The sequence below is a fragment of the Pseudidiomarina atlantica genome, from assembly GCF_000753735.1.
Taxonomy (GTDB): domain Bacteria; phylum Pseudomonadota; class Gammaproteobacteria; order Enterobacterales; family Alteromonadaceae; genus Pseudidiomarina; species Pseudidiomarina atlantica.
Window position 1 is genome coordinate 1 of sequence record NZ_JPIN01000002.1, and the last position, 56573, is coordinate 56573.

A 56573-nucleotide genomic window follows, 5' to 3' on the forward strand; every position below is an offset into this window, starting at 1 on the left:
TTGATAGACACAAAGTTCGAATGACTTTACCAAATGGTGCGTGTAACGACACGTAGCCCGTACTTCTAGTACGGGGAAACAAGCAGAGTGGCACTAAAGCTCTTCTTACAATCAGCCTTCATATTGTACAAGTTTACGCCTGGCGGCCATAGCGAAGTGGAACCACCTGATCCATTCCGAACTCAGTAGTGAAACGCTTCAGCGCCGATGGTAGTGTGGGGTTTCCCCATGCGAGAGTAGGTCACTGCCAGGCACCTAATTAGATGAGACCCCGAGCTTCACCGCTCGGGGTTTTTTCGTTTTAAGAGCCGTTACTCGTTAATCGTTAATCGTTAATCGTTAGGGTGAGGTCGTGGCGCTTCTCTCTAACGAATAACGATTAACGAATCACGGCTCTTCAGCTCTTTAGCTCTTCACGCTGCCGGAGCCGCTTTCGATAATCGTGAGCTTCCCTACTTCGCGCACCTCTATATCACCCGAACCATCGTCGATCGTCACTTCACCGCGCACGTTTTCAACCAACATACTGCCAGAACCATCGTCGATCACCACATCACCATTTGAGCCGTTGACCGTGATATTGCCTGAGCCATCATCTACCTTTAACAGCAAGTCTTGTGGCATTCGTACAGTGACGTCCATGTATGGATTGTTCGATCCATAGCTGGAGTTATCAAAGGTTGCTACCAAAAAAGCAGTGTCGCCTTGTGCTTCAAGTGAGAAGCGGATATCCCCGGTGTCGTGATGATAGACTTCTGCGGTAACTTCGATGGCATCGATAGTGCTATCGCCTTCAATCACCAAGCTACCCGCACCAGCGAGTACATCTAAGGCCTCTAAATCTGCTACGGCAAGGCTCAATTGCCGAGTGTCATGGATCAGATCACGGTCGCCCCAGTCAATGTTGCCACTCTTGCCATCAACATAGATAACGCAGCCACTGAGTAAAAATGCAGCCGAAGCTGCGAGTAAAGTAAGTTTCATTTGTTTGTCCTATAAGTCCCCACATTCCGTACTTATACTAGATGAAAAGAACGTTATTCGTTAATGGTTATTGGTTAGGAGAAGGTTCAAATAAGCACCCCCTAACGAATAACGAGTAACGGATCACCCTTTAATTCTAATAAATCGAATGAACGATGCGAAATATAGCGCTTTTTATTTCATTTGCTTCAACTAAAATGACCATCAACAAGCGTAAGGAAACATTATGTTGCGAAATAACACAACCAGTTACGGTTGGGCTGCCATCGTCATCCATTGGCTGTCAGCGGTTACCGTCATCGGCTTATTTGCCCTCGGTTATTGGATGCTGACGTTGAGTTACTACGACCCGTGGTATCGCGAAGGACCTTGGTGGCATAAGTCGTTTGGCATCTGCTTACTCGCGCTGACGTTGCTGAGAGTGCTGTGGCGTTGGTTCAATCCTAAGCCCAAGGCACAGGGAGCAAAGTTTGAGCAAGTGGCAGCAGGTATTGGCCATGGACTGCTCTACACCCTGCTCTTAGTGACCATGATCAGTGGCTATTTGATCTCAACAGCCGATGGTCGCGGTATTGAAGTATTCGGTTGGTTCGAAGTGCCGGCGTTCATCACCAGCATTCCGAATCAAGAAGACATTGCCGGCGACGTGCATTGGTACGCCGCTTTAAGTTTAGTGATTTTGGCAGGTGGGCACGCGCTTGCTGCGTTAAAACATCACTTTTGGGACAAGCATGACACTCTTAAACGCATGCTTAAACCACAACGATAGGAGCTAGTATATGAAAAAGTTAATCTTAGCTGCAGCACTTGGTGCTGTAATGAGTTCAGCGGTAAGTACCGCACAAGCCGAAGACTATGTGATTGATATCGAAGGCCAACATGCTTTTGTTCAATTCAAAATTAGCCATTTAGGCTACAGCTATTTGCTTGGTGAATTCACCGACTTCGATGGCACCTTTAGCTATGACGAAGCGAATCCAAGCGCTGCTAAAGTAGACGTCACCATCGACACGACCAGCCTTGACAGTAATCATGCCGAGCGCGATAAGCACTTGCGCAGCGATGACTTCTTAGCGGTCGATGATTACCCAGAAGCACGCTTCGTTTCAACCAGCTATGCGCCTAATGGTGATGGCACGGGTACCTTGAGCGGTGACCTGACCTTACGTGGCGTTACCAAGCCGATTGAAATTGCAGTAAGCGAAGTGGGTGCAGGTCCAGATCCATGGGGTGGCTTCCGTCGCGGCTTTGAAGGTTCAGTGACCTTGACCTTGGCAGACTTTGGTATTGATTACGACTTAGGTCCGGCGTCAAAAACTGTCGACATGTACCTATCGATCGAAGGTATTCGCCAGTAAGCCGGCGGCTTTAACGACGAAAGAAGAGAGCGCTGCGTTTAATGACGCAGCGCTTTTTCGTAGGCGCTCAACGCTGCAGCCGAATTACCTTGGGCAGCGTAAACTTGGGCAAGATCTAACCAAAGACGCTGCGACGGCACAAGTTCAGCCGCACGTCGCAACGCACGCTCGGCTAATGACCATTCCTTGGTTCGCATCGCCAGTTGTCCCATCGCTTGCAGCAATAAGCCGTCTTCCGGCGTTTTCTTTAATTGTTGCTGTAAGTAGTCACGTAACTCCGGACCGGCTACCAATAATTGTTGCTGTAACAACTCAGCAAGCTGTAAATCACCGCGTTTTAAACCACGCGCTGCGACTTTGTCAGCGGCTTCCTCTTGTTGTAATTGCACCAAGGCTTGCAAATAAGCACGCCGGATCGCTGCATTACGGCGTGCATCGCGCGACAGTTCACGCCAGCCAGCTTGCAATGCACTATTACCATTGCGGCCCAGCGCGAGAAAGTGTTCGCGGTAGGCACGTTCGGTTAACGCGGTATGCTCGGTCGCAGAAAAGACCTGTAAGCGCTCGGCATCGGCCAGGCTGTCGATAATATCTTGCCAGCGGTGTAAGCTTTCATACGCGCGCAAGGCCAGCCTTAACAGTTGTGGGTGTTGCGGGTATTGCTTACGCAAGCGTTGGATTTCGACCTCATGCTGAGCAGCCAGTTTTGGATTTTCCCGCATGCTAAACAAAGTTTCCGCTAACACTATGTGGTCAGGCGTCGGTGCATGCTGTAGCCAATCACGCGCTTGTTCGAAGTCTTCGAGCTGCGCTGCAGAGTAACTGGCAAGCAACGCGACCGTACCGTCGTGGCGTAACTGCCAACTACGGTTAAATGCTGCCGAGGCGGCGCGATAATCACCGTTGACTAAAGCTGCGGCTGCTTGCTCAGCGGCAGCCTGGGCTTTACTGTCGCGGCGCCGACCGAACCATTTGATACCCCATGAAGTGCCGCGCACCAGGCGCATGATGGAGTGCCAAAGAAAACGCACAAGAATGAAAGCCACAGCCAACAATATCACCGAAGCGACTAAGCTGGTCTCAATCGTATAGTTGCCCACCGCAATGAGCACGTAGCCGGTATTACCGTCCCACAATGGACCGATAAATAAGCCCGCGATCAGCAGTAAGACAATGATCCATGCATATTTCATTGCGCTGCTCCTGCGCTCAGGTTCGCTGCTATGCGGTTAAGTACAGTTGGACTACGTAACTGGGTCGGCAACTCCAGCACTAACTGCTGTTGGGCTAATTTGCCAAGCGCATTCTGTAACGATTGTACCGGCAGTTCGCTATCGCTGGCGAGTTGCGCCAATAAGTCTTGCGCCTCCTGCAAACTCGTCTGATAGAGCTCGGCTGATTGGCTCAGTGCGGCTTGTTGCGCCAATTGTAATTGCAACAGTACACGCTGTTTTGCCAAAGCGACAAAAGCCGCAGACAGTTGCGGTTGAATCGGCTGTTCACGATGCTCGATGCGCACTAACTGGTTGAACAAGGTTTGTGCATTATCTTGCAGATGGGTGTACCAAGGTGCGTCGGCAGGTGTGGTTTCGCTGGTCACCGAAAAGCTTGGTGCGCGCAGCTGCCAATCTTGTTGTTGCAGCTGTTGTCGCAAACTGCTGAGCTGCATCGCAACTTGCAAGTGCGCGTCGGTGGTTAAGCCTTGCAGCGCGACTTTATCGTCATTAATGGCTTGGCGCGCGGTTTGAAAAGCCGGGTTATTTAATGCTGCTAGATGGCTGTCTGCAAGTTCCAACAGCTGCATAGCGGCCGTTGGCTGCTGGTCAATATAAAGCTTGTTGTTGGCGCGCTCAGCTAGATGCCGCGCTTCGATAATACGCCATTCCGTCGCTTGCGAAACGTCAAGGCTGGCAAACTCTGCTTGCACGCCCTGCACCGCCCGTTTTAAGTCCGACAATTCTTGTGCTTGTGCCGCTAATTGGCGTTGGCGCTCCCGCGTGGCATCGGCAAGCTGCTCACGCACGTCGTTGGGTAAGCGCTTTTGTTGCTGTGCAAGGTTTGCCAGTTCGCGCTCCAAGTCGCTTAACTGCTGCTGTTGTTGCTCACTTGTCGTCTGTAACTGGGCATTGGTGGCGAGTAAGTCTTGATAGACATAGCGGTAACCTAACCAACCACTTACGGCGAGCACTGCTAACAACACCACTATCACTAACCAAGGCAGGAGACTGGCTTTGCGGCGTTGCGGAGCCGCTGCTGTTGATGCGGTCGTATCGTCAGTAGCGTCAACCGTCGGTTCGGTAGTTTCCGCGAGTTGGCTGTCTTGTGCCATAAGTTATGCTTCCTTCATTGATTGCAAAGCCCGTTGCCATGCTTCTACCATAGCAAAACTGGCGGCGCTGTCAGCTACTACGACGTGTTTCGTAATAGCGGCAGGTAATAATTGTTGTAAGCGACTGCTGGCCACCACCCAAGTACACTGTGCCAGCCAGTCGAGTGCCGGGCGTGGAACCGCTGCCAAGAATGCACCAAGTTGTTCGGCACTACTCACCATAATAGTATCGACACTTTGCTGCCAAGCTTGAATCTGCGCAGCGCTCGGCGCGGTTGGCACACGCTCGTATACTTCCAAGTGTGTCACTTTGGCACCACGCGCGCGCAAAGTCTCGGCAAAGAGCTCGCGACCACCACGACCACGGATGACCAGCCAATTTTGCTCCGCCACGTTTTGTAACTCGGGCAAGGCAAGCAAGGTATCGCTGTTGTGTTGTCGCCATGGACAACTGACCGGTCGTTTTACCACCCGTGCAATCGCGCGCGCCGAAGTAGGGCCAACGGCATACCAGCGGCAACGCGGCATGGCTTGGTCTGGAGCCCAAGCGTGTGCTTGCTCAGCGAAATACTGCGCCGCGTTAACGCTGACCATCATGGCGCCATCCCATGGGCTTGCTAATACTTGCGTGAGGCTATGATTAGGGTCGTCATAACCGCGGATTTGCAACATGCTCGCAGGTTCGCATTGCAACCGCAGATTATGCTGTGTCGCACGTTGCTGGAGCAGTTGTTGCAGTTCCTCGGCCTGGGCCGCTGGACGCAGAATTAGCACATGGCTCATGAGTGTAGGTCGTTCTCCGCGTAGACGTCTGCTAAGATTTTACCGGCGCCACGGGTCAGTAGGTATTCTGCTAACTCAGTACCTAAAGCTTCGGCATGATCGCGGTGACCTTTGATATCGCCTTCGATAATCTCGCTACCGTCCGGTCGCCCCACCAAACCGCGTAAATGCAGCTGGTCGTCGTGCAATTCTGCGTAAGCACCAATCGGCACCTGGCAACCGCCTTGTAAACGGCGGTTCATGGCGCGTTCAGCCAGCACACAACTGGTGGTATCGGCGCAGCTCAACGGTGCCAGTAAAGCTTTAGTCGCAGCATCATCGCTACGGCATTCGATACCTAGCACGCCCTGTCCGTTGGCAGGCAAGCAGATTTCTACCGGAATGCGTTGGCGAATGCGTTCGCCCAAGTTCAGTCGAATCAGGCCTGAGGCAGCCAAAATGATCGCGTCGAACTGGCCGTCGTCGAGTTTGCCGAGCCGCGTTTGCACGTTACCGCGCAAATCCTTTACGACCAAATGCGGAAACTGCGCCAACACCTGACACTTGCGCCGCAGGCTGCAGGTACCGACCACCGCACCTTCCGGCAGCTCATCAAGACTGTTGTAGTGATTCGACACGAAGGCATCACGCGGATCTTCACGTTCACAAATTCCAAACAGCTCGAGTCCCTCTGGAAACTCGACCGGCAGATCTTTCATCGAATGTACGGCTAAATCAGCACGACCGTCGAGCATGGCGACTTCAAGCTCCTTAACAAACAGGCCCTTGCCGCCTATTTTTGCCAAAGGCGTATCCAAAATAATATCGCCCTTGGTGCTCATCGGTAGTAATTCGACGGTTAAACCCTCGTGCAACGCCTCAAGCCGTGCTTGAATATGCTCGGCCTGCCACATCGCCAATAAGCTTTTGCGGGTAGCTATGCGTAATGTTTGACTCATCCGATGCTCCGCCTTAACTCTGCGCGTCTAAGGTTAAATCTTGCTCGGCTTGCTTGCTACCTGATTCGGTGAGCAGTTGCCACAGCTCGGCACCGGTGCGATTATCGATCCATTGGCCATCACGGTACTCAAAGTGATGCCCGTTAAATTTGGTCGCTACCCAGATTTGTTGCAACGGTGGTTGCTTGTTAATGACCATTACCGTGCGGTTCGGAAAGGTGATCTCTAACATATCGCCATCGCACTCACTGTCGATGTCGATGCCGGTGTTTTCGAAAGCTGCTTCTATCGCCCAAATGGTCGCTTCGGCGATCTCATGATATTCATGGTCTTGCATGTCCACTCCTAGTAATGACATTTGTGCGCTGCAATGCGATGATAAGCACACGTTTCAATCGCGAATCACAAGGGTACAGTTTACCGATGTTTAAGCTGAAAGTAATGCGTCCGATCATTGTAGCAGCTAGCTTGTGCTTGGTCGCCTGTGGACAAAAGGGTCCACTGGAAATGCCAGCACCTGCTGAGAAGAATCAGCCATCGGCATCTGTAACCGTGACGCACGTACAGGATAGCAACGTAAAATCATGAGTTTTCAATATAAAGAGACCGAAATGTTCGCAGAAGACTGCGCGGTGACGGACCTTGCTAAAAAGCACGGGACGCCGCTGTTCATCTATTCTAAAGCTGCGATCACAGCAAACTGGGAGCAGTTTGCCAAACATTGGCCCGCACCGAACAAACTTTGTTATGCGGTCAAAGCCAATTCTAACTTAGCTGTATTGAACCTGTTAGCCCGTTTAGGTGCCGGTTTTGATATCGTTTCTGGGGGCGAGCTCGCACGCGTATTGGCTGCTGGCGGTAAAGCGGCAGACGTAGTGTTTTCGGGCGTGGGAAAAAGCCACGACGAGATCGCTTATGCGTTAGACCAAGGCATCGGCTGCTTTAATGTGGAGTCTGCGGCCGAACTTGAACGGATCCAAGAAATTGCGGCTAGCAAGGGCGTTACCGCGCCAGTTTCACTGCGCGTGAATCCAGATGTCGACGCACAAACCCATCCGTATATCGCAACCGGGTTGAAGGCGAACAAGTTTGGCATCGCCATGAGTGAGGCGCGCGACGTATTTCGTCGCGCAGCGCAACTGCCGAATCTCAACGTCTGCGGCGCCGATTGCCACATTGGTTCACAAATTCTGACGCCGCAACCGTTCTTAGATGCTGCTGAGCGCATGTTCACATTGGTCAGCGATTTACGCCAAGAAGGTATTCAGATCACCCACCTCGATATGGGCGGTGGTTTTGGTATTCCTTATCAGCACGAAGATAAGCTCGAAGTGGGTAACTACTTACAAACGCTGCAGCAAAAAGCAGCCGAGCTTGGTAATCTTAAGCTCATGCTCGAACCTGGACGTTCGATTGTGGGTAACGCGGGCATCATGGTCACTAAAGTTGAATACTACAAACCTGGTAGCGAGAAAAACTTCTTGTTAGTCGATGCGGGTATGAACGACCTCTTACGTCCTGCGCTTTACAACGCCTATCATGCGATTCAGCCGGTGGTGCGTCATGATGGCGTCGATGAGCAACTTGTCGATGTGGTCGGTCCGGTCTGCGAAACCGGTGACTTCTTCGGTCATGCTCGGCATTTAGCCGCGCAGGAAGGTGATCTGTTAGCAGTGATGAATGCCGGTGCTTACGGCTTTACCATGGCCTCGAATTACAACACGCGACCGCGCGCTGCCGAAGTTATGGTGCATGGCGATAGTGCAACCTTGATTCGTGAGCGCGAGCCCTTAGAAAGCTTGTGGCAGGGTGAACATATACTCGGAGAGAGCGTTTGAACTTTAGTAAAATGCACGGCTTAGGAAATGACTTTATGGTCATTGATAACGTCACGCAAAACATTTACGTGAATCCTGAGCAAATCCGGCAATGGGCCGATCGTCATCGCGGCATCGGCTTTGATCAGCTATTGTTAGTTGAGCCACCGTATGATCCCGACTTGGATTTTCATTATCGGATTTTCAATTCGGACGGCAGTGAAGTTGCCCAGTGCGGCAATGGCGCCCGCTGCTTTGCTTTGTTTGTACGGCACAAAGGGCTCAGCAATAAGCAGCACTTACGGGTCAGCACCAAAGCCGGTAACTTGGTCTTGCATCACGAACGTGACGGGCGTATTACCGTAGAAATGGGTGAGCCTAAGTTTGTACCAGCAGCAGTGCCGTTTAAAGCGCAAAAAGAAGAACTGACCTATGTTTTACGCGTGCAAGAGCAAACAGTGTTATGTGGCGTCATGGGACTTGGCAACCCGCATTGTGTGATTGAAGTTGAAGATATTCATCACGCGCCGGTCGCGACTTTAGGTAAGCAATTGGCTGCGCATGATCGCTTTCCTGAAGGCGTAAATGTCGGTTTTATGCAGTTGGTCGACCGCAACAACATTAAATTGCGAGTGTACGAGCGCGGCGCGGGCGAAACCCAGGCCTGTGGAAGTGGTGCGTGTGCTGCTGCGGTCATTGGCATGCGCCAAGGTAAACTCGATGAGCAGGTCACGGTTGAATTGCCCGGTGGTCCTTTGACCATTCGTTGGCAGCCGGGGCAACAAGTACGGATGACCGGGCCAGCCGCCCATGTATATGACGGACATATGAAATTATGAGCAACGAAGCAAAACAACAACAAGCTCAACAACTGATTGTCGATGACACGCTGATTGCTGCGTATTTAGAAGAAAATCCTGACTTCTTTGAACGCCATCCGGCGTTGTTGCAGCAATTGAGTTTGCGCCACCCAAGCAAGGGGGCAGTGTCGTTGGTGGAGCGCCAACAAACAGTCTTGCGTCAGCGCGTGCAGCAGTTGGAAGAAGAGATTACCGATTTAATGGTGACTGCACGGCGTAACGAAGAGCTGTTCCGCTATTTTAGTGAGCTCTACGTCAAGTTGTTACAGAGTCGCAGTCTTGAAGAAGTCATGGACTCACTGCAAGAGACCTTTTCGACGCAGCTGCAAATGCCAGCGCTCACATTGAAGTTTTTTGATAGTCCGTTGGAACTAGAAGCGCAATTTACGTTTGCGGCCGATACCCACAAACAATTGCTGAGTAAGCGTTTTCGCGAAGACAGTATTTATCTTGGGCGACTCACTAACGACGAGCTGAAATTGCTGTTCCCGGATGAAACCATCGCTTCGGTGGTCCTACTGCTGCTCGGCGAACAAGGTGAACTGGGTATGCTTGCGATTGGCAATCATGACGCCAGTCACTTCGAACCAGCTATGGACACACTACTGGTGAAGCAGTTGCAAGTGCTGCTCAGTCAAATCTTGCCGCCGCTGCTTAAACATCATGAAGCTGTTTGATGCACGGCAACGCTTTCTCAATCATTTAGCTGGCGAGCGAGGGCTCGCCGAGCACACGCTGGCGAACTACGGTCGTGTCCTCAAGCATGACGTTACTTTTCTTGCCGAACAAGGCTGTGACTCGATCGCGGCGCTCACTTTGCCATTGTTCGAGCGGGTCTTTATTAACTGGCGCCGGAAAAACTTAGGTGATGCTTCACTCGCTTTACGCTTGGCAGCTTGGCGCACGTTTTTTGATTATGCCATTCGTGAGGGCTGGCGCCATGACAATCCAGCGCGCCAAACTAAAGCACCAAAAGCCGCCAAGCGGTTACCGAAAAACCTCGATGTCGATAGCATCAGCCAACTGCTACAACTCCCTGAAGATGACGAACTTGCGTTACGCGATGCCGCTATGATGGAGCTGTTGTATGGCAGTGGTTTGCGGCTGGCGGAGTTAGTAGCCTTGGATATCGATGCTATCAATCCGCGGCACCAAGAACTGCGTGTGCTCGGTAAAGGCAATAAAACCCGCATCGTGCCCTACGGCCGCTGTGCCGCACAGGCGCTGCAGCAGTGGCTGCCAGTGCGCACCCGTTGGCTGCACGGGAACTTGACCGAGGTCGCACTCTTTATCAGTCAACGCCAACAACGGATTAGCCCGCGCACGGTGCAACAGCGCCTACAATATTGGGGCGAGCAACAAGGTCTCAAAGGTGGGCTGCATCCTCATAAACTGCGCCACTCGTTTGCCTCGCATATGTTAGAATCGAGCGGTGATTTACGTGCGGTACAAGAGTTGCTCGGGCACGCCAACTTGAGCACCACGCAAGTCTATACCCACTTGGACTTTCAACATCTGGCCAAGGTCTACGACGCCGCACACCCAAGAGCCCGTAAGAAATAGTTAACAGCAGGTTTTTTAACATGCAATTTTATCGCCGTCTGCAGCCAATCCGTGCGATTAGCTTTGATTTAGACGACACCTTGTACGACAACGTACCCGTCATGCGCGCAGCCGAAGCCGCGAACTATGCCAAACTCTGTGAACTGTTTCCGGTAGCTGCCACCTGGAGCCAGGCTGAGTGGGCCCAGCGGCGCTGGCAGTTAATGCAAACCGACGCTGATCTCGCCAGTGACATGACGCTATTGCGCTTGGCAACTATTCGCTTAGGCCTCCTGCAGCTTGGCATCGATAGCAAGCAAGCAGAAGCTGGAGCAGAGCAAGTGCTCGCAGCGTTTTTGGCGCGTCGGAATCAGGTCGATGTGCCGGCACAGTCGCATCAACTGTTAAGCGAACTCGGGCAACATTACCCGCTGATCGCCATCAGCAATGGCAATGTCGATACCACCAAGATTGGCCTACGTGATTATTTTAGCCATGTCATTCAACCCGGTGGCGGCCGTCGTGGTAAGCCTTACCCAGATATGTTCAAAGTGGCGCAGCAAGCCTATCCGCACTTGCATCCTGCACAATGGCTGCATGTTGGCGATAGTCCGGTCGCCGATGTACTCGGTGCGCAACGCATGGGCTGGCAAACGGCATGGTTCAAAAGCGGCTTGTATGATGCCAGTTCACTGATCGTGCTGCCGCACGTCGCCTACCACGACAACCGCCAGTTGGGGCACTTGCTACTAGAGCGGCAGCGCTAATTAACTGGTTGCATATACAGTAGTCGCGTTTTACACTGGCAGCGTTTGCAAGCAATGGATGATTCAATGACTCAGCACCCTCTCCTCGATCAACTCAATGATAAGCAACGCGCCGCAGTGAGTGCGCCAGAGCGGCACATGCTGGTGCTTGCTGGCGCCGGAAGTGGGAAAACGCGGGTGTTAGTGCATCGTATTGCGTGGTTGCTGCAAGAGTATCATTTGTCACCCTACAGCATTATGGCGGTAACCTTTACCAACAAAGCTGCGGCGGAAATGCGCGGCCGCGTTGAGGCGCTCGTTGGCAGTTCGACCCGCGCTATGTGGATTGGTACCTTCCATGGACTCGCGCACCGTTTGCTCCGTGCGCACTACATGGATGTCGGCTTGCCGCAGAACTTTCAAATCCTTGATAGCGACGATCAACAACGCATGCTCAAACGCATCATGCGCAGTCTCAACTTAGACGAAAAACGTTGGTCACCGAAACAAGCGCAATGGTTTATCAATGCCAAAAAAGATGAGGGCTTGCGCGCTGAGCACCTCGATGGTCTTGATTACAATGAACAGACCTACAAAGAAATCTACGCAACTTACCAAGCCGCCTGCGACCGTGCCGGGTTAGTCGATTTTGCCGAGCTATTGCTACGCGCACATGAATTGTTACGTGATAACGCTATTGTTCGTGAGCATTATCAGCGGCGTTTTCGGCATATCTTGGTTGACGAGTTCCAAGATACCAACGCGATTCAGTATGCCTGGGTGAAAATGTTGTCGGGCGGTGGGCGTGGCGAAAACGAAAACTTCGTCACCATTGTTGGCGACGATGATCAATCCATTTATGGTTGGCGCGGCGCAAAAATTGAGAATATTCACCAATTTAATCGTGACTACCCAAACGTTGAAACGATTCGTTTGGAGCAAAACTATCGCTCTACTAACACCATTCTGACTGCTGCCAATAGCGTTATTGCCAACAATACCGACCGTTTGGGCAAAGAGCTCTGGACCGAGGGCGGCACCGGCGAGCCGATTGATTTGTACGCTGCCATCAATGAGATGGACGAGGCGCGCTATATCGCCAGTCGTATCGAGGCCTGGCATGAGCAAGGCAATGCCCTGCAAGATGTCGCATTACTGTATCGTAGCAACGCGCAGTCTCGGGTCTTGGAAGAAGCTTTACTGCACGCGCGCATCCCCTATCGCATTTATGGTGGGCTACGCTTTTTTGATCGCCAAGAGGTTAAAGACGCATTGGCTTACCTGCGCTTGCTTGCCAATCGTGATGACGACGCTGCCTTAGAGCGAGTGATCAACACGCCGACGCGTGGCATTGGTGCACGGACACTCGATATCGTCCGTGATGGTGCACGACAACGTCAGTTATCTCTTTGGCAAGCGGCAAAACAGTTAGTGCAAGAAAAGGTGCTCACCGGTCGCGCGGCAAATGCGGTCAATACCTTTATCGAGCTCATCGACCAGCTCGAAGATGAAACCAGCGATGATTTGCTGGGTAAGCAGGTGGATCGGGTGATTAAAGCCAGTGGTTTGATGGCCATGTACGAAGCCGAAAAAGGCGAGAAAGCTGAAACCCGCGTCGAAAACTTAAAAGAATTGGTCAACGCCTGCGAAAACTTCGACCAGCTCGATGCCAATATGGAAGAAGACCTGACGCCGCTGAACGCCTTCTTGGCGCATGCGGCCTTGGAATCAGGTGAAGAACAAGCCGATGAGTATCAAGACGCAGTGCAGTTAATGACGCTGCATAGTGCCAAGGGCTTGGAGTTTCCGCTGGTATTTATGTGTGGCGTCGAAGAGGGCATGTTCCCCTCGCAGCAATCGTTTGAGGAAGCCGGACGGTTGGCGGAAGAACGGCGACTTTGTTACGTTGGTATGACCCGTGCGATGCAAAAGCTGGTCATTAGCTATGCCGAGCAACGACGCATTTATGGCCAAGAAAAATTCCACACGCAAAGTCGTTTTATTGGCGAAATTCCGGCGGAAAACTTGCATCACATTCGTATGCAAAGTGCTTCACCTTCATTTGGCAGACAACCGAATTATGGTCGCTTCCGCACCAGTGCCAGCCATGAAGCTTTTACCGAAACTGGGTTTCAATTAGGGCAGCGGGTACGGCATGCAAAATTCGGCGAGGGCACCGTACTCAACTACGAGGGTAGCGGCCCACAGAGCCGCATCCAAGTGAACTTCGATGATGTCGGTGCGAAATGGTTGGTCGTCGCTTACGCGCGCCTTGACCGTTGTTGATGCAGTAAGGTATCGATACTGTAGAGTGCGAGCGCCGTCCAAATAATCGCAAAGGTTACCAACTTGTCAGCGGCAAGGGGCTCACCGTAAACCCACACGGCGAGAATAAACATCAAGCTTGGGCCAATGTATTGAAAGAAGCCGAGTGTGGCGTAACGAATACGTTGGGCGGCGGCGGTAAAGCATAGCAACGGCGCGGTGGTGACAATACCCGCGGCCATCAGCATTAAGTTCAGTTGCCAGGTGTTGGCGGTCATATCGCTGGCCGCAGAGTCGGCAAAAAACAACAAGTAAACCAACATGATAGGCAATAAAATAGTGGTCTCCAACCACAACCCTGTCATTGAATCCACCGGTAGACGCTTACGAATCGCGCCATAAATCGCAAAGCTAAACGCCAGCGTCAGTGCTATCCAAGGTACTGAACCGAAAGAAATCACCTGAATCAATACGCCCGTCACGGCCAGCGCAATAGCCACCAGTTGGAAGCGCCGCATGCGCTCGGCAAAGAACAACATGCCAATTGCGACGTTCAAAAGGGGATTGATGTAGTAGCCCAAACTGGCATCCAACAACCGATTGTTGTTGATGGCCCATATAAACAAAAACCAGTTTCCACCTAACAAAAACGTAGCTAGGGTGAGGCGCAGCATTTGCGCGCGATTTTTCAGCACTGGACGAATGCGGTGCAAACGGCGCAAACCCACCATTAACAGTAAGACTAAAACGAACGACCAGATAATCCGATGGCTCAAGATTTCTAATGCTGGAACTTGCTGCAGCCACTTGAAATAAATTGGGGCGACGCCCCACATGGTGTAAGCGGCAATAGCATAAAATACACCGTGGCGACTGCGCGTAGCATCATCGGTCATGGGGCGAACTTCCTATCATGTGAAGAGTTGTGCGAAAACTGAGCAACCACCGCGCAGTTATCTCGGAAATGCCATCAGGTAGGTGGTACTGACTGCGCGTGACGCATACAATAGTGCTTATTCGTATCGAGCGCAATCGGAGCAGTCGTGAGCCAAGCCGCCAATCTGTCAAAAGTCCTTGCCGATGTTTTCGGCTATGCCAAGTTCCGGCAGGGGCAAGAGCAGGTGATCGAGGCGGTGCAAAGCGGTCGCGATGCCTTGGTGTTAATGCCTACAGGCGGCGGCAAATCGCTGTGCTATCAATTGCCGGCCATAGCTGGCAGCGGCGTCAGTATTGTCATTTCGCCGCTGATTTCACTGATGCAGGACCAAGTTGAGAGTCTGCAGACCATGGGCGTTGCTGCCGCAGCGCTGCATAATGGCTTAACTGCGGAAGCGCAACAAAGTGTGACGCAAGACGCCGCTAGCGGCGCTCTTCGCTTGTTGTATGTAAGCCCAGAGCGGGCGATGCAGCCTTATTTTGTAAGGCTCTTGCAACAATGGCAGGTAAACCTAGTTGCGATCGACGAGGCACACTGTATTTCGCAGTGGGGTCATGATTTTCGCCCCGAGTATGGACAACTAGGACAGCTGCGCGAAGCACTACCGCAAGTTCCCTTTATGGCACTGACCGCGACCGCCGATGCGGCCACCGAAGCCGATATCATTCAGCGTCTGCATTTGCATGACCCATGCGTCTATAAAAGCTCATTTGATCGCTCCAATATTCGCTACATTGTCGAAGACAAATTTAAGCCGCAGAAACAGTTGCGTGATTACATTGCCAAGCAAAAAGGTGCCTCAGGTATCGTTTACTGCGGCAGCCGCAAACGCGTCGATGAACTTGCCGAGCGCTTGCGCAGCGACGGTATTCGCGCCGCTGGCTATCATGCGGGTATGGAACACGAGGAACGCGAGTACGTGTTAAGAGGCTTTGTGCGTGACGACATTGACGTTGTCGTCGCAACCGTGGCCTTTGGCATGGGCATAAACAAGCCCAACGTGCGTTTTGTCGTGCATTTTGATGTGCCACGTAGCATCGAGGCCTACTATCAAGAAACCGGCCGCGCTGGCCGTGACGGCTTACCGGCAGAAGCACTCTTGCTGTATGACCCCAGCGATGCCAATTGGATCCGCAGCATTATTAACGACATTCCTGATGAGCAGCGCCGCCAAGTTGAGCAACATAAGTTCGGCGCCATGCAAGCGCTTGGCGAAGCGCAAACCTGTCGGCGACTGGTGCTGCTGAATTACTTCAATGAATTTCGTGATGAGCCCTGTGGTAACTGTGATATCTGCCTCGACCCGCCTCGGCAATACGATGGCACTGTTGATGCGCAGAAAGTGCTCAGTTGTATTTATCGGGTCGGTCAGCGCTTTGGTGCCATGCATATTATCGACGTCTTACGCGGCAGCCAATCGCAGCGCCTGACGTCCTTGGGGCATGATCAACTCTCTACCTTTGGCATCGGGGCTGAGCAAAGCCAAGCGTACTGGTTAGGCATCATTCGTCAGCTCATTCATCGTGGGCTCGTGCTACAGAACATTCAGCATTACGGCACGTTGCAACTCACCGCAGCCGCACGGCCGATTTTGCGTGGCGAAGTGGCTCTACAGTTAGCGGAGCCGCGGCTCAACTTGGCGGTCAGCAAGCCGAAGGTGACGGATCGTGCCGACTACGACAAAGTGTTGTTCCGGCGTTTGCGCGCGTTGCGCAAGAAAATTGCCGATGCCGAAGAAAAGCCACCTTTTGTGGTATTCAACGACGCCACACTGGTTGAAATGGCGGTTCACTACCCGACTAATGAAGACGCCCTGTTGAATATCAGTGGGGTTGGGCATAGCAAGTTAGAACGCTATGGCAGCCATTTCATCGCTGCCATCACAGCGTATTTAGATGCCGAAGACGAGCCGCTATTGCAGCTTTAAGCGGCTCGAGCGAAGTAGAATTGCCACAACTCTTGCAGCACTGGAATAATCGACGCGACCAGAATCAAGCCCATGGTGATATTGAAAATGCGTTGGAATAGCGCATTCGAGAGCACTTTACGCAACAGCGAACCGAACAGCAGCCAAATCCCCACGCACGGAAAAGCCATCAAAAAAAACGCCAGCGTAATTGCCAGTACTTCAGTGACTGGATTGCCGGTAACCGTGGTGTAAGCGGCGACTGCGCCCGATGCCATCATCCACGCCTTGGCATTGACCCATTGAAATAATGCCGCCTGCCAGAAGGTAAAGGGCTTACGCGTACCTTTTTCAATGGCTTTGGGTTCGGCGGTGGCAATGTGCCAAGCCAGCCAGAGCAAATAAGCAACGCCAGCGACTTTAATGAGTTGGTGTAAATTCGGGAATTTCTCGAACACTACGCCAAAACCAAACCCCACCAACAGCACCATTACTGGGAAGCCTAAACAGATGCCCAAAAAATGCGGCATGCTCGCACGAATACCATAGTTGACCCCCGATGACATGATCATAACGTTATTCGGACCCGGGGTGATGGTGGTCGAAAAAGCAAAGAACAATACGGCGATGAAAATTTCCATAAGCATCCATTTTGGTTCAAGGTCTGTATACTGCTAACAACTAGTGTGCCTTGAGAATCCATAAAAAGACAAGGAGAGCTTATGAAATATCTGCTGATACTGGTCGTAGCTTTAGCATGTTCGGCCTTACCCGCGAGCTATGCTCAGGTGGGCGCAGAGGTCGAACCTGAAACGCTAAAGGTGGCGGTCAGAGTAAGCCCACCCTTTGTGCTGAAAGATGCCGATGGTAGTTACAGCGGGCTCACCATTGAGTTGTGGGAGCATATCGCGGCACAACAAAATTACCAGTTTAGCTATGTTGAAGCTGGCTTAGAGTCACTCATTGATGGTGTTGCAGCGGGGGAATTTGACGTTGGGCTCGGTGCGATTTCCGTTACTGCTGAACGCGAGCGCCGCATCGACTTTTCGTTACCCTTTTACAATGCCGGTCTTAGCATAGCTGTCCCAGCCCAAGCTGAGCCAGGCTGGTGGACCGTCACCAAAGGCTTTTTCAGTCTGCAGTTTCTCACAGTGCTGTTGTTCTTGGCTGGTATTTTGTTAGCGGCGGGTTGGCTGCTCTGGCTCGCAGAGCGCCGTCATAATCGTGATGAGTTCAGCAGTGAAACCCTACCCGGCGTGGGCGCAGGTTTTTGGTGGGCCGCCGTAACCATGACCACTGTGGGTTATGGCGATAAGTCACCGCGCAGTCCGTTGGGGCGTGTGGTGGCACTGATTTGGATGTTCACCAGCGTCATTATCATTTCAAGTTTCACCGCGTCCATTACTTCAGCGTTGACCATCAATCAATTATCGAGTCGCGTGCAAGGTAAAGACGACTTGGTGAAGGTTCGCGTGGCTAGTGTGCCGGCGTCTTACAGCGCTTATTGGTTAGAACGTGAGAATATCGGTTATCAGCAAACCACTGATCTCCCCAGCGCATTGCGTGATTTAGCCGCAGGAAAAGCCGACGCAGTGGTCTATGACGCACCCTTATTGAAATATCAATTACGCAAAGAGTTCTCTGGACTCACCGTGTTAAATGACTATTTTGCGCCGCAGGATTACGCGCTGGTATTGCCGCCACAATCAAGCAAGCGCGAGGAGATCAACCTTATCTTGCTGCGCTATGTGCGTAGCGCTGAATGGCGGTCGGCGGTGAACCGCTATCTTGGTGATGAACTATAATCGGATATTGAGGCTTTAAAGGAGGCATTATGTTTGGTTTAACTTTCGCGTTCATGTTGAGTGGCATACAGGCGGCTGACGTTGCGCCGGCAACCGTGACCATCGAAGAGTGGCAGGTGCAGTATGCGGAATCACGACCGCGCGACCCTTATGTGCAAAGTACCGATAAGGTTTGGTTTGTCGGGCAGCAAGCTGATTATGCGGCGATTCTGAACCCACAAACCGGTGAGTTTGAGCGTATTGACCTGCCAGAAGGCGCGGGTCCTCACAATATCATCGTGGATGAGCGTGGCGCTTGGTATGCTGGTAACAAGGCTGCGCACATAGGTCATATCGACCACGACACTAAGGAAATCACTCAGTACCCATTACCAGGTGATGGACGTCGCGATGTCCACACCATGATGTTCACCAGTAATGGCGATCTGTGGTTTACCGCGCAAGGGGCAAATCAAGTTGGCTATTTCGATGTCGAAGCTGAACAAATGCAGCTGTGGGATGTGCCGACTAAGCGGGCACGTCCTTATGGCTTGATTGTGGTCAATGACCAGCCATGGCTGACGCTTTTTGGTAGCAACAAATTAGCGACTGTGGTCGACGGTGAACTGCAAGAAATTGAGCTGCCACGAGCAAATGCAAATCGTCCTCGTCGCATTGCCTATGGCACTGACGGCAACATTTGGTACGTCGATTATGCTGGCGGCTATTTGGGGCGTTATAACCCTGAAACTGAGCAGATCAGCGAGTGGGTCATGCCAGCAGGTGTGCAGTCGATGCCCTATGCCATGGCGGCCGACAATAACGGCTACATTTGGTTTGCCGAAACGGGCGTGCAGCCGAATCGCATTGTCGGTTTTCACATCGACAGCGAAACCTTTACTGCTCCTGTCGCGGTGCCAAGTGGTGGCGGCACCGTGCGTCACATGATGTTTGATGAAGCCAGCCAAAGCTTGTGGTTTGGTGCTGATACCAACACCGTAGGTCAGGCAACCATTCGCTACGGTGAATAAGCCTTGTTAGACAAACCAAGCGCTGATGCGCGGCCACAGAATCACTACCCAAGTGATACCGATCATCAGTAGCGAGAACATGACAGCGGCCGAGGCCATATCTTTGGCACGGCCGCTGAGCTCATGTAAGTCCGGGCTGATGCGGTCAACTGTCGCTTCGATAGCGGAATTAAGCAGTTCCACAATCAGCAACACCAGTACCGGCAGAATCAACACCACTTTTTCCACCATGGTCGCACCCAACCATAACGCTAGTGGCACCAATATCAATGCGAGCACGGTGTCTTGGCGGACCGCCGCTTCAAACTTTAACGCCATGCGATAACCGCGTAAGGAGTTGCCGGTGGCGCGAACGATGCGCATCAGACCTTTTTGTGGTGGTTTCATCGATTTACTTTTCGTTTCAGCTAGATGGTGTACAGTGTAATACATGAACAGACTTAAGGATTGCTTAACTTTATGGCGAAAGGCAACCATTGGCAACTGATCCCCCTCGACACTTTTGAGCGACCGACCGCACCGGCGAGCACCTTGTTGCAAAAAGCCTGGCTGCGGGCACAAAATCTCATCGGTATCAAAGATGATGAGGATACCACCCCCGATGAACAAGATTTCCCGCATTACCGTGAGTTCGATCTTGAGCCTGCGGTCGCGGCGGTTGAACAAGCGTGGGAAGCTGCTGAATCAGAACCTTGTGTACGTTTTGTCATTAGCCCGCCATTTAGTGGCAGCGGTGCGATTTTGCGGGCTTGGGCCGACAAGCACGGCTACCAACAATTAAAACCACCACGAAAAGACCAACTCGAGAGTGCCGATACAGCAAGCTGGTGGCAGGCACAGCAGTGCGACAATTGGTTGCTCGATGAGTTTTCGTCATTCTGGTTACGCACGACGTCGCACATGCAATTTATGCGTGCCTTGCTGCCACGTTTATTGCGCGGCGAATTAGGTGCAGGCGTAGTGGTGGTCGATAGTTGGACCTTTGCCTTTTTGCAGCGCGCTTGGCCACTGAGTTTACCGCACTGTTATTGTTTTGCGGCCGCAACTCCTGAACTACTTCAGCAAGTGGGCATCGAGACGACGGATAAAGCGTTGCGTAAGCTGAATGCCAAAGCGCGTGGCAATGTGGGTGTTGCTTTAGCGCTGTGGGCGCTGGCGCAAAATAGTGAACGCCAAACGCCGCGCATTCCGAGTGAAGCCGATGACGCAACCGCATTTATTCTGTGTGCACTCTTGCTCCATCACGGCCTCGCCGGCGAGTATTTACAGCTGGTATTGCCGATGCTGGCACCCGATCAGCTCGATGTACAGTTACTGCGCCTGCAGCAAAATGGTGTGATTGAGTTGGATGATGAAAAAGTCTGGCGAGTGACTGTTTATGCCTATGTCGATGTGCGTGATTTCCTTGCCAGTCGTGGTTACTGGCTCGATAGTTTTTAATGGGAGTGCGGCATGAACACTGAGCAATTTCTCGAAATATTTAAAGAAATTAATAGCGCGGTGCTGATTGAAATCGGCGTGGTAATCGCGCTAGCGATGGCCATTATTTGGTGCAGTCAAAAATTACTACCACTGCTCGCCGAGCACTTACATGGCAAACAACGTCTCTTTGTACTGGCGCTGATTCCAACGGTACGGGTGTTGGTGTTTGTCTTTGCCATTATCTGGATAGTGCCACTGATAATTGAGCCGACCGCGCGCAACATGGTAGCAATTCTCGGTGCCGCAGGCCTCGCCATAGGTTTTGCCTTGAAGGATTATGTCAGTAGCATCATTGCTGGGGTGGTTGCGGTCTATGAAGTGCCTTATCGCCCCGGTGACTGGATTTCAGTCGATGGTACCTATGGTGAAGTGAAGCATATCGGTATGCGCGCCGTCGAAATTGTCACGCCGGACGATACCGTGGTATTTATTCCGCATTTAAAGCTATGGTCGAATCTCATTCATAACGCCAATAATGGCGGTCCTAGCCTCATGTGCGTGGTAGATTTTTACTTGCACCCAGAGCACGATGCGAATCAGGTCAAACATCTACTGGAAGACGTGGCGCTGACCAGCCCTTATGTGCAACTCGCCAAACCCATCGTAGTAGTTGCAAACGAAGAGCCGTGGGGCACGCGTTATCGGCTGAAAGCCTATCCGATCGACCCACGGCAACAATTTCAATTTATGACGGATTTGACCGCGCGCGGCAAAACTTGTTTGCGGGCGTTACCCGTCAACTTTGCGCAGTTGTCACCAGAGCACGCTGTTCAGCCAGCCCCATACTGAGTACGTAAGGGACTTCGGCAGCTTGGCGCTTGCTAAACTCGGCTTTGCTGTCGAGGTCTTGCCAGTTCATGGCTATCAACGCCTGCGCTACCGCGCCACCTAAACCGCTGCCCGGACCTAGCAAAATGATGCGATCCGGAGCGAATTCTTTCACACCGACTTGAATTGCTTTGCTGAAGTCGTAGGTTTCAGTCACTTGGTGGCCGAGGGTGTATTGGTGCAGAGCGCGCATGTCTACCGTCGGAGTTAGCCATTGGTGACCGCGACCGTCGATGAGCGGTGTTTGTGGCTCACGGAAGACCGCCGTGGGCCAAGTTTCCTGCGCCTTGGTTGCTGCCTCGCCCATTAGATGGGTGTGAAATGCTGCGTGCCCAGGCAACAACATCGGGAAGCGTTCGTCGGCGAGCGGCAGCGCTTTCATGGCAGCCGAACAAGCAGCTTCAGTGCCAGCGAGTACCGCATAACCACCGTAATTGATCGAACGGAACAGCTCGCCTTGGTGCGCTTGCAATTGCGCGTTGACCTGCGCTTCCCGCGCTGGGTCAGGACGCCATTCGCTATCGACAATCGGATAGATAAATTGCGCACCAGCCCCACCAGCGGTCAGTTGGGCCATGCTGGTGACCAACCGTGCAGTGGTCGGCACCGACCAAGCTTCCGCACAGGCCATTGCCGTATACCAACCCATTGAGTTGCCGGTAATTGCCACCACGTCATACTGCTCGCGGTCGATACTTAAAAAATCCAGATAGCCTGCGGCATAAATCAGCGCTGCCGCGTGCTCAGCTTTTTGGTGCAGCGAGGTTTTGAACAGCTTTGCCTGATCGAGTTCAGTAACCGTCGCGAGACCGAGTGCGGCCCGCTCAGCATCGATTTGATCAAGAACCTGCTGCAAATATTCGCGTATTTTCGGAGAAGATGCAGCTATATTCGCGGAGATCGAACCAAGTTCGGGTTTGTTGTAGGTGCCACGCCCAGGACAAACAACTAGTGCGGTTTTCTTCATGCCTGAGCTCCTTGTTTGCGTTTTGCGAGCATCTCGCTGGCCACCTCAACAATGCCAGCGGTAGATGGCAACACTGTGTAGGCCGCTTTACCGAGCGGAATGAAGCTATCCTCGGCAGTAATTCGACGCACTTTAAAGCGCTCTGGATAATCTTCGTATAAACAGGTCATTAGCTCTTCACTCAATGAGCCGCGGCGGCGGCATTCATCGACAATCAGTACTTGTTTACAGTCGCCTAGGGATTGCACGATGGCATCCACATGCAGTGGCACTAAGCAGCGAATATCGACAACCCGCACTTTGTGGCCTGCGGCGCGTAATTTCGCTTCTGCTTGGCGACTTAAGTAATAGCCGTTGCCATAGCTGACAATAGCGAGCTCGTCGCCGTCACCATACACCGCTGGCTCGCCGAGCGCTGGTACGGGCACGTCAGGCGTTGGATAGTCGCACAACCAGCCGCCATCACCTTCTTCATGGAGATCACGCGCCATGTAGAGCGCAATCGGCTCGAGCATGATCACCACACGTTGTTCAACTGCGGCCAAACGCACCGCTTGGCGCATTAACAACGCACCGTCGTAGCCATTCGATGGGCACAACACAATCACCCCAGGAATATCACGGAACACGGCAAACGAATTATCGTTATGAAAGTGGCCACCAAAGCCTTTTTGGTAGGCAAGACCGGCGATACGAATCACCATCGGATTGGTGTACTGACCGTCGGAGAAAAACGATAAGGTGGCAGCTTCGCCACGAATCTGATCTTCGGCGTTGTGTACGTAAGCAAGGAATTGGATTTCAGGCATGGCAATCATGCCTTGCTGCGCCATACCAATAGCCAGACCCAGAATACTTTGCTCGTCCAACACCGTGTTCAATACTCGGTTCGGTCCAAACGCTTCCATTAAGTGTTGCGTCACGTGATAGACGCCGCCTTTTTTGGCAATGTCTTCACCACACATGACGATATTGTCGTACTGCGCCATCAAATCGTGTAGCGACCAGTTCAGTAATTTCGCCAAATGCTGGCGCTTGCCGACGTTATGCTTGTCGAATCTAAACAGCTGTTCGCGTTGGTTCTCAGTTAACGCTGGCGGCACCACGCTCTCATCGCGTGCGGGTGGCACAATTGACTGCATTACTTGCGTGGCTGCAGTTAATTTTGGACGCTGCTGCGCTTGTCCGGCTAAACGCGCGATCCGCTGCGCTTGCTTGCGAATATGTTCAGCGAGTTGCTCGTAACTAAACAAATCACGTTGAATCAGCGCGGCGCAGGTGAACAGCAGCACATCGCGTTCAGCATCACGGGCAATTTCTTGTTTGGTGCGATACGCGACTTCGGCGTCTGCTCCGGCATGACCAAACAGGCGAATGGTGCGTAAATGTAGAATCGCCGGCTTACGCTTCTGGCGCACATAATCGGCGGCCTGTTGCGCGACCAAATAGGTCTCGGCAACGTTGCTACCGTCGGCGAAAAAATACTTCACCGCTGGGCGTTGACTGAGTTGCTGCTGGATCCAACCTTGTGGCGTGTGGGTCGAAATACCTAAACCATTGTCTTCACAGACCAATAGCAGCGGCATCGGAATTTGTTGATAAGCCGCCCAACTGGCCGAATTGATCGCGCCGAGAGCCGTTGAGTGGTTGGCTGAAGCATCGCCAAAGCTGCATACGGCAATCGCATCATGTGGCCAAGTGCCTTGCTGCTGCAGGCGCTTTGACAAGCCGATGGCAAAGGCTGTACCCATAGCTTTCGGCACGTGCGAAGCAATGGTGCTGGTTTGCGGAGGTACGTGCAAATCGAGGCTACCAAAGACTTTGTGACGACCACCAGAAATAGGGTCCTCACTCGATGCGGCAAAGCTGAGCAGCATGTCATACAGCGGTGTACTGCCGGGCTTTTGCTTGGCGCGTTGCAGGAAAAAGGCGCCGCTCCGGTAGTGCAAAAATGCTGGGTCAGTCACGCGCAAGGCTTTGGCAACCGCCGCGTTGGCTTCATGACCCGAGCTGCCAATGGTGTAAAAACTCTGTCCAGCAGCCTGCATCAGGCGAGACTGCAGGTCGAGCAAGCGACTGGCGAGTTGGGAGTCGAATAATTCGACCAGTTCGGCATCGCTAAGGATGCCACCTGCCGCGTGTGCACGCGGCAGGTCTTCACGTTCAATGCGCTGGATAAATTCAACCAGCCATGGATGCATAGCTGCAGCCATATACGCCTCCTTTTACAAGGTAGTGACGGGTGCTAGATGAATTAGCTGAATGCCTGAAGGCCGGTCTGCGCGCGACCCAGAATTAGGGCATGCACATCGTGGGTACCTTCGTAGGTATTCACCGCTTCTAAGTTCATGACGTGACGGATCACGTGGTACTCGTCGGCAATACCGTTACCACCGTGCATATCGCGAGCAATGCGGGCAATGTCGAGCGCCTTGCCACAGGAGTTACGCTTAATCAGTGAAATGGTTTCTGGTGGTAACTGCCCTGCGTCCATCAAACGCCCTGCTTGTAAACAGCTTAACAGGCCAATGCTGATTTCAGTTTGCATATCAGCTAGCTTCTTCTGAATTAGCTGAGTTGCCGCCAACGGACGATTAAATTGGTGTCTATCTAAGGTGTACTGGCGCGCTGCATGCCAGCAGAATTCCGCCGCACCTAATGAGCCCCAAGCGATACCGTAACGTGCTTTATTCAAGCAGCCAAACGGACCTTTAAGACCAGTGACGTTCGGTAGCAATGCTGATTCAGGAACTTCGACGTTGTCCATTACGATTTCACCGGTAATAGAGGCACGCAATGAAAACTTGCCATCAATTTTCGGTGCCGACAGGCCTTTCATGCCTTTTTCCAGAATAAAGCCACGGATCTCACCGTCCAGTTTCGCCCACACCACAAACACATCAGCAATAGGTGAGTTGGTGATCCACATTTTGCTGCCTTTGAGCACATAGCCACCGTCGACTTTTTTCGCCGTAGTGCGCATGCCGGCAGGATCAGAACCCGCATCCGGTTCGGTCAAACCAAAACAGCCGACCCATTCACCGGTAGCCAGTTTCGGCAAATATTTTTGCCGCTGCTCTTCGCTGCCGTATTCATGAATCGGATGCATGACCAGCGACGACTGCACGCTCATAGCGCTACGATAGCCGCTATCAACGCGCTCAACTTCACGAGCGACGAGGCCATAGCAAACGTAATTCACTGCTGAGCAACCATATTTTTCTGGCAAGGTTGCACCTAACAGGCCGAGTTCACCCAATTCGTTCATGATCTCGCGGTCAAAACGCTCTTCACGGTTCGCCGTCAGTACGCGCGGCATCAGCTTTTCTTGACAGTACTGATGAGCGGTATCACGAATCATGCGTTCTTCTTCGGTCAGCATGTTGCTGAATTGGAAAGGGTCTTGCCAGTCAAAAGGAAATCGAGCCATATAAACCTCTATAGTAATTCGTTGTTCGTTAATCGTTATTCGTTAGGATGCTGCCTTTTCGCAGTTTGGCTTTGCCAAATAACGAGTAACGATTAACGAATAACGCTGTTGTTTTACTTCACTTTACGCTGAATTGAAGTAAAGTTAAATTATATAAAAATTAGAGTAGGTATAGGTTTTAACTATGGATTTGCGTCAGCTTCAGTACTTCGTCGCCGTCTACGAACAAGGCAGCATCAGCGCGGCAGCGCGCGCCTGCTCGGTAGCACAGCCGAGTTTATCGAACGCTTTGCAGCAACTTGAAGATGAGCTCAAGGTGAAGCTCTTTGTACGGCAATCCAGAGGGGTTACCCCAACCGAGGATGGTGAACGTTTGTATGGCCATGCTGGACGTATGCTCAGTCAAATGCAGGCACTTAAGGCATCGTTTCGACACAGTGTGACGCGAGTGCAATTTCGGCTCGGCTTGATTCGCGCGCTTGGCGTTGAACGAATGAGCCAGTTGTTACGTGACTTTACGGCGGGGGTCGATGGACTTGAGTTGCACCTCGTCGAACCCGACGATGAAGCCGATGCGCGGATTATCACGCCGCGCATGCTGAAAGCCGGTGAGCAGTTTTTACCGATTTGGCATGATGCTTTCGTGGTGGCGTTGCCGGCCGGGCACCCATTGGCACTGCAAGAGGCGGTGACTTTGGCGGATATGCAAGGCTTGCCGCTGATCAAGCGCACCCCCTGTGAGGCGTGGTCGGTGTTTTATCCAGAGCTTATTCGGCAGGGGATTCAGCCGGATATTCGCGCCGACATTCATACCATTGAATATGCGCTCGGGCTGGTATCTGCTGGTGTCGGCTGTGCCTTAGTGCCCGATTTTGAGGTATTGCGTGAACGACAGGATGTGGCTTTGCGACCGCTCACCGACTTAAAGCTGGAACGTACCATTGGCATGGCCTATCCGCGCAGCCAAAGCGAAGCGAGTCCGCTACGCTGGCTGCAGCAGGTGTGCAAACAAACCGCTGGGCAAGCGCCAAGCTAACTGTCTGGCACTAAGGTCATGCAGTCCACAGGGCAGACCGGAATGCAGGCAGGCTGATCGTAGTAGCCCTCGCACTCGGTACATTTGGCGGCATTCACCACATAATGCGCCGCACCCATTTCGATGGCCTCGTTGGGGCACTCGGGAACACACAGATCACAATTAATGCAATCGCTATCAATGACTACCGGCATGGGACACCTCCTTAATGGCGATAGTTTCGGCCACAGCCGGTTGCTTGACTTGTTTCAGCAACATCGCGTAGCCATGGTCGCCGCAGCTTAAGCTACAGGGCAAAGAAATCTGTACTTGATGACCCGAACCAGGCGCGCGTTGAACCGGCTCACCGTCGCGGTTTTGCATGGCTTGGATGACGAAGCGGACGTTGCCGGAAGGCTTCATGAGTATCAATTCATCGCCCACTGCGAAGGCATTTTTGACGTCAACATGTGCATAGCCATCGGCTTCCACAGTTATGGCACCAACCAGCAGTTGTTCGCCATTGCTGTGACTGGTCAAATAATTTTGTGTTTCACTGGGTACGTGGCGACGCAAAAAGCCCTCAGTAAAACCACGATTGGCCATGCCTTCTAGATCAGCCAGTAACTGTGGATTGAAGGGACGCCCCGCCATCGCATCATCAATCGCTTGACGGTATACCTGCGCGGTACGCGCAACGTAGTAATCGGACTTGGTGCGACCCTCGATTTTCAACGAGTGAATACCCATTTTGGCGAGCGCTTCGACATGCTGGACGCCGCGTAGGTCTTTCGAATTCATAATATAAGTGCCGTGAATGTCTTCATCCATCAGCATCAACTCGCCGGGGCGCTGTGGCTCTTCCAACAATACGGGCGAATCGATCGGCTGGAATTGTCCGACCTCATCTTCTTGCGCGGCGTGTACTTTGTAGGGCCAGCGACAGGCATTCGTGCAGGCACCCTGATTGGGATCGCGTTTGTTGATATAGCCAGACAACAAACAGCGACCCGAATAAGCCATGCAGAGTGCGCCATGAACAAACACTTCGAGCTCCATATCGGGACATTTTTCGCGAATTTCGGCTATCTCTTGCACTCCCAGCTCACGCGATAAAATCACCCGGCTGATACCTTGCTGTTGCCAAAATTTCACCGCCGCCCAGTTAATGGTGTTGGCTTGTACTGAAAGGTGTAGCGCCTGTTGAGGGAAATGTTCGCGCAGCAACATCACGACACCTGGGTCCGATACGATCAGTGCATCAGGCTGCATCGCGATGACAGGCGCCATGTCCTCAACAAAACGCGTCAGTTTGGCGTTGTGCGGCGCAATGTTGGCGACCACGTAGAATTTCTTACCCAGCGCATGGGCTTCATCGATGCCGAGCTTTAAATTGGCAAGATCAAAACTATTGTTGCGGACCCGCAAACTATAGCGCGGCTGCCCCGCGTAGACGGCATCGGCACCGTAGGCAAAAGCCATGCGCATGGCATCGAGGCTACCGGCGGGCGATAATAATTCAGGGGCGACTTTGGGTAAGGACATTTGCTTTGCTCTTCACTTCAAAACGACAGACAGAATCTCCCGCGAAGTCTAGCGCCAGCGCAGAAAAAAAAGCTGATCCAGATCAAAACTATCCCTTATGGGGTAGTTGCCGACCCTCTTCATGGCAATAACAATTGAACGCTGGCACCACTAGTATTAGCAGCACATACACGCCGAGCCACTGGCGCTAAGGTTGAGCTTTTCGATAAGCAACACTACGCGCGGTGTGCCGTGGTCAGTTTGACCACCGGGTGGTTGCGGAAACGCGGCTACCTCCCGACTTTGGAAAGGTGTAGCACATGCTAGTTGACAGATTTGCGCGACGTTTTACGTATTTACGTTTATCACTCACTGAGAGTTGTAACTTTCGGTGTGATTATTGTTTGCCTGACGGACCTGATTGTTCATCGCGTAAAGAAGAACTAACCCTGCCTGAAATTCGTCGCTTGGTTACGGCATTCGCCCAGCTCGGTACCCGCAAAGTGCGGTTAACCGGGGGCGAGCCCTGTTTGCGTAAAGACTTGCTCGAAGTGATTCAAACGGTGAAGGCGATTCCTGGCATTGAGGAAGTTGCGATTACTACCAACGGTTATCGTTTGCAGCGTGATATTGAAGACTGGCGCGCCGCCGGCGTGGATGCCATTAACGTCAGTGTCGATAGCTTAGACCCAAGTACTTTTCACCTTATTACCGGGCAAAACCGCTTGCCAAGTATTCTCGACGGGATTGACCAAGCCATCGCGGCTGGTATTCCTAAGGTTAAAGTGAACAGCGTGCTGCTCAAGGGCTACAACGGTAGCGCCTTGCCCGAATTCCTTGAATTTATTCGCCAGCGCAAAGTAAGTTTGCGTTTTATCGAGCTGATGCGCACGAACGACAACGTTGGCTATTACCAGCGTCATCACATCAGCGGCGATACCATCAAACAACAACTGCTCGGTGAAGGCTGGCAACAATGCCAAAAAGGCCCTACCGCAGGGCCTGCGCAAGAATTCGCTCATCCGGATTATCAAGGTAAGCTCGGTTTGATCATGCCATATAGCCGTGATTTCTGTGACGATTGCAATCGCCTACGGGTATCGAGCCGCGGTCAGTTGTTCCTCTGTTTATTCACTGAGCAGCACCAAAATTTGCGCGACCACTTGCAGAGCGATGACACGCAACCATTACAAGCAGCTTTGCAACAGATGGTGTTGGCGAAAAAGGCCACGCATTTTCTGCATGAACAGCAAAGTGGCTCAACCCGTCATCTGGCGATGATCGGAGGTTAATATGCAGGGTGTCACCGGTATCGTCGTCGCAGGAGGAGCCTCCTCACGAATGGGGCAGGATAAAGCCTTATTGCAGGTTGGTGGGCGCACCCAGCTAGACCGCACTGTGCAACTACTGAAATCCGCCGGTTGCCAACAGGTGGTCGTCAGCCGTAATACCGATGGTTTTGTCAATGATACGGTCAGCGGGTGCGGTCCACTCGGTGGTGTCTTGAGTGTGCTACCACACTGCCTACACGAATTGTTGCTGATTGTTCCGGTAGATATGCCCTTGTTGGCTTGTGACACCCTGCTGACGCTCATCGCGCACCATCGCGCTAGCTATTTTAGTTGCACTCCGTTGCCATGCCTACTGCCCAATAATGAACAATTGCAACAGTATCTGGCCCAGCAGCTGCAGCACGATGACGGCGACCGCTCAGTGCGTGGACTGCTTGCCCACATGCAAGCCCAACCGCTCGAATGGCCGTTGACTTACCAATTACAAAATACCAATACGCCAAAACAGTGGCGTCATGCCCTAGAGTTTTTGGGAGAAATTTCATGAGTGATTTACCGTTACGCGCCTTACATATTGCCCTAGCGACCGTTTCTGACCGGCACACCCCAACAAGTGACGATACTGGTGATTGGCTCGCAGATGCCATTGTGGATGCGCGTCACCATATGTACCAACGGCAGATTATCGGCACCGACAAGTATCTCTTGCGTGCGGTGGTGTCGCGCTGGATAGCAGAGCCAAAATTAAATGTCGTGTTACTGAATGGCAGTACCGGTTTTGCTGAGCACAACTGTGTGCCCGAGGCGGTCATGCCGCTGCTGGATCAAACTATTGACGGTTTTGGTGAGTTATTCCGACAGTTAAGTTGGCGTGACATTGGCAGCTCCGCTTTGCAGTCGCGCGCGTTTGCGGGTCTGGCCAACAATAAACTTATACTAGCGATTCCTGGCTCGAAATCTGCCGCTGAACTTGCTTGGCGTGAGTTAATTCAACCGCAATTAGATAGCCGTCAAGGGCCCTGTAATTTCGTTGGGCGCTTACTGGGCAAACAAAGCTAGGAGCAAAACCCATGAGTGATCAAAATTTTACCCATCTTGATGCCAGTGGAGCCGCACATATGGTCGATGTGGGTGGTAAAGATGTCTCCCAGCGCCAAGCCATCGCAGTGGCGACGGTACAAACCACGCCTGCGGTGGTTGCACAAATCGCCCAGCAGTCTCTACGTAAAGGCGATGTGCTTGCGGTGGCCCGTGTCGCCGGCATCATGGCCGCAAAGCGCACCAGCGATTTAATCCCCTTGTGTCATCCGTTAGCACTCACCAAAGTTACGGTTGAATTCGAGCTTGTTGAAACTAAAGGTCAGGTGCTGATTCAAGCGACTTGTGCGGTTGCGGGCGTGACTGGCGTTGAAATGGAAGCCCTCACTGCGGTCAGTATCGCAGCATTGACGGTGCATGATATGTGTAAAGCGGTCGATCCGCACTTGACGATTAACGGCATTCAATTACAAGAGAAAACCGGTGGCAAAAGTGGTCACTGGCGACGGGAGCATGCAACCCATGGTTAAAGTAAAATTTTTTGCGGCGCTTCGTGAACGCCTTAATTGTGCTGAGTTGACTTTAGATTGTGGTCCGAACGAGACGCTGGCAACGCTGCGTGCACGCTTAGTGGATTTGCATCCAAGTTGGCAAACTGAGCTGCACGATAAAGACGTTTTGTGTGCCAAGAACTTCAGCTTTTGCGGTTGGCAAGACCGCGTGAGTGCTGGTGATGAACTGGCTTTTTTCCCGCCGGTGACTGGAGGTTAATGTGAGCTTGACGATTCGCGTGCAAACCGCAGACTTTTCTCTCGCAGACGAATATCGAGTGCTGGCGCAAGACAGTCGTTGCGGTGCGGTGGTGACCTTTACCGGACTTGTGCGTGAATTACCAGACGCGGCCTTGACCGCGATGGAACTTGAACACTACCCCGGTATGACCGAACACGTACTCGAGCAATTAGCACAACAGGCGCAACAGCAATGGCAGACGGGCGCTATTACCATCATTCACCGTGTTGGCAAGCTAGCGTTAAACGAGCAAATCGTTTTTGTCGGTGTTGCTGCGCCGCATCGCAAGGCAGCATTTGCAGCAGCTATGTATGTCATGGATTTTTTGAAAACCCAAGCACCGTTTTGGAAGCAGGAACTCACCGCCAGTGGACGCTACTGGGTGGCCGCTAAGGCCAGTGATCAAGAGGCGCAGCAGCAATGGCAGCGCGACGCTTAGTTTATTTTTTACTGTTTATCAGCAGCTGTGCGGCACACGCACGTGAAGATATTCACGTTGCTGTCGCGTCCTCGCTACGTGGACCCTTCACTGAGCTGGTAAGCAGCTTTGCAGCACAACATCCTGAGTATCGTGTGCAAGTGACCTATGCCGCGACAGGGAAACTTGTCGCGCAAGTGCAAAACGGTGCGCCATATCATCTGCTTATTGCTGCAGATCCGCACTATTTGGCAACGTTATATCAGCGCGATTTACTTGCTACGACGCCTGAAATATTTGCCTATGGCGCCATTGCGCTGTGGCATCCTAATCGAACCGGCACGCCGGAACAACTGCTGCAGGAAGCACGGCATATCGGTATTGCACAGCCGCGGCATGCACCATATGGGCAAGCGGCAGTGCGCTATCTTGAGCAGCAAGAGTTGTTAGAAGACACTCAGCCACGTTTTATTTATGCGGAAAATGCCGCTCAAGTAGTACATCGGGTGTATGCCGGTGCTGTGCCTATGGGCTTTGTGGCGTTGAGTCAGCTCCATGAGTTAGGTGTCAACGCAGCCGACTATAGTCTATTACCATCCGCACCATTATTGGCCCACACCACAGCGTTAACGCGCAAAGGCGCAACATACGCAGGTGCGCAAGCGCTGCAAGCTATGCTCTGGCAGAGTGAGGGTCAGCAGTTGCTCGCGCGCTTTGGCTATCAGGTGACCCCGAAGGATGGGGAGTCCAGTTATGTTGCAAGCGAGTGATTGGCAGGCGATTAGCCTGACCTTGCAGCTAGCGTTAGTGACGACTGTGGTGTTGCTCGTGTTGGCGACGCCCTTGGCTTGGTGGTTAGCCTTTACCGAAAAACGCTGGCGCAGTTGGGTGCAGGCTTTGGTGGCCATGCCGCTGGTGTTGCCGCCGACGGTACTGGGCTTTTATCTGTTAATCACATTAGGGCCGCACGGCTTTATTGGGCAAACGCTGGAAGCTTTGGGCGGACGTCATTTGGCCTTTACGTTCACCGGTATTGTTATCGGCAGCGTGATTTATTCGTTACCTTTCGCGGTGCAGCCTTTGACCGAGGCGTTTCGGCAAATGGGTCGACGGCCGCTGCAAATTGCAGCAAGCCTCGGCGCGTCAAAACTCGATGCCCTGCGTACCATCGCATTACCAATGTGCCGTGGTGGCTTTGTGGTAGCGGCAACCTTAGTGTTTGCGCACACGCTTGGTGAATTTGGCGTCATTTTAATGATAGGTGGCAGTATTCCCGGTGAGACCCAAGTTTTATCGGTGCTAATTTATGACCATACCGAAGCACTCAACTATACCGCGGCGCACACGTTGTCATTAGGGATGATCGCGGTCTCACTGATGGTTTTAGCAATTGTTTATGGGCGTAGGCGCAGCTGATGAGCTTACATATTGATTGCACAATTACGCTCCAGCACTTTGTCTTACAAGCAAAGCTTACTTTACCGAGCCATGGCATCAGCGCCATCGTTGGGGAATCCGGGAGTGGTAAAACAACCTTGCTTGAAGCTATTGCAGGGTTGCGTCATGACGGCGCAACGACGGTGGTGTTTCAAGGTCGGCCCCTGCAGCTGAAGCAGATTGGTTTAGTGCTGCAACAGCCGCAGCTGTTCCCACATCTTTCGGTCGAGCAAAACCTTCGCTATGGCTGGCAACGGGCCACAGCGCATCGCATCGGCTGGGACGAAGTGATTGCCGCATGCGGTTTGCAAGATTTGTTGCAGCAGCGCCCAGCACAATTGTCAGGTGGTCAGCAACAGCGTGTTGCTTTTGCACGGGCGATTTTAGGACAACCGCAGCTGTTGTTATTAGATGAACCATTTTCGGCACTTGATGAAGCGACGCGTCACCATTTTGTGCGCTATTTGCGTACACTTACCGAACGCTATGCACTGCCGATAGTTTGGGTCAGTCATCAACTCACGGACGTGGTTGAAATTAGCGATTACTTAGTTGTGCTGCACGCTGGCCAGGTGCGGCAGTCAGGTCTATTGCAAGAGCAACTAAAGCAAGAGCCATTACGTTCGCAGGTGGCAGTAAGTGTGTTGTCGACCACTGTGGTCGAGATCGACAACACGCTAGCTTGCCGTTTACAGCTTGGTGATCAACACATGCAGTTGCCGCAGCCTCATGGCGCGGCGCTTAAGATTGGCCAACCCTATCGCATCCGTATTTATGCTCGCGATGTTAGCTTGACCTTAGCTCCGGTGGCCAATAGTAGTGTGCAGAATCAATTGCGCTGTGAAATTGTGGGGTGTCAGGCGGCGCAGCATCAAGCAGAATTGTTAGTTGAACTGGCCGTTGGGAAACAAACCTTTCTTGCACTGATCACCCGCAATGCTTGGCAGCAATTACAATTGCAACTAGGCACACAGGTCATTGCCCATTTAAAAGCTGCAGCGCTTCACGAAACCTTGCGCGAAACGCTTTAAGCTAGATCGTAAAACTAGGTTAGCAAGGCGTCAAAGGGTTGCAGGGTCACGGTTTCTCCTGTAGCAACGGTGTCACGATCTTGCTCTAATATGATAAAGCAGTTTGCTTGGGCGACGCTCGTCAAGACGGCTGAGCTTTGGCTACCGATGGGACGCACCAGTAACTTAGCATCCTTTTGCTCAAAGAAGCCACGTTGAAAGTCGGTACGGCCAGGACGTTTTTTGATGGTGCAAGCTGCTTCTGCAGTGAAAGTCGTGGGCACGGGTACTTGCTCGCCAGCAAGCTGACGCAGCATCGGTTGCACAATTTGATCCATGGTCACCACCGCGGCGACCGGATTGCCCGGTAAACCGCAGAACCAACTTGAGCCAAGTTGACCAAACGCGAAGGGCTTGCCAGGTTTCATGGCGATTTTCCAGAACTCAATATGACCTAATTTGGCCATCACGTCTTTGGTGAAGTCGGCATCACCCACCGAAACACCAGCACTTGAAATCACCACATCAGCGCTGCGCATGGCTTGTTGGAAAACTGCTTCAAGTGCCTCCGGGTCGTCGGCAATATGACCCAGGTCTATCACTTCAACGGCAAGTCGTTGCAACATAGCGCTTAAAACAAAGCGGTTACTGTCGTACAAATGACTCGAACTCGGTAGTGCCTCGCCGGGTTGCACTAACTCATCACCATTTGAGAACAATGCGACTTTTACTTTGCGGATCACCTCAACTTTGGCAATGCCAATGGAAGCTAGCAGCCCTACGTGAGTTGCGGTCAAGCGCTGTCCAGCGGTGAGAAGCATCGCGTCTTGATGAATATCACTGCCGCGCAACCGCACGTTATCCCCCGCCTGCACAGTTGCTTGGCACACAATAGCTGCGTCGGTGCGCTTCACTTGTTCTTGCATGATAACTGCGTCAGCGTCTGCCGGCATTTGCGCACCCGTCATAATGCGGACACAGCTCGCCTTTGGCAATTTACCGTCAAACGGGTGTCCTGCATAGGCGCTCCCGACCACCGACAAGGGCTCGCCAGTGTTCGCTTCAGCAGCCCGCACGGCATAGCCGTCCATTGCCGAGTTATCAAAGCCGGGCACATCAATAGGTGCGTATACCGGCGCAGCCAATACCCGATCAAGTGCTACAGTTAAATCCACGCTTTCGGTTGCAGTGAGTGGCGTAATCTGACTCTGCATCGCAGCTAAAGCTGCGCTCACTGGTAACCACTTGTCACTCACTTTTTCTCACCTTCTTGATTGACCATCCATACGGCTGCTTCAACGCGTGAACGCAAACCGAGTTTTTTCAACAGATGCTTCACATGGACTTTGACCGTACCGTCAGAAATATCCAGTTCACGCGCAATCACCTTGTTGCTCATGCCCTTGGCAATCAGTTTGAGGATTTCATGCTCACGATTGGTAAGGCTTTCGAGTTTGCCGCTGCCTTGTGGCGCAGGACGACGTAAAGCGGTCGCGAGTACTTCGGTGATGACTTCGCTGAGCACCATTTTACCGTCGATGGCGCGTTTTATTTGCTCAATCAATTGCTCGGGTTCCATGTCTTTCAACAAGTACCCATCAGCACCGTTGGTAATCGCTGCAACTACATCTTCGTCGGCATCTGACACTGTCAGCATCACTATACGTGAGGTAACCCCTTCATCGCGCAAGCGTTTGAGAGTTTCTAAACCGTCCATGCCCTGCATATTCAAATCCAGAATGATGAGGTCAGGGTCGAGTTCAACAGCGGTTGGAATAGCGTCTTTGCCATTACTGAATTCGGCCACAACTTCAAGATCGTCTTCAAACGAAATCAGTTGTTTGAGGCCTTTGCGTAGCAGTGGGTGATCGTCGACCAGCATAATGCTTGAGCGCACGTCAGTCATAAGTATTCTCCTTTAATTCATGCACGGTATTCTTACATAGATCTTGCGCTAGCGCATGACTTGGGTGTTTCGTTAGCAATTTATTGATGGCGGATGACGCTAAAAATAACCATGTAAAACAGGTGTTTATAAATTCATCTACCTAGTAGTGAGTATAGCCTCTATCTCAGAATAACCCATCATTATCTCCTTCGATTGCTTGTGAGCTGCAGCTGGCACCGCCATGCTAAGAGCGTCATCAACAACTTGAGTCGTCACCAAGCAAGCGCAGATCAAAGTGCAAAATGAAACTGTGAATAAACAATCAGGCTTACATGTGATGAGCAGCACGGCAGTATGGATGAGCTGGAGTGCGCTTGTGGTATTGCTGTACGCACTCGATCTTGGTTTTTCCTTTGCCCAACTGTTTGGCTTGCTAGCGCTGTCGGGTTTTGCCGCTGCGGCTTTCCAATTAGTATTCTTCTTTCTTGGCGATCGCGCACTTCAACCTAGTTTTATTCGCTTAACCAGTGGCTTATTGATACTGCCATGCGTGTTGATGATAGGGCTCTTTAGCCAACCAAATTTAGACTACACACTGCTGCAATTGCTGGCGATTGCATGCGGATTGGGTGGTGCACAGCTGTTTCTGCGAAGTATGCATGGCCTTGATGATACCCAAACCTCGGGTTGGGATCTTGCGGTGACCGCCAGTGTCGGCGGTTTAGGCATCTTAGTGGCACAAATTCTCACGCCTTTGCTAGCCATTGTGCCGAACTTTTTGGGTGCGAGCGTGGCCACGTTTACCACCGATATCAGTACCGGAACAGTATTAGGAGGCTTGCGTCCTGGAGCTGTCCTTACCCTAGCAAATATCGGTATTTTCTTTGCTGGCTTGGTCCTAGTTGCCATTATCAGGCGCCCTCTGAGCCAGTGCGAAAGCACCCCGCTGAGCACTCCTACAACGACCCGCCGCGCATTACTCCGCAACCCGCACACGTGGTTGATGACCGTACTTTACATTATGTCGTTTGGTACTTTTGTCGGCTTGGCGCTAAGCTTTCCGCTCGTATTAAAGTTTATTTTTGGGGTGAGTCGTCATTGGCAAGAGGGGCAATTATTAGCGGTGTTAAGCAACGACTACGCACCGCAGGCGCTAACCTATGCTTGGCTTGGGCCGTTAATCGGTGTGGTAGTAAGGCCCTTGGGAGGCTGGCTCGCGGACCAGTATGGCGGTGCAAAAGTTACTCTAGCGTGTTCAGTTGCGCTTACTCTAGTGAGTTTAGCTGCGGCGTGGGTCACGCGAAGTGCTTATTTAAGTTCGGCGCCAGAAGCCTATTTTCTTTTGTTTTTGCTGATTTTCTTTGCGCTGTTTGCCGCGGCATCGATTGCCAGTAGCGCCATTTGCCGGTCGGCCAGCGTGCTTTTTCCAGCCCATCAACTACCCAGTGCCTTACGTTGGCTTTCGGCTTGCGCCATCGCTGGAGCGGGCTATATGCCGTTGATGTGGGGCGTGCACAGCGTGACCGGCACACCCGACCTCGCGTTTATTGCTTTTGCTGGCTTTTATGGCCTTTGTGGACTGCTGGTAGTAAGCGTTTACCTGCGCCGTCATAGCGTATATTTCAACCCTTAAACGGTCTCGGTATCGCGTTCTTTGAGGTAGTCGGGGCGGAAGTTAAAATACACACCCGTGCCACCCTCATCACGGCGGCGAATAATAATATCGCCAGCGAGGTGCTTACTACGTTCTTGCATGATGGCCAAGCCGTAATGATTGAGTTTCTCGGCTTGTTCCGGAATACCTACGCCATCATCTTCGATGCTCAGACTAATGCCATGATCGATGGATTCTTGCAGGCGTATTACGACTTCGCTGCCCTTGCTGTGATGAATCGCGTTCTGGCATGCTTCACGAATGATTTGCAGCAAATGAATTTCTTCGTGTGGCGCGAGCGGGCTATTCGCCAATTGGTAATCGAGACGGAACTGTAAATCCGATTGGTCTTCGAATTGTTTTATTGTTGTTTGCAGCGCATTAATCAGTCCTGAACCGTCAACTTTAAGACGGAATGTGGTCAACAATTCGCGTAATTGCCGGTAGGCTGAACTGAGACCTTCACGCAGCTCTTGTGAGACGTCTTCGATGATAGCTTGGTCACCTTTGGCAAGGGCTTTGTCCAGCCGCGTAACCTGAATTTTCAGATAAGACAACGCTTGCGCTAACGAATCGTGGAGTTCTCGGGCAATCACAGTACGTTCTTGGATAAGTGCCAAACGCCGAACCTGCTCTTCTTCTTGCTTCAGGCTTAAGGCAATCGCCAACTGATCGCTGACCGATTGCATCAGTTGCTGTTGCCAGTCATCGATCTGCTCGCTGCGGTCACAACGCGCCACCAAGACGCCGTAATAATGATGATCACGTTCGAGCGGAAAGCGGTAGACGCGCTTCGCATCCATCACACTGACACCGCCACCCGCGCTCACACAAGCTGCGCAGTCGACGCCCGCACAAGGGTCATCTTCTTGCGCTTGCGGCTGTACCTGCAAATAGGGCTTGTCGCCAGCGGGAGTAATCAAGCAAAGCTCTATATCATCGACTTGTGAAGCGCGCTTGAGGCCCTCGACAATATCGGCAAAGTCATGGTAGCCCGGTGAACGCTCGATGATGCTGCGCGCCATATCGTAGAGAAATTGCAGCTTGGCATTACTGCGCTGAATCGCTTGGGTTTGCTCATCTACGCGTTTCTCGAGGTTGCCATACATGTAACTAATGGCATCGTTCATTTTATTCAATGTGGTACCGAGTACACCAAGTTCGTCTTCAGTTAAGTGTTTCACGCGCGCAGTAAAATCACCCTGACCAATGCGGCGTGCGGTTTGCGTGAGTTGCTGTAGCGGCTCCCGTACCCGACTGCGCAGCCAGTAAGCGATAAAGCCAGCCAAAGTAATGGTGCTGAATAACGATAAGATTTGGATCAGCCGAATCGCACGAATGCGTGATTCCGCCTCGGCTTGAATAGCATTTACCATCAAGTGTAAACGGGCAATGTGCGGGGCGAGTTCACGTTCGAGGTCGGTGTTCGATAGAGAACGACCAATGAGATTGGTTTGCAGCCGTTCCCAGTCTTCGCGCGTCGATTTAAAGCGTTCGGCAAGCTCACCCTCACCAAAGTTAAAGCGATTAAAAACAGGATGCCGCCACGTGTCGAGTAGCTCATCAGCGAAGCGCGCGGTTTCTGCAGAGTCAGGCTGTTGCAAATGATGCCAAGCATAGCGATAGGTTTGCATACGCAGCGAACCCGCAAGGTTGATCGCGAGCGCATCCTGGTCGGCGCGCTCCGATAACCAATACGAGGCGAGTAACGTGCCAACCGTAAGGGCAACGATGAGGCTGAGGGCGATGCCCATACGCGTGACAATAGAAATTTTCGACATCTGTCTCATAAGCTGCTTTAACACTTAATTGCATAGTTTACCGTGTCCTGTTTGAACACGCACGAATAACCATAGCAGGGGTGTGTTTAAGGGGCTACCTCTTCTGAACTTTGGTTACCGGCGTTATTTTTCGGAAAAACAAAAAACAACGGTAAAACAATAGATTAATCTCGTCTCAATGTACTCATTTGGGGGTATTTTTAGTCATTTATCAGCTTTTTGCTGCTCCTGCGCCCTATGGCGTTTGTACGACCTGTTAGCCACACTACGGCAGTAACGACATCTAGCAGGAGTTAAAGGATGAGTCATTTACTCGATAAACTGCGGTTTTTCAAAATCCGCAAAGAACCTTTTGCCGACGGGCATGGGGTAACAACCGACCAAGATCGTTCTTGGGAAAGCGGCTATCGCCAACGCTGGCAACATGACAAAGTCGTGCGCTCCACCCATGGTGTGAACTGTACTGGCTCGTGTAGCTGGAAAATTTATGTCAAAGATGGCTTGGTGACCTGGGAAACTCAGCAAACGGACTACCCACGCACCCGTCCTGACCTGCCTAACCACGAACCGCGCGGCTGTCCACGTGGCGCGAGCTATTCTTGGTATATTTACAGTGCGAACCGCCTGAAGTACCCAAAAATGCGGCAGAAGCTAATGGAGCTTTGGCGCGAAGCAAAAGAACAGTACAAAGATCCTGTGCAAGCTTGGGAATCGATTGTTACCGATCCAATCAAAGCAAAAAGCTATAAAGAGCGTCGCGGCTTGGGCGGCTTCGTGCGTGCCAGTTGGGAAGAAGTGAATGAACTGATCGCCGCCAGTAACGTTTACACTGCAAAAACTTATGGACCAGACCGTATCAGCGGCTTCTCACCGATTCCAGCAATGTCGATGGTGTCGTATGCCGCGGGCGCACGTTACTTGTCGCTGATCGGCGGCAACTGCTTAAGTTTCTACGACTGGTACTGTGACTTACCACCGGCCTCACCGCAAATCTGGGGTGAGCAAACCGACGTACCTGAATCTGCCGATTGGTATAACTCTAATTACATTATCGTTTGGGGCTCGAACGTACCACAAACCCGTACACCGGACGCGCATTTCCTGACAGAAGTTCGCTACAAAGGTACCAAAACTTGTGTCATTACTTCGGACTACTCAGAGGCTTCGAAGTTTGGTGACACGTGGTTGGCGCCGCGCCAAGGTACTGACTCAGCCTTGGCGATGGCGTTCGGCCACGTCATTTTGAAAGAGTACTACGTCAACCAACAAAGCAGCTATTTCCAAGACTACGTGAAGCGTTACACCGACATGCCGATGTTGGTCATGCTCGAGCCTGGCGAAAAAGTATTGAAGCAAGGCCGATTCTTACGCGCTGCTGACTTGGTCGATAATCTCGGTGAAGAAAATAACCCAGACTGGAAAACCATTGCGGTTAATGCCGGCGATCAGCGTTTAACCAGTCCAAATGGTGCTATCGGCTACCGTTGGGGTGAAAAAGGTAAGTGGAACCTCGAGCAAAAAGACAAAGGCGGCGATGTCGACCTCATGTTGAGCCTCAAAGACAGCCACGACGAAGTGGTTGAAGTAGGTTTCCCTTATTTTGGCTCCGCGCCACATGAATACGAGTACTTCCAGCACACCCATCACGATGAAGTGCAAGTACGTCGCATCCCAGCTAAGCGAGTTGAACTTGCCAATGGCGAAACCGCATTGGTTGCGACTGTTTACGATTTAATGTTGGCTCAGTACGGTGTTGACGACGGCAGTAACGATCCAAATCGTGCGCAAAGCTATGAAGACGATGTGCCGTACACTCCAGCTTGGCAAGAACACATTACCGGTGTTAAACCTGCCGACGTGATTCGCGTCGCGACCGAGTTTGCGCGTAATGCTGACAAAACCAAAGGCCGTTCAATGGTCATCGTGGGTGCTGCATTGAACCACTGGTACCACATGGACATGAGCTATCGTGGCTTGATCAACATGCTGATGATGTGTGGTTGTATTGGTCAGTCAGGCGGTGGTTGGGCGCATTACGTAGGCCAAGAAAAATTGCGTCCACAAACCGGTTGGCAGCCGTTGGCGTTTGGCCTTGATTGGCAGCGTCCACCGCGTCACATGAACGGTACCTCGTTCTTTTATAACCACTCAAGCCAGTGGCGTTACGAGAAACTGGATATGAGTGAAGTGGTATCGCCGCTTGCCGATAAAAACAAATGGCAAAGCTCGATTATCGATTACAACACCCGCGCTGAGCGCATGGGCTGGTTGCCGTCGGCGCCACAGTTGGGTACCAACCCACTCACCATCGCCGCCGCTGCTGAAAAAGCCGGTGTTGATGTCAAAGATTACCTGGTGTCACAGCTCAAAGATGGCAAGTTGAAGTTTGCTTGTGAACAACCTGATGATCCGAAGAACTTCCCACGCAACATGTTTATCTGGCGTTCAAACTTGCTGGGTTCTTCAGGTAAAGGTCACGAATACATGCTTAAGCACTTCTTAGGTACCAAACATGGCTTGCTCGGCAAAGATCTTGGCGATTTCGGTGGTAAGAAACCAGAAGACGTCGAGTGGGTAGACGATGGTGCTGAAGGCAAAGTAGACCTTTGGGTGACCCTCGACTTCCGCATGTCGACCACCTGCTTGTACTCAGACATCGTGCTGCCAACCGCAACTTGGTACGAAAAAGACGATATGAATACTTCGGATATGCATCCGTTTATTCACCCCTTAACCGCAGCCGTTGACCCCGTGTGGGAAGCGCGCAGTGACTGGGAGATTTTTAAAGGCATCGCCAAAGAATTCTCCCGCGTCTGCCAAGGTCATTTGGGGGTTGAGCAAGACGTGGTCACCACGCCAATCATGCACGACTCTCCCGGTGAGCTAGCCCAGCCATATGGTGTGAAAGCTTGGTGGAAAGGCGAGTGTGAAGCGATTCCTGGCGTCACCATGCCGAACATTACCGTGGTCGAGCGTGATTACCCAAGCACCTATCACCGCTTTACTTCGTTGGGTCCGCTGCTGGACAAACTTGGCAATGGCGGTAAGGGCATCAACTGGAACACCCAAGAAGAAGTCGATTTCTTAGGTAAGTTGAACCGTGTCCACCACGAAGAAGGCGCACACAAAGGTCGCCCAGTGATTGACTCGGCTATTGATGCTTGTGAGGTGATTTTGTCACTGGCACCAGAGACCAACGGGCATGTGGCAGTCAAAGCATGGCAAGCGCTTGGCGAGTTTACCGGTCGTGATCATACGCATTTGGCCAAGCCAAAAGAGGAAGAGAAAATCCGCTTCCGCGACATCGTCGCGCAGCCGCGCAAGATCATTTCATCGCCGACCTGGTCCGGTTTGGAAGATGAACACGTGTCTTACAACGCGGGTTATACCAACGTCCATGAGTTGATTCCATGGCGCACCGTTACCGGTCGTCAGCAGTTCTACCAAGATCACGAGTGGATGCGCGATTTCGGTGAAACGCTGTGTGCTTACAAGCCACCGATTAACCTGAAAACCGTAGAGCCGGTGTTGAACAAGAAAGGTAACGGCAACAAAGAGATCGTGCTGAACTGGATCACCCCGCACCAAAAATGGGGTATCCACAGCACTTACTCAGACAACTTACTGATGCTGACCTTGTCACGTGGTGGCCCGATTGTCTGGCTCAGCGAGAGCGACGCCAAAGCTGCAGGCATAGAAGATAACGACTGGATCGAAATCTTCAACGTCAACGGCGCGATCAGTGCGCGGGCAGTGGTGTCGCAACGCGTACCAGAAGGCATGAGCATGATGTACCACGCGCAGGAGCGGATTGTGAACGTGCCAGGTTCAGAGTTAACCGGAACCCGTGGCGGTATCCACAACTCAGTGACCCGTGCGGTCATGAAGCCGACCCACATGATTGGCGGCTACGCACAACAAGCCTATGGCTTTAACTACTACGGCACCGTTGGCTGTAACCGCGATGAATTCGTGGTAGTCCGCAAGATGGACAAAGTCGACTGGTTGGACACTGAATAAGGTTGGAGTGAGGACGTTACCATGAAAGTAAGAGCTCAAATTGGCATGGTGCTAAATTTGGACAAGTGTATCGGTTGTCATACCTGCTCCATCACTTGTAAGAATGTTTGGACATCACGCGAAGGCGTCGAATATGCTTGGTTCAACAACGTTGAAACCAAGCCCGGCGTTGGTTTCCCGAAAGAGTGGGAAAACCAAGACAAATGGAATGGCGGTTGGGTACGCAACAAACGCGGTCAACTGGAATTAAAAATCGGTGCCAAGCGGCGCGTGTTGGCGAATATTTTCGCCAACCCAGACCTGCCGGAAATCGATGATTACTACGAACCGTTTGATTTTGACTATCAACACCTACACACCGTAGGTGATACCAAGCATCAACCGGTAGCACGTCCACGCTCGCTGATCTCGGGTCAGCGCATGGAAAAAATCGAATGGGGTCCGAACTGGGAAGAGATTCTCGGTACTGAGTTTGCCAAGCGCAAAAAAGACAAGAACTTCGACGAAGTGGTGCAAAAAGACATCTACGGTCAATTTGAAAAAACCTTTATGATGTACTTGCCGCGCTTATGCGAACATTGTCTGAACCCAGCCTGTGTGGCCGCTTGCCCGTCAGGTGCGATCTATAAGCGTGAAGAAGACGGTATCGTTTTGATCGACCAAGACAAGTGTCGTGGCTGGCGCATGTGCGTATCAGGCTGTCCGTACAAGAAGATTTACTACAACTGGAAGACCGGTAAATCAGAAAAATGTACCTTCTGCTATCCGCGCATTGAAGCGGGTCAACCCACCACCTGTTCGGAAACCTGTGTTGGCCGTATCCGTTACTTGGGTGTGTTGCTGTACGATGCGGACCGCATCGAAGAAGCGGCAAACACTCCGAACGAGCAAGACCTGTATCAAGCGCAGTTGGATATCTTCTTAGATCCACATGACCCAGAAGTGCAAGCTGCAGCGCGTAAAGAAGGCATTGCTGAGAACTGGATCCAAGCTGCCCAGCGTTCACCGGTGTACATGATGGCGATGCAATGGAAAGTTGCGCTACCGTTGCACCCTGAGTATCGCACCTTACCAATGGTTTGGTATGTACCACCACTGTCACCGATCCAAAGTGCGGTCGAAGCCGGGCACGTCGGTATGAACGGTGAAATTCCAGACTTGAAATCGCTGCGTATTCCGTTGCGTTACCTAGCCAATATGCTGACGGCTGGTGACGAATTCCCAATCGTCCGCGCCTTGGAACGCATGATTGCCATGCGTGCCTACAAACGCAGCCAGAACGTTGACGGCGTCGAAGATCTTGAGGTCTTGAAGCAAGTGGGCTTGACCCAGCATCAAGTCGAAGAAATGTACCGTTATATGGCATTGGCGAACTACGAAGATCGTTTCGTCATTCCAACCAGCCACCGTGCTTATGCTGAAAATGCCTATGACCTGAAGGGCAGCTGTGGCTTTACCTTCGGTAATGGTTGTAGCGACGGCAACAACGGCGTGAACTTGTTTGGCGCGAAAAAGCAAAGCGTCCGCCAAGTCATTCCAGTGACGGTGAAGGAGTAAGTCATGCAAGTTTTACAAGTGATTTCACTGTTAATCGACTATCCACGCGAAGAGTTGCTCGAAGCTGCTCCGGAGTTACGCACCTTGGTGCGTAACTCGGAGTTGAGCGCCGCGCAGCAACAAGCGGTAGACGACTTTATCACCGAGCGCACCAGCACTAACTTGATGGATTGGCAGTCTGAGTACGATAGCTTGTTTGAGCGCGGTCGTTCATTGTCGTTGTTGCTGTTTGAACACGTGCATGGAGAGTCACGTGATCGTGGGCAAGCCATGGTCGATCTGATGAACCAATACCAGCAAGCCGGGTTAGAAATCGACATCAAAGAATTGCCTGATTACATTCCGCTTTACCTCGAGTTCTTAGCGACCCAAGGCGAAGACAATGCCCGTGAAGGTTTGGCTGAAGTTGCCCATATTCTTGCGGTGCTAGCGGCACGTTTAGAGCAACGTGAAAGCAATTATGCGGTGTTGTTCCAGAGCTTGCTTGAGTTAGCTGCTGTTGACGTTGACCTCAACGACGTACGCCAACAAGTGCAAGGCGAAAAACGTGACGACACACCGAAAGAGTTGGACAAAGTTTGGGAAGAAGAAATGGTGACCTTTACCGGCAACGACGCCACCAGCACTTGCCCGACGGCGCAAAACCGTCCGGCCGAGAGCCAGCGTCGCGATCAGTACATCCCATTGAATCTTGATCAACTCAGCAATGTAAAAAACGCTGCGGACGCCTAAGGAGTTCACCATGAATTATCTCAATACATTTTTCTTCGGTATCTACCCTTACATCGCGTTGGCAGTGATGTTTATCGGGACTTGGATCCGTTACGACCGCGAGCAATTCACCTGGAAAACCAGTTCTAGTCAATTGCTCGAAAAGAAACAACTACGCCGTGGCAGCATCGCCTTCCACATTGGTATTTTGGCGATTTTTGCCGGTCACTTTGTCGGCTTATTGACGCCGAACGCCGTGTGGCACGTTTTAGGCATCAGTGCTGGTACTAAGCAGTTGATCGCGATTGTGGCGGGTGGCCTGGCAGGTATTCTTTGCTTTTATGGCATGACCATCCTGATCTTGCGTCGCTTGAACAATCCACGCATTCGCGCAAACAGCAGCACCATGGATATCGTCATTTTGTTATTACTATATGCGCAGCTGATTCTCGGTTTGCTGTCGATTTTTGTGTCCTTGGATCACCTGGACGGTTCAACCATGTTGCTGTTAATGGCGTGGGCGCAAAATACCCTGACCTTTGACACTGCAACTGCCGTTGCGGCGATGACCGATGTGCATTGGATCTTCAAGCTCCACATCACTTTGGGTCTGACTATTTTCTTGGTGTTCCCATTTACGCGCTTGGTCCATATGTTTAGCGTCCCCGTGCAATACCTGCGTCGTCAGCATCAAGTCGTGCGGCAAAAAGCGGCACGCTAAGGAGTTGTGATGATTCACGTAAATCAGACAGTTATTGACGAACCCGCGATTCTGGCCGAGATGCAATACCATCCGGCCGATAGCCAGCAGCAAGCCATGGCCAAGGCTGCTGAATCCTTGGTGATCGGTGAGTTATTGCGTCAGCGTGCAAGCGAGCTCGGCTTGCACGTTGCCGACGAAAACAAACAGGCCAGCGATGACGATTTTCTCGCGGCATTAATAGAGCGCGAAGTCGCCATTCCAGAAGCGGACGAGCAAGCCTGTGCGACCTATTACCAGCAGAATCCGGAGCGTTTTACCACGTCACCGTTGCTGGAAGTACGCCACATCTTGTTGGCCGCCGCGCCCGATGACGAGCTCGACCGCGTCAATGCGAAAATGATGGCCGAGCAAATCATCAAGCAGTTGCACGAAGGCGACGACTTTAGTCGCTTAGCACAACAGCATTCGGCCTGTCCGTCGAGTGCGACCGCTGGCAGTTTAGGCCAAATTAGTCGCGGTCAAACCGTCGCTGAATTTGAACGCCAGGTCTTCACCGCTAACACTGGGCTGCTCCCCAACCCAGTGGAAACCCGCTACGGTTTCCACGTGGTCGCCGTCGATCGCAAAATCGAAGGCAAACAGCTCCCCTACGACGCGGTAAAAGACAAAATCGCCGCCTACTTGAACGAGAAAGTGGAACGTAAAGCCGTCGCGCAATACATTCACACCCTCATTCAAGCCGCCGAAATCAAAGGCTTTGATTTTGCGGTGTCGGATTCACCGTTGCTGCAGTAGCGCTCGGCGGATGCAGGGTCGTCATTTTCATTTAAAAATACACCGATCAGTTATCCAACTGATCGGTGACCTATATTTACTTTAGCTTGGCTTTTATTTCATCACTAAAGAGCATCAATATTAATGCTCCTTCAAAAAGAGTAAGTAAATATCCAATAGACGTATCTAGGTATATTGAAACACTGACTCCCATTACATAAGGGCTAACAAGAAGGTTATAGGCGATGAGCATGCTGAATAACCACTTAGCTATTGTTCTGTATGTATAAAGTCCAAGCAGGCTCAAGATATACAGCATTGAATATATGTATGGGAATGGATTAGTTGGCTCAAGCATTCCGCCTGTACCTGACATAGACAAAATATAAACCACTTCGTCAGCGTAAATATGGTGCCAAACTTGCGGCATGAGGAAAAACGCTGTGTATAGTGCTGCTGTTATAATTACTGTAGTTTGAAAATGCCTAGTCATGGCTCACCTTACTTTTATAGTTTGAAACGCGCCAAAAATTAACCATAGCTCTCGCCCTGCGGCCGATACCTCGGGAGGCCTGTCGGCTTTAAACTACGTATTTCCCATATCAAATCTATGTAGCGTGTCACCAGCAAGCAAACTGTTAGCTAGTCTATCAATTTCGGTTTGGACGTAGTTCCAGTAGTCGGGGTTATCCAAAGTCCGCGCTTGAATTGTTGCAGGAATGAACCGACGCATTTCTTGATAAAAATCGTCACGAGTTTCATTGCTACTTTGAAGTTATGGCCGCCGTTGAAATCAAGATCTTCTGAGAGTCGCGAACTGTTATAACACATACGTAGAGCTGTGCCGCCGATAAAGGTCAGCGCCGACATAACACCTTGCTGAACAAGTACAGCCATGATGTCGTGGTGTAAAATTTCTTTCTCAATAACGGGTGTGATCGCAGCTAAGTCGGGATTTGCGGCAACAATTTGCTGAAGATAGTGATTGAGCATTTAACTTTCCACCATAGAGATGTTTCTGTTGCAGGCTTTTAAATCGGCAATGGCTTGAGATGTGGTCGCTCTGAACATGCCGATTTCATTGTCGAAATAGAGATTAGGCATGATTTGGGCGATCGACTTTTTCGTGTGTGTGAATTCAATGATACCGTAGGGCGTTGAAAACTCGCCGCTGCGGCCTTTCGTCATCACCGTAAGTCGCCCCATGATGACCTGTGAGATATCGCCAGTATGACAGAGTTGGCTTTCTAGACTTATATAGTTGAGCACATTTCCGCGCAGCTTATTTACGATTTTATAAATTGCTGTCGTCGGTTCGGGCGGCGTTATGGTGCTTTCAAAAATGCCCTTAACTACGCGACGAATCAGCCCTTTTCGTGCGCAGTCGCTGAGGAACTTTGTAAATGCAGGTGACAGCGGCTCGCCCATCATAAAGGCAAGTTCCCGTGATGTGTGAACACCGCCGCCAGCTTTTACAGCATCTGAAAACAAGGCGAGTAGTCTTTCTTGTTTCAGCATAGGGTCAACACATTATTACCGTAATAGTAATGAAATGTAGACCAGAGGTGGGGTGAATTCAAGTTAAGGTGCACAAAATATTACCCATAGAGTAATGTTTTGTTAACCTTTGGGAAGGTGAAGCTTCCCGCGCGGCTAAAAAGAAAGTTATGACTTCAGAAAACGGATGCTAAAGTATTTGCAACCCACGGAGGCTTATTATGGACCACAACTTTTGGCATCAACGTTGGCAACAGCAACAAATTGGCTTTCATCGCGATGCTTTTCATGAGCTATTGACCGAATACTTTCCGCAAGCTTGTCCAACGGGTCGTATTTTGGTGCCGCTGTGTGGCAAGACAAAAGATATGTTGTGGTTGCTCGATCAGGGCTACAAAGTGTTTGGCATAGAGCTGAGCGAGCTGGCGGTGCAGGCGTTTTTCGCGGAAAACCAACTTAAGCCACAAGTGGCCAGTGTTGGTAATTTCAAGCAGTATACACTCGATGAACTGGTCATTTGGGTGGGCGATGTCTTTGATCTCACACCCAAAGATCTGGCCGATGTTGATGGTTGGTATGACCGTGCGGCGTTGGTCGCTCTGCCACCGGAAATGCGCACACGCTATGTAGAACTGCTCCGACAAACCTTACCGAGTGGTAGCCGCGGTTTGTTGGTGACTGTTGAATATCCAGATGGTTATCGTGAGGGCCCACCGTTTTCGGTGCCTGAAGACGAAGTCAAAAGTGCTTACGGGCAACGCTTCAAAGTGCAACGCAGGGCGCGCATCCAAGGTTTCGTGAACAACGAGCCCAGTATTGACAGTCCCGTCACCGAACAAGCTTACGTTATTTATGATTAAGAAATGAGGTTGTTGCGCTGCAGGACTTTGTAGGTGCGGCGTGCAAGCTTTTCCATGAACGCGAGATCAGCAAAGGTCGGCTCGGCGGTTTCGTTGTCGAGGTCGACTTGCCATTGGCTGACTTCGGCGTCGAGCATTTCCATCATTTTCTTGGAGCAGCCGCGGCAAATGCCTTGGCACATGTCGGCGTCTTCGAGGCCGAAGGGAATGGTATTGCGAATGGTGTTCAATAATGCCCGCATGGCATCGCTGGTATTGGGTTTGCGCTGTCGTGTTTGCACTTCAGACATAAGCACCTCCAAGCAAAAAAGGGAGGGCACCCTGGAGAGTAAGTGCGCCTCCCACAACGAGAACCGGTTAGTTCTGTTTGACTGCAACTGCATCAACTTGAGACTGTTTACCCCAAAGCCCGCTGACCACCTGCCAGCTAATCGCTAGGGCGCCAATGATGAAGATCACATCACCAACGGTACGGACCCAACGCAGACCTTCGAGCAACGGCTGCTGCATAAAGGCTTCGCTACGGGCATACCAGAGCCCTTCAGAGGCTGCGGCAAAGAACTGAATGAAGCCGATCGGTAACAGGCTGCTAAACAGCATCAGCACCAAGCCAATGTTCATCCACCAGAACGCGGTGTTCATCAGTTTGTCGTTGAACGCAAGATTTGGCCGGATATAGCGCAAAATCAGCAGTACGAAACCGAGTGCCAAGAAGCCATAGACACCGAACAAGGCTGCGTGAGCGTGGGTTGGCGTAGTGTTCAAGCCTTGCACGTAGTAGAGCGAGATCGGTGGGTTGATCATAAAGCCCAACACGCCGGCGCCCAACATATTCCAAAACGCTACAGCAACGAAGCACATGAGTGGCCATTTGATGCGAGCCATCCACGGCGCTTTGTGTTGCATGCTCCAGTTTTCCCAAGCTTCATAGCCAAGCACAATCAAGGGTACAACTTCCAATGCACTGAAGGTTGCGCCAACTGCCATCACTGGCGTTGTGGTTCCTGAGAAGTACAAGTGGTGGAAGGTACCTGGTACACCACCCAGCATAAACAATGACGCTGATGCGAGTGACGCCGTGGTTGCCATGCGCCGTGAAACGAGGCCCATGCTGTGGAAGATAAAGGCGATGGCAGTGGTCGCGAACACTTCAAAGAAGCCTTCGACCCACAAGTGAACAATCCACCAGCGCCAGTATTCCATCACTGATAAGTGGGTGCGTTCGCCGTAGAAGAAGCCAGCACCGTAGAACAGGCCGATGGCAACCACTGAGGCGGTGAACAAAGCCAGCAAGTTCTTGTCGCCTTTGACTTTGAAGGCACCAATCACGCCGCGCATCATCAGCACTAACCAGAACACGATGCCAACAAATTTACCGATCTGCCATAGGCGTCCAAGGTCAACGTACTCGTAACCTTGGTGACCCAACCAGAAGTTCAGATGTTCTGGCATAATTTGTGCGATGGCTAAATAGCTACCGACAAAAGTACCGCCCACGACGACGACCAATGCCCAAAATAGGATATCAACGCCAAGTTTCTGATATTTAGGATCTTTGCCACCGTTAATAATGGGCGCAAGGAACAAGCCAGCGGCTAAGAAGCCAGTTGCGATCCAGAATAGCGCAGCCTGAATGTGCCAGGTCCGCACTAAGCTGTAAGGGAACCACTCAGACACGTTAATGCCATAGAATTCCTGACCTTCAACTGTGTAGTGTGCGGTAAATCCTCCTAACAATACTTGCAAGGTGAATAATGCGACGACAATAAACAAGTATTTGCCCAAAGCTTTTTGTGAGGGTGTGAGCTTCACCAAGCTAATAGGGTCCTGTTTCGGTGCTTGGGGTTCTTCTTCATCATGTTTACGAATGAAAGCCCAGGCCCAAATCAAGCCACCAACCCCTGCGATCAGCAAAATCACACTGACAATGGACCAGATAATGTTCTCTGGGCTTGGCACGTTGTCGATAAGCGGCTCATGTGGCCAGTTATTGGTGTAGGTTACGTCGCTGTCAGGACGTTCGGTTGCAGCAGACCATGCGGTCCAGAAGAAGAAGTCAGTCATTTGCTGACGACGCTCGAGACTTGGCAAGGTGTTTTCTTTCATGGCATAGCTTTCACGCGTGCCACGCAAGCTGGCGTCATCGCTAAACAAGCGCACGTAATAGTCGGCGGTTGCAGCCATCGCTTGTGCCCGACGTTCACCTAATACAACCTCATTAGTGGTCGGATTGTAGGTGTTGGTGCGATACGCCTGTTTCAGCTCGAACTGCAGCTGATTTTGTTGTGCCGGGGTGAGCTTATCGTAGTCTGTTGCGAAAGTTTCTGCAGCGGCTAGCTCAAGCCAGGCCACTAGTTCACGATGTAACCAGTCAGCCGTCCAATCAGGTGCTTGATAAGCACCGTGGCCCCAAATTGAACCCAACTGCATACCGCCGACGGATTGCCACGCAGTTTGTCCATCTAAAATCGACTCTTCGGTCATCAAAGTCTGCCCGTTTGTCGTTACAAACTTAGCAGGAATCGGCGGCGCTTCCCGATACACTTCTTTGCCGAAATACCCCAAAATACCGAACGTAATCGCCAGAATCGCGATGAGCGTCCACCAAAGTTTTTTATAACCGGCCATACATCACCTTTTTAATTGAAGTCCATCTTCATGGGTGTATCTGCAATTAGCTTGCCAACTTTTAAGTCATTGAATAAAAGATAAAAAACAATCGAAAAGGTAAAAAGAACCCAACTTGTTAATGGGTGAATTTGCGTGTGTGGGTGATAACTACCCACGCGCCATTTTGTTGATCATGATCAAAGCAAATCTAGGGGTATGCTCTAGCCTAAACCACAACATATAGTGTTTTTAAATAAAACAGACACAGGATATAGCGTTGATGCGATTTAGTGCAGAAGCAGTGGTGTTTCAAGAGGTTCCAGGTGAGGTGGCGTTGGCGTTCACTATCACTGGCTGCCCCGTCGGCTGTAAAGGCTGTCACAGCGCCGATAGCTGGCCGGCGGAGCGCGGCCACTTGCTGACCAAAACGCATTTAGAGCAGCAATTCAGCCGTTACCGCGGGCTGATTACCGCGGTGCTGTTCCTTGGTGGTGAATGGTACCCAGCGCAGCTCAAAGAATTCTTACAGCTGGCGCAGAGTGAGGGGTTAGCAACCTGCCTCTACACCGGTTTGACCGATGTAGAGGCTGAGCTCAAGCAGCATCTCGACTATTTAAAAACTGGGCCGTGGATAGCCGAATACGGCGGTCTTACCAGCCCTATAACTAACCAAAGATTCTACGATTTACGCACGGGGAAAGTACTCAACGCGCTGTTTTGCCCCGAATTCATCGAACTAAAAAAGGAACAACAACATGTTGCGCTTACAGCCTGAACAACTCGATCACAAAATGCAGTTTATTCACGACTATTTACAAGCTCAAAATGCAGCAGATGGCTCGAAAATGGATGCCAATGCTAATGTCACGCAAAAGAACATTGCGACGCTGGAAGCTGAGCTAATGAAAGACTTTTTCGTGCAGGTCAACCGCAAGCAAGTCAGTAGCAAAATTGCCGAGCTGTTTGGCAATGATTTGGCGCAAGAATATGTGCGTCAAATCGAAGATCATGAGATCTATGTGCACGATGAAACCAGTTTAAAACCCTACTGTGTATCGGTCACCATGTACCCATTTTTGCGTGACGGTCTAACGAAGCTTGGCGGTGAGTCGCAAGCCCCGAAGCACTTGGAAAGCTTATGCGGTTGCTTCGTCAATTTTGTCTTTGCCGTCAGTTCGCAATTTGCTGGCGCGGTGGCAACGGTCGAGTTTCTTACCTACTTCGATTACTTCGCTCGCAAAGACTATGGCGATGACTACCTCAACACTCACCGTCATCAAATTGAGAATCACCTGCAACATGTGGTGTATGCCCTGAATCAACCCGCGGCGGCCCGAGGCTATCAAAGTGTCTTTTGGAATATCTCGGTCTATGATCAGTTCTATTTCGAGAGTATGTTTGGCGATTTTGTCTTCCCAGATTTCAGTAAGCCGGAGTGGAACTCGGTAAGCGCCTTGCAGGATTTCTTTATGCAATGGTTCAATGACGAACGCAAGAAAACCATTCTCACCTTCCCAGTTGTGACCGTGGCAATGTTAACCGACGACGGCAAATGCAAAGACCAAGCCTTCGCCGAGAGCATTGCCGGTGAACTCGCACAGGGTAACTCATTCTTTGTCTATTTATCGGACAATGCCGACTCGTTAGCGTCATGTTGTCGACTACGTAGCGAAATTAGCGACAATACCTTCTCGTATACCTTAGGTGCTGGTGGGGTAGCTACCGGATCTATCAACGTGATCACCGTCAACATGAATCGCTTGGTGCAAGACGGCCGCGATCTCGCTACCGAAATCGACAAAATTCATAAGTACCAAGTGGCCTACCGCAAGTTGATGGAAGAGTATCAAGCGGCCGGTTTGTTGACGGTTTATGACGCTGGCTTTATCAGTCTCGATAAGCAGTTCTTAACTATTGGTATTAACGGCATGGTGGAAGCGGCCGAATCGCAAGGCATTGTCGCCGGTAATAATCCTGAGTATACCGCCTTTGTTCGCAATCATTTAAAAGTGATTTACGATGCTAACCGTGCCGCGCGTCAAGCATACGGCTACATGTTCAACACCGAATTTGTGCCGGCTGAAAATCTGGGCGTGAAAAACGCCAAATGGGATCGCGCAGATGGCTACTTTGTGCCTCGAGATTGTTATAACTCGTATTTCTATGTAGTTGAAGACGAGGAATCCAACGCGCTGGACAAGTTTGTGCTGCATGGCTCTGAGCTGACACAATATCTTGATGGCGGCTCCGCGTTGCACTTGAATCTCGATGAGAAGCTTACCCAGCCAGGCTATTTGGCGTTGCTGAATACCGCCGCGCGGACCGGTTGTAACTATTTCTGCATCAACGTAAAAATTACCATTTGCAATGCCTGTGAACATATCGACAAGCGCACACTTAGTGCTTGTTCTGACTGTGGTTCGACCGACATCGATTACGGCACACGAGTGATTGGTTACTTGAAGCGGGTTTCGGCGTTTAGCTCAGGGCGGCAAAAAGAACACAATAAACGTCACTATCACCGTCAGCATCAGGCGCAAGTCGAGCATCCGGTCGGTGCCGCACAACGTGCGTGGCAACAAGCAAGTTAGCGCGGCGTAACGAACTACTCACAAAGAGGGAGCTTGGCTCCCTTTTTTGTTGTATGGGTTTGTCGGTTCGAACCACGTACACTCTGCAGTTACATCTATTTTTGCCGAGATACGTACTATGGTTATTGAAAGTTATGCCGACCTCATTGCTGCAGCCAAGCAGCAACCTGAACCGCAGCGGCTGTTATTTGTGCTAGCCAAAGCGGAATTACCGCAAGATGCGACCTCGAGTCAGCAGCAACGCTTTGCAGCGCAACAAGGCGGCGCATTAGAGCCGGTGCTTTGCGTAGATAAGCTGCCTGATGAAGTGGCTGACTTTAATACCTTGATCGAAGAATCAGGTCACACTGGTGTTGAGTGGGATATTGCTTTTATCGCCAGTATGGAGGGCCGTGCAGGCCATCCACCGAGCAGTGATGAGGCCGATCAACCACTTACTTTGATGGTGAATAAAATAAAAGCCGGCAGCATTGCCGACTTTGTGACCGTAAATAAGCAAGGCGAACTGTTACAGTTGTTCGCCTAAGCTGTGATTAAACTACTTTGGAATAACGAGGCGCGGTTGCCTCGTTATCTAGGTACGCATCAAAGCAAGCGCAGATACTGCGCACCCACAAACGCCCTAGCTCTGTCACTTTAAGTGAGTGCTCGCTAACCTCAACCAGGCCGTCCTCTATGAAAGGTGCAAGCTTTTCTTGTGCGGTGGCAAAGTACTGCCAGAAATCGTCAAGGTGCCAGTCCGCGGCAAAACTTGTGATGTCGAGCTCAAAATGACAAATCACTTGGGAGATCAGCGCGGCACGTAATCTATCGTCAGCGCTTAAGGTAAATCCTTTCACGACAGGTAGCTGGTCTTGCTCCAACGCTTTGTAATAGTCAGGCAGGTCTTTGCTGTTTTGCCACAATACACCGTCAATTTGGCTAATCGATGAAGCACCGATGCCGAGCATGCAATCCTGTCCGGCAGTGGTATAGCCTTGGAAGTTGCGTTGTAGGCGTCCTTGCTGCTGGGCAATCGCCAGCTCATCCGCTCTTTTCGCAAAATGGTCCATACCAATGAATTGATAACCTGCTGCAGTAAACTTAGTGATACCAAGTTGCAGTAACTCCAGCTTGATCGGCGCCGACGGCAACGAACTATCGGCAATCTTCCGTTGCCCCGCAAAACGGCTCGGTAGGTGCGCATAGCTAAACAACGAAACACGATCCGGATTCAGCGCAATCACTTGTTCAATTGACGCTGCAAACGAGGAGGGCTGTTGATACGGCAAGCCGTAAATCAAGTCCAAGTTAATCGAGCTAAAACCAAGCTCGCGACTCAGTTGTACCTGATGCTTTATTAAATCGGTGTCTTGCACACGATTAATAGCGATTTGTACTTTTTCATCAAAATCTTGCACGCCATAACTGACAC

General features: G+C 51.4%; 56 protein-coding genes, 1 rRNA gene, 1 pseudogene and 1 riboswitch (1 of these 59 running past the window's edge). Of the genes and pseudogenes, 35 read left to right on the top strand and 23 right to left on the bottom strand.

The window, feature by feature from the left end:
- Positions 1-138 precede the first annotated feature (138 nt).
- A 5S ribosomal RNA gene (gene rrf / locus IDAT_RS02775) occupies positions 139-253 on the top strand.
- 152 nt (positions 254-405) lie between these two features.
- On the opposite strand, the gene IDAT_RS02780 is transcribed toward rrf, so the two are convergent.
- Complete coding sequence (locus IDAT_RS02780) at positions 406-984, bottom strand: DUF4097 family beta strand repeat-containing protein (protein ID WP_051986528.1); 579 nt, start codon at positions 982-984, stop codon at positions 406-408.
- Between the two features lie 226 nt (positions 985-1210).
- On the opposite strand from IDAT_RS02780, the gene IDAT_RS02785 reads away from it, so the two are divergent.
- Both IDAT_RS02785 and IDAT_RS02790 read left to right on the top strand, forming a co-directional pair.
- A complete protein-coding gene (locus IDAT_RS02785) occupies positions 1211-1753 on the top strand; it encodes a cytochrome b (RefSeq protein ID WP_034730320.1) in 543 nt (180 codons plus the stop codon).
- Positions 1754-1763: 10 nt separating this feature from the next.
- Entirely contained in the window at positions 1764-2342 is a 579-nt protein-coding gene (locus tag IDAT_RS02790; RefSeq protein WP_034730322.1) for a YceI family protein, read from the top strand.
- 38 nt (positions 2343-2380) lie between these two features.
- On the opposite strand, the gene IDAT_RS02795 is transcribed toward IDAT_RS02790, so the two are convergent.
- The 5 genes from IDAT_RS02795 to cyaY are packed head-to-tail and all read right to left on the bottom strand — an operon-like array spanning position 2381 to position 6729.
- Positions 2381-3535 (bottom strand): heme biosynthesis HemY N-terminal domain-containing protein, encoded by a 1155-nt coding sequence (locus IDAT_RS02795; RefSeq protein WP_034730324.1) that lies wholly within the window; start codon positions 3533-3535, stop codon positions 2381-2383.
- Complete coding sequence (locus tag IDAT_RS02800) at positions 3532-4671, bottom strand: uroporphyrinogen-III C-methyltransferase (protein ID WP_034730325.1); 1140 nt, start codon at positions 4669-4671, stop codon at positions 3532-3534. Before IDAT_RS02800 ends, IDAT_RS02795 begins: the two co-directional genes overlap by 4 nt.
- A gap of 3 nt (positions 4672-4674) precedes the next feature.
- The gene (locus IDAT_RS02805; protein WP_051986529.1) at positions 4675-5454 is read right to left on the bottom strand and encodes a uroporphyrinogen-III synthase; all 780 of its coding nucleotides are present in this window, start codon (positions 5452-5454) and stop codon (positions 4675-4677) included.
- Complete coding sequence (hemC, locus tag IDAT_RS02810) at positions 5451-6392, bottom strand: hydroxymethylbilane synthase (RefSeq protein WP_034730326.1); 942 nt, start codon at positions 6390-6392, stop codon at positions 5451-5453. The genes IDAT_RS02805 and hemC overlap by 4 nt, the downstream gene beginning before the upstream one ends.
- Positions 6393-6405: 13 nt before the next feature.
- Complete coding sequence (gene cyaY, locus IDAT_RS02815) at positions 6406-6729, bottom strand: iron donor protein CyaY (RefSeq protein WP_034730327.1); 324 nt, start codon at positions 6727-6729, stop codon at positions 6406-6408.
- An 86-nt stretch (positions 6730-6815) separates the two neighbouring features.
- Here cyaY and lptM point away from each other — a divergent pair, with 86 nt between their 5' ends.
- From lptM to uvrD, 7 genes are all read left to right on the top strand, one after another.
- Positions 6816-6980 (top strand): LPS translocon maturation chaperone LptM, encoded by a 165-nt coding sequence (gene lptM / locus IDAT_RS13280; RefSeq protein ID WP_162178384.1) that lies wholly within the window; start codon positions 6816-6818, stop codon positions 6978-6980.
- Entirely contained in the window at positions 6977-8230 is a 1254-nt protein-coding gene (gene lysA / locus IDAT_RS02820; RefSeq protein WP_034730328.1) for a diaminopimelate decarboxylase, read from the top strand. The genes lptM and lysA overlap by 4 nt, the downstream gene beginning before the upstream one ends.
- 11 nt (positions 8231-8241) lie before the next feature.
- Positions 8242-9048, top strand: coding sequence for a diaminopimelate epimerase (gene dapF / locus IDAT_RS02825; RefSeq protein WP_034730759.1), 807 nt, complete (start codon positions 8242-8244; stop codon positions 9046-9048).
- Positions 9045-9746, top strand: a complete 702-nt coding sequence (locus tag IDAT_RS02830) for a DUF484 family protein (RefSeq protein ID WP_034730329.1) — start codon at positions 9045-9047, stop codon at positions 9744-9746. Before dapF ends, IDAT_RS02830 begins: the two co-directional genes overlap by 4 nt.
- Positions 9733-10632 carry a tyrosine recombinase XerC gene (xerC, locus tag IDAT_RS02835; RefSeq protein ID WP_034730330.1) on the top strand — a complete coding sequence of 300 codons (900 nt, stop codon included), beginning with the start codon at positions 9733-9735 and terminating at the stop codon, positions 10630-10632. The genes IDAT_RS02830 and xerC overlap by 14 nt, the downstream gene beginning before the upstream one ends.
- A gap of 20 nt (positions 10633-10652) precedes the next feature.
- Positions 10653-11378: an HAD-IA family hydrolase gene (locus IDAT_RS02840; protein ID WP_034730331.1), complete on the top strand. Its 726-nt coding sequence runs from the start codon at positions 10653-10655 to the stop codon at positions 11376-11378.
- 66 nt (positions 11379-11444) lie between these two features.
- On the top strand, positions 11445-13643 hold the full coding sequence (gene uvrD, locus IDAT_RS02845; protein ID WP_081909729.1) for a DNA helicase II: 2199 nt from the start codon (positions 11445-11447) through the stop codon (positions 13641-13643).
- Here the strand turns inward: uvrD and rarD are convergent.
- The gene (rarD, locus tag IDAT_RS02850; protein WP_034730335.1) at positions 13619-14518 is read right to left on the bottom strand and encodes an EamA family transporter RarD; all 900 of its coding nucleotides are present in this window, start codon (positions 14516-14518) and stop codon (positions 13619-13621) included. The two genes, uvrD and rarD, sit on opposite strands and share 25 nt — an antisense overlap.
- Positions 14519-14665: 147 nt before the next feature.
- Between rarD and recQ the strand changes: the two genes are divergently transcribed.
- Complete coding sequence (recQ, locus tag IDAT_RS02855) at positions 14666-16486, top strand: DNA helicase RecQ (RefSeq protein WP_034730337.1); 1821 nt, start codon at positions 14666-14668, stop codon at positions 16484-16486.
- On the opposite strand, the gene IDAT_RS02860 is transcribed toward recQ, so the two are convergent.
- Positions 16483-17106, bottom strand: a complete 624-nt coding sequence (locus IDAT_RS02860) for a LysE family translocator (RefSeq protein WP_034730339.1) — start codon at positions 17104-17106, stop codon at positions 16483-16485. The two genes, recQ and IDAT_RS02860, sit on opposite strands and share 4 nt — an antisense overlap.
- An 81-nt stretch (positions 17107-17187) precedes the next feature.
- On the opposite strand from IDAT_RS02860, the gene IDAT_RS02865 reads away from it, so the two are divergent.
- Positions 17188-18270 (top strand): transporter substrate-binding domain-containing protein, encoded by a 1083-nt coding sequence (locus IDAT_RS02865; protein ID WP_034730341.1) that lies wholly within the window; start codon positions 17188-17190, stop codon positions 18268-18270.
- Between the two features lie 29 nt (positions 18271-18299).
- Positions 18300-19280, top strand: coding sequence for a Vgb family protein (locus IDAT_RS02870; RefSeq protein WP_034730343.1), 981 nt, complete (start codon positions 18300-18302; stop codon positions 19278-19280).
- Between the two features lie 6 nt (positions 19281-19286).
- Here IDAT_RS02870 and IDAT_RS02875 read toward each other — a convergent pair whose 3' ends face one another.
- Entirely contained in the window at positions 19287-19667 is a 381-nt protein-coding gene (locus IDAT_RS02875; protein WP_034730761.1) for a diacylglycerol kinase, read from the bottom strand.
- Between the two features lie 72 nt (positions 19668-19739).
- Here IDAT_RS02875 and IDAT_RS02880 point away from each other — a divergent pair, with 72 nt between their 5' ends.
- Both IDAT_RS02880 and IDAT_RS02885 read left to right on the top strand, forming a co-directional pair.
- Positions 19740-20720 (top strand): hypothetical protein, encoded by a 981-nt coding sequence (locus IDAT_RS02880; protein WP_034730345.1) that lies wholly within the window; start codon positions 19740-19742, stop codon positions 20718-20720.
- A gap of 12 nt (positions 20721-20732) precedes the next feature.
- A complete protein-coding gene (locus IDAT_RS02885) occupies positions 20733-21551 on the top strand; it encodes a mechanosensitive ion channel family protein (RefSeq protein WP_034730347.1) in 819 nt (272 codons plus the stop codon).
- Here the strand turns inward: IDAT_RS02885 and IDAT_RS02890 are convergent.
- From IDAT_RS02890 to IDAT_RS02900, 3 genes are read right to left on the bottom strand one after another with little or no spacing between them, the layout of a single operon-like run.
- Positions 21499-22557, bottom strand: a complete 1059-nt coding sequence (locus tag IDAT_RS02890; RefSeq protein WP_034730350.1) for a malonyl CoA-ACP transacylase — start codon at positions 22555-22557, stop codon at positions 21499-21501. The two genes, IDAT_RS02885 and IDAT_RS02890, sit on opposite strands and share 53 nt — an antisense overlap.
- Complete coding sequence (locus tag IDAT_RS02895) at positions 22554-24770, bottom strand: thiamine pyrophosphate-dependent enzyme (protein WP_034730351.1); 2217 nt, start codon at positions 24768-24770, stop codon at positions 22554-22556. The genes IDAT_RS02890 and IDAT_RS02895 overlap by 4 nt, the downstream gene beginning before the upstream one ends.
- A 41-nt stretch (positions 24771-24811) precedes the next feature.
- Positions 24812-25987, bottom strand: a complete 1176-nt coding sequence (locus IDAT_RS02900; protein WP_034730353.1) for an acyl-CoA dehydrogenase — start codon at positions 25985-25987, stop codon at positions 24812-24814.
- 184 nt (positions 25988-26171) lie between these two features.
- On the opposite strand from IDAT_RS02900, the gene IDAT_RS02905 reads away from it, so the two are divergent.
- Positions 26172-27023, top strand: coding sequence for a LysR family transcriptional regulator (locus IDAT_RS02905; RefSeq protein WP_034730355.1), 852 nt, complete (start codon positions 26172-26174; stop codon positions 27021-27023).
- On the opposite strand, the gene IDAT_RS02910 is transcribed toward IDAT_RS02905, so the two are convergent.
- Complete coding sequence (locus tag IDAT_RS02910; RefSeq protein WP_034730357.1) at positions 27020-27217, bottom strand: 4Fe-4S binding protein; 198 nt, start codon at positions 27215-27217, stop codon at positions 27020-27022. The genes IDAT_RS02905 and IDAT_RS02910 overlap by 4 nt on opposite strands.
- Complete coding sequence (gene trhP / locus IDAT_RS02915) at positions 27201-28547, bottom strand: prephenate-dependent tRNA uridine(34) hydroxylase TrhP (RefSeq protein ID WP_034730359.1); 1347 nt, start codon at positions 28545-28547, stop codon at positions 27201-27203. Before trhP ends, IDAT_RS02910 begins: the two co-directional genes overlap by 17 nt.
- 159 nt (positions 28548-28706) lie before the next feature.
- Positions 28707-28857: riboswitch (molybdenum cofactor riboswitch) on the top strand.
- Between trhP and moaA the strand changes: the two genes are divergently transcribed.
- From moaA to IDAT_RS02960, 9 genes and pseudogenes are all read left to right on the top strand, one after another.
- Complete coding sequence (gene moaA, locus IDAT_RS02920) at positions 28847-29818, top strand: GTP 3',8-cyclase MoaA (protein WP_034730361.1); 972 nt, start codon at positions 28847-28849, stop codon at positions 29816-29818. (Overlaps the previous riboswitch by 11 nt.)
- Before the next feature lies 1 nt (position 29819).
- On the top strand, positions 29820-30365 hold the full coding sequence (gene mobA, locus IDAT_RS02925; protein WP_034730363.1) for a molybdenum cofactor guanylyltransferase: 546 nt from the start codon (positions 29820-29822) through the stop codon (positions 30363-30365).
- Positions 30362-30877, top strand: a complete 516-nt coding sequence (locus tag IDAT_RS02930; RefSeq protein WP_034730365.1) for a molybdopterin-binding protein — start codon at positions 30362-30364, stop codon at positions 30875-30877. The genes mobA and IDAT_RS02930 overlap by 4 nt, the downstream gene beginning before the upstream one ends.
- Positions 30878-30888: 11 nt before the next feature.
- Positions 30889-31386, top strand: coding sequence for a cyclic pyranopterin monophosphate synthase MoaC (gene moaC / locus IDAT_RS02935; protein WP_034730367.1), 498 nt, complete (start codon positions 30889-30891; stop codon positions 31384-31386).
- Positions 31379-31627, top strand: a complete 249-nt coding sequence (locus IDAT_RS02940; RefSeq protein WP_034730368.1) for a MoaD/ThiS family protein — start codon at positions 31379-31381, stop codon at positions 31625-31627. The genes moaC and IDAT_RS02940 overlap by 8 nt, the downstream gene beginning before the upstream one ends.
- A gap of 1 nt (position 31628) precedes the next feature.
- On the top strand, positions 31629-32087 hold the full coding sequence (locus IDAT_RS02945) for a molybdenum cofactor biosynthesis protein MoaE (RefSeq protein WP_034730370.1): 459 nt from the start codon (positions 31629-31631) through the stop codon (positions 32085-32087).
- Positions 32069-32836: a molybdate ABC transporter substrate-binding protein gene (gene modA, locus IDAT_RS02950; RefSeq protein WP_034730372.1), complete on the top strand. Its 768-nt coding sequence runs from the start codon at positions 32069-32071 to the stop codon at positions 32834-32836. The genes IDAT_RS02945 and modA overlap by 19 nt, the downstream gene beginning before the upstream one ends.
- Complete coding sequence (modB, locus tag IDAT_RS02955; RefSeq protein ID WP_034730374.1) at positions 32820-33482, top strand: molybdate ABC transporter permease subunit; 663 nt, start codon at positions 32820-32822, stop codon at positions 33480-33482. The genes modA and modB overlap by 17 nt, the downstream gene beginning before the upstream one ends.
- Before the next feature lie 68 nt (positions 33483-33550).
- Positions 33551-34534 (top strand): annotated as a pseudogene (locus IDAT_RS02960) (molybdenum ABC transporter ATP-binding protein); the annotation flags it as partial.
- Between the two features lie 14 nt (positions 34535-34548).
- Here the strand turns inward: IDAT_RS02960 and moeA are convergent.
- The gene (moeA, locus tag IDAT_RS02965; RefSeq protein WP_034730379.1) at positions 34549-35769 is read right to left on the bottom strand and encodes a molybdopterin molybdotransferase MoeA; all 1221 of its coding nucleotides are present in this window, start codon (positions 35767-35769) and stop codon (positions 34549-34551) included.
- On the bottom strand, positions 35766-36419 hold the full coding sequence (gene narL, locus IDAT_RS02970) for a two-component system response regulator NarL (RefSeq protein WP_034730380.1): 654 nt from the start codon (positions 36417-36419) through the stop codon (positions 35766-35768). The genes moeA and narL overlap by 4 nt, the downstream gene beginning before the upstream one ends.
- Before the next feature lie 292 nt (positions 36420-36711).
- On the opposite strand from narL, the gene IDAT_RS02975 reads away from it, so the two are divergent.
- Positions 36712-38034, top strand: a complete 1323-nt coding sequence (locus IDAT_RS02975) for an MFS transporter (RefSeq protein WP_156099473.1) — start codon at positions 36712-36714, stop codon at positions 38032-38034.
- On the opposite strand, the gene IDAT_RS02980 is transcribed toward IDAT_RS02975, so the two are convergent.
- Positions 38031-39836 carry an ATP-binding protein gene (locus IDAT_RS02980; RefSeq protein WP_034730382.1) on the bottom strand — a complete coding sequence of 602 codons (1806 nt, stop codon included), beginning with the start codon at positions 39834-39836 and terminating at the stop codon, positions 38031-38033. The genes IDAT_RS02975 and IDAT_RS02980 overlap by 4 nt on opposite strands.
- A gap of 300 nt (positions 39837-40136) precedes the next feature.
- Between IDAT_RS02980 and IDAT_RS02985 the strand changes: the two genes are divergently transcribed.
- The 5 genes from IDAT_RS02985 to IDAT_RS03005 are packed head-to-tail and all read left to right on the top strand — an operon-like array spanning position 40137 to position 47622.
- Positions 40137-43856 carry a nitrate reductase subunit alpha gene (locus IDAT_RS02985; protein ID WP_034730383.1) on the top strand — a complete coding sequence of 1240 codons (3720 nt, stop codon included), beginning with the start codon at positions 40137-40139 and terminating at the stop codon, positions 43854-43856.
- A 21-nt stretch (positions 43857-43877) separates the two neighbouring features.
- The gene (narH, locus tag IDAT_RS02990; protein ID WP_034730384.1) at positions 43878-45413 is read left to right on the top strand and encodes a nitrate reductase subunit beta; all 1536 of its coding nucleotides are present in this window, start codon (positions 43878-43880) and stop codon (positions 45411-45413) included.
- Between the two features lie 3 nt (positions 45414-45416).
- The gene (gene narJ, locus IDAT_RS02995; protein WP_034730385.1) at positions 45417-46145 is read left to right on the top strand and encodes a nitrate reductase molybdenum cofactor assembly chaperone; all 729 of its coding nucleotides are present in this window, start codon (positions 45417-45419) and stop codon (positions 46143-46145) included.
- Positions 46146-46155: 10 nt separating this feature from the next.
- Positions 46156-46845, top strand: coding sequence for a respiratory nitrate reductase subunit gamma (gene narI / locus IDAT_RS03000; protein WP_034730386.1), 690 nt, complete (start codon positions 46156-46158; stop codon positions 46843-46845).
- 9 nt (positions 46846-46854) lie between these two features.
- Positions 46855-47622: a peptidylprolyl isomerase gene (locus IDAT_RS03005; RefSeq protein WP_034730387.1), complete on the top strand. Its 768-nt coding sequence runs from the start codon at positions 46855-46857 to the stop codon at positions 47620-47622.
- 76 nt (positions 47623-47698) lie between these two features.
- Here the strand turns inward: IDAT_RS03005 and IDAT_RS03010 are convergent, their stop codons facing one another.
- The 3 genes from IDAT_RS03010 to abiEi form a co-directional block, all read right to left on the bottom strand.
- Entirely contained in the window at positions 47699-48094 is a 396-nt protein-coding gene (locus IDAT_RS03010) for a hypothetical protein (RefSeq protein WP_034730390.1), read from the bottom strand.
- Between the two features lie 149 nt (positions 48095-48243).
- Positions 48244-48594, bottom strand: coding sequence for a nucleotidyl transferase AbiEii/AbiGii toxin family protein (locus tag IDAT_RS03015; RefSeq protein WP_051986533.1), 351 nt, complete (start codon positions 48592-48594; stop codon positions 48244-48246).
- Positions 48595-49119, bottom strand: coding sequence for a type IV toxin-antitoxin system AbiEi family antitoxin (gene abiEi / locus IDAT_RS03020; RefSeq protein WP_034730391.1), 525 nt, complete (start codon positions 49117-49119; stop codon positions 48595-48597).
- Between the two features lie 200 nt (positions 49120-49319).
- Here abiEi and IDAT_RS03025 point away from each other — a divergent pair, with 200 nt between their 5' ends.
- The gene (locus tag IDAT_RS03025; RefSeq protein ID WP_034730393.1) at positions 49320-49958 is read left to right on the top strand and encodes a thiopurine S-methyltransferase; all 639 of its coding nucleotides are present in this window, start codon (positions 49320-49322) and stop codon (positions 49956-49958) included.
- On the opposite strand, the gene IDAT_RS03030 is transcribed toward IDAT_RS03025, so the two are convergent.
- Together IDAT_RS03030 and IDAT_RS03035 are read right to left on the bottom strand one after the other, a co-directional pair.
- Positions 49955-50248, bottom strand: coding sequence for a hypothetical protein (locus IDAT_RS03030; RefSeq protein WP_034730395.1), 294 nt, complete (start codon positions 50246-50248; stop codon positions 49955-49957). The two genes, IDAT_RS03025 and IDAT_RS03030, sit on opposite strands and share 4 nt — an antisense overlap.
- 67 nt (positions 50249-50315) lie before the next feature.
- Entirely contained in the window at positions 50316-52586 is a 2271-nt protein-coding gene (locus IDAT_RS03035) for a nitric-oxide reductase large subunit (protein WP_034730397.1), read from the bottom strand.
- A gap of 262 nt (positions 52587-52848) precedes the next feature.
- On the opposite strand from IDAT_RS03035, the gene nrdG reads away from it, so the two are divergent.
- From nrdG to IDAT_RS03050, 3 genes are all read left to right on the top strand, one after another.
- Positions 52849-53343: an anaerobic ribonucleoside-triphosphate reductase activating protein gene (gene nrdG / locus IDAT_RS03040; RefSeq protein ID WP_034730399.1), complete on the top strand. Its 495-nt coding sequence runs from the start codon at positions 52849-52851 to the stop codon at positions 53341-53343.
- A complete protein-coding gene (nrdD, locus tag IDAT_RS03045; protein WP_034730401.1) occupies positions 53324-55159 on the top strand; it encodes an anaerobic ribonucleoside-triphosphate reductase in 1836 nt (611 codons plus the stop codon). The genes nrdG and nrdD overlap by 20 nt, the downstream gene beginning before the upstream one ends.
- A 118-nt stretch (positions 55160-55277) precedes the next feature.
- Entirely contained in the window at positions 55278-55685 is a 408-nt protein-coding gene (locus tag IDAT_RS03050; protein WP_034730403.1) for a hypothetical protein, read from the top strand.
- A 7-nt stretch (positions 55686-55692) separates the two neighbouring features.
- Here the strand turns inward: IDAT_RS03050 and hemN are convergent, their stop codons facing one another.
- On the bottom strand, positions 55693-56573 hold the 3' portion of the coding sequence (hemN, locus tag IDAT_RS03055; protein ID WP_034730404.1) for an oxygen-independent coproporphyrinogen III oxidase. It continues 487 nt past the right edge of the window; only the last 881 of its 1368 coding nucleotides appear in the window; the start codon falls outside the window, past its right edge — the gene reads right to left on this strand; the stop codon is at positions 55693-55695.

Bases quoted from the DNA above. Each gene is read 5' to 3' on its own strand.
- IDAT_RS02870 (WP_034730343.1), top strand. From the start codon at position 18,300: ATGTTTGGTTTAACTTTCGCGTTCATGTTGAGTGGCATACAGGCGGCT.
- cyaY (WP_034730327.1), bottom strand. From the start codon at position 6,729: ATGCAAGACCATGAATATCATGAGATCGCCGAAGCGACCATTTGGGCG.
- narJ (WP_034730385.1), top strand. From the start codon at position 45,417: ATGCAAGTTTTACAAGTGATTTCACTGTTAATCGACTATCCACGCGAA.
- nrdG (WP_034730399.1), top strand. From the start codon at position 52,849: ATGCGATTTAGTGCAGAAGCAGTGGTGTTTCAAGAGGTTCCAGGTGAG.
- IDAT_RS03030 (WP_034730395.1), bottom strand. From the start codon at position 50,248: ATGTCTGAAGTGCAAACACGACAGCGCAAACCCAATACCAGCGATGCC.
- IDAT_RS02885 (WP_034730347.1), top strand. From the start codon at position 20,733: ATGAACACTGAGCAATTTCTCGAAATATTTAAAGAAATTAATAGCGCG.
- modB (WP_034730374.1), top strand. From the start codon at position 32,820: ATGTTGCAAGCGAGTGATTGGCAGGCGATTAGCCTGACCTTGCAGCTA.
- nrdD (WP_034730401.1), top strand. From the start codon at position 53,324: ATGTTGCGCTTACAGCCTGAACAACTCGATCACAAAATGCAGTTTATT.
- narH (WP_034730384.1), top strand. From the start codon at position 43,878: ATGAAAGTAAGAGCTCAAATTGGCATGGTGCTAAATTTGGACAAGTGT.
- IDAT_RS02895 (WP_034730351.1), bottom strand. From the start codon at position 24,770: ATGGCTGCAGCTATGCATCCATGGCTGGTTGAATTTATCCAGCGCATT.
- IDAT_RS02785 (WP_034730320.1), top strand. From the start codon at position 1,211: ATGTTGCGAAATAACACAACCAGTTACGGTTGGGCTGCCATCGTCATC.
- IDAT_RS02900 (WP_034730353.1), bottom strand. From the start codon at position 25,987: ATGGCTCGATTTCCTTTTGACTGGCAAGACCCTTTCCAATTCAGCAAC.
- IDAT_RS02830 (WP_034730329.1), top strand. From the start codon at position 9,045: ATGAGCAACGAAGCAAAACAACAACAAGCTCAACAACTGATTGTCGAT.
- IDAT_RS02980 (WP_034730382.1), bottom strand. From the start codon at position 39,836: ATGTCGAAAATTTCTATTGTCACGCGTATGGGCATCGCCCTCAGCCTC.
- IDAT_RS02880 (WP_034730345.1), top strand. From the start codon at position 19,740: ATGGCGAAAGGCAACCATTGGCAACTGATCCCCCTCGACACTTTTGAG.
- uvrD (WP_081909729.1), top strand. From the start codon at position 11,445: ATGACTCAGCACCCTCTCCTCGATCAACTCAATGATAAGCAACGCGCC.
- IDAT_RS02800 (WP_034730325.1), bottom strand. From the start codon at position 4,671: ATGGCACAAGACAGCCAACTCGCGGAAACTACCGAACCGACGGTTGAC.
- IDAT_RS02875 (WP_034730761.1), bottom strand. From the start codon at position 19,667: ATGAAACCACCACAAAAAGGTCTGATGCGCATCGTTCGCGCCACCGGC.
- IDAT_RS02840 (WP_034730331.1), top strand. From the start codon at position 10,653: ATGCAATTTTATCGCCGTCTGCAGCCAATCCGTGCGATTAGCTTTGAT.
- IDAT_RS02795 (WP_034730324.1), bottom strand. From the start codon at position 3,535: ATGAAATATGCATGGATCATTGTCTTACTGCTGATCGCGGGCTTATTT.
- IDAT_RS02985 (WP_034730383.1), top strand. From the start codon at position 40,137: ATGAGTCATTTACTCGATAAACTGCGGTTTTTCAAAATCCGCAAAGAA.
- IDAT_RS03010 (WP_034730390.1), bottom strand. From the start codon at position 48,094: ATGACTAGGCATTTTCAAACTACAGTAATTATAACAGCAGCACTATAC.
- IDAT_RS03035 (WP_034730397.1), bottom strand. From the start codon at position 52,586: ATGGCCGGTTATAAAAAACTTTGGTGGACGCTCATCGCGATTCTGGCG.
- narI (WP_034730386.1), top strand. From the start codon at position 46,156: ATGAATTATCTCAATACATTTTTCTTCGGTATCTACCCTTACATCGCG.
- moaA (WP_034730361.1), top strand. From the start codon at position 28,847: ATGCTAGTTGACAGATTTGCGCGACGTTTTACGTATTTACGTTTATCA.
- moaC (WP_034730367.1), top strand. From the start codon at position 30,889: ATGAGTGATCAAAATTTTACCCATCTTGATGCCAGTGGAGCCGCACAT.
- IDAT_RS02860 (WP_034730339.1), bottom strand. From the start codon at position 17,106: ATGGAAATTTTCATCGCCGTATTGTTCTTTGCTTTTTCGACCACCATC.
- modA (WP_034730372.1), top strand. From the start codon at position 32,069: ATGGCAGCGCGACGCTTAGTTTATTTTTTACTGTTTATCAGCAGCTGT.
- abiEi (WP_034730391.1), bottom strand. From the start codon at position 49,119: ATGCTGAAACAAGAAAGACTACTCGCCTTGTTTTCAGATGCTGTAAAA.
- trhP (WP_034730359.1), bottom strand. From the start codon at position 28,547: ATGTCCTTACCCAAAGTCGCCCCTGAATTATTATCGCCCGCCGGTAGC.
- IDAT_RS03015 (WP_051986533.1), bottom strand. From the start codon at position 48,594: ATGCTCAATCACTATCTTCAGCAAATTGTTGCCGCAAATCCCGACTTA.
- IDAT_RS02865 (WP_034730341.1), top strand. From the start codon at position 17,188: ATGAAATATCTGCTGATACTGGTCGTAGCTTTAGCATGTTCGGCCTTA.
- IDAT_RS02805 (WP_051986529.1), bottom strand. From the start codon at position 5,454: ATGAGCCATGTGCTAATTCTGCGTCCAGCGGCCCAGGCCGAGGAACTG.
- lptM (WP_162178384.1), top strand. From the start codon at position 6,816: ATGTTTAAGCTGAAAGTAATGCGTCCGATCATTGTAGCAGCTAGCTTG.
- IDAT_RS02905 (WP_034730355.1), top strand. From the start codon at position 26,172: ATGGATTTGCGTCAGCTTCAGTACTTCGTCGCCGTCTACGAACAAGGC.
- xerC (WP_034730330.1), top strand. From the start codon at position 9,733: ATGAAGCTGTTTGATGCACGGCAACGCTTTCTCAATCATTTAGCTGGC.
- IDAT_RS02910 (WP_034730357.1), bottom strand. From the start codon at position 27,217: ATGCCGGTAGTCATTGATAGCGATTGCATTAATTGTGATCTGTGTGTT.
- IDAT_RS03050 (WP_034730403.1), top strand. From the start codon at position 55,278: ATGGTTATTGAAAGTTATGCCGACCTCATTGCTGCAGCCAAGCAGCAA.
- IDAT_RS02930 (WP_034730365.1), top strand. From the start codon at position 30,362: ATGAGTGATTTACCGTTACGCGCCTTACATATTGCCCTAGCGACCGTT.
- dapF (WP_034730759.1), top strand. From the start codon at position 8,242: ATGCACGGCTTAGGAAATGACTTTATGGTCATTGATAACGTCACGCAA.
- mobA (WP_034730363.1), top strand. From the start codon at position 29,820: ATGCAGGGTGTCACCGGTATCGTCGTCGCAGGAGGAGCCTCCTCACGA.
- IDAT_RS02780 (WP_051986528.1), bottom strand. From the start codon at position 984: ATGAAACTTACTTTACTCGCAGCTTCGGCTGCATTTTTACTCAGTGGC.
- hemC (WP_034730326.1), bottom strand. From the start codon at position 6,392: ATGAGTCAAACATTACGCATAGCTACCCGCAAAAGCTTATTGGCGATG.
- IDAT_RS02890 (WP_034730350.1), bottom strand. From the start codon at position 22,557: ATGAAGAAAACCGCACTAGTTGTTTGTCCTGGGCGTGGCACCTACAAC.
- IDAT_RS03025 (WP_034730393.1), top strand. From the start codon at position 49,320: ATGGACCACAACTTTTGGCATCAACGTTGGCAACAGCAACAAATTGGC.
- rarD (WP_034730335.1), bottom strand. From the start codon at position 14,518: ATGACCGATGATGCTACGCGCAGTCGCCACGGTGTATTTTATGCTATT.
- IDAT_RS02790 (WP_034730322.1), top strand. From the start codon at position 1,764: ATGAAAAAGTTAATCTTAGCTGCAGCACTTGGTGCTGTAATGAGTTCA.
- narL (WP_034730380.1), bottom strand. From the start codon at position 36,419: ATGACTGACGTGCGCTCAAGCATTATGCTGGTCGACGATCACCCACTG.
- lysA (WP_034730328.1), top strand. From the start codon at position 6,977: ATGAGTTTTCAATATAAAGAGACCGAAATGTTCGCAGAAGACTGCGCG.
- IDAT_RS02940 (WP_034730368.1), top strand. From the start codon at position 31,379: ATGGTTAAAGTAAAATTTTTTGCGGCGCTTCGTGAACGCCTTAATTGT.
- IDAT_RS03005 (WP_034730387.1), top strand. From the start codon at position 46,855: ATGATTCACGTAAATCAGACAGTTATTGACGAACCCGCGATTCTGGCC.